General features: G+C 50.0%; 57 protein-coding genes and 1 other annotated feature (2 of these 58 cut by a window edge). Of the genes, 11 read left to right on the plus strand and 46 right to left on the minus strand.

Going from position 1 to position 57,671, the window contains the following annotated elements:
• Positions 1–899: the 5' portion of a nucleoside hydrolase gene (locus tag BN162_RS03840; protein ID WP_020223755.1), read on the minus strand. Its footprint begins 67 nt before the window's first position; only the first 899 of its 966 coding nucleotides appear in the window; the start codon lies at positions 897–899; its stop codon lies off the left edge, out of view.
• A 156-nt stretch (positions 900–1,055) separates the two neighbouring features.
• Entirely contained in the window at positions 1,056–2,369 is a 1,314-nt protein-coding gene (locus BN162_RS03845) for an HlyC/CorC family transporter (protein ID WP_020223756.1), read from the minus strand.
• Between the two features lie 438 nt (positions 2,370–2,807).
• Between BN162_RS03845 and BN162_RS19130 the strand changes: the two genes are divergently transcribed.
• A complete protein-coding gene (locus BN162_RS19130) occupies positions 2,808–2,939 on the plus strand; it encodes a hypothetical protein (protein WP_020223757.1) in 132 nt (43 codons plus the stop codon).
• 108 nt (positions 2,940–3,047) lie between these two features.
• Here BN162_RS19130 and BN162_RS03850 read toward each other — a convergent pair whose 3' ends face one another.
• Positions 3,048–4,286, minus strand: coding sequence for an MFS transporter (locus tag BN162_RS03850; RefSeq protein ID WP_020223758.1), 1,239 nt, complete (start codon positions 4,284–4,286; stop codon positions 3,048–3,050).
• A 23-nt stretch (positions 4,287–4,309) separates the two neighbouring features.
• Positions 4,310–5,098, minus strand: a complete 789-nt coding sequence (locus BN162_RS03855) for a zinc dependent phospholipase C family protein (protein ID WP_020223759.1) — start codon at positions 5,096–5,098, stop codon at positions 4,310–4,312.
• 225 nt (positions 5,099–5,323) lie between these two features.
• On the opposite strand from BN162_RS03855, the gene BN162_RS03860 reads away from it, so the two are divergent.
• Entirely contained in the window at positions 5,324–6,376 is a 1,053-nt protein-coding gene (locus BN162_RS03860) for an inorganic phosphate transporter (protein WP_020223760.1), read from the plus strand.
• 15 nt (positions 6,377–6,391) lie between these two features.
• A complete protein-coding gene (locus tag BN162_RS03865) occupies positions 6,392–7,009 on the plus strand; it encodes a DUF47 domain-containing protein (protein WP_020223761.1) in 618 nt (205 codons plus the stop codon).
• 121 nt (positions 7,010–7,130) lie between these two features.
• On the opposite strand, the gene BN162_RS03870 is transcribed toward BN162_RS03865, so the two are convergent.
• The 9 genes from BN162_RS03870 to BN162_RS17675 form a co-directional block, all read right to left on the minus strand.
• On the minus strand, positions 7,131–8,744 hold the full coding sequence (locus tag BN162_RS03870; RefSeq protein WP_020223762.1) for an amidohydrolase: 1,614 nt from the start codon (positions 8,742–8,744) through the stop codon (positions 7,131–7,133).
• Between the two features lie 284 nt (positions 8,745–9,028).
• Positions 9,029–9,535: an NUDIX hydrolase gene (locus BN162_RS03875; RefSeq protein WP_020223763.1), complete on the minus strand. Its 507-nt coding sequence runs from the start codon at positions 9,533–9,535 to the stop codon at positions 9,029–9,031.
• Between the two features lie 13 nt (positions 9,536–9,548).
• Positions 9,549–10,649 (minus strand): GGDEF domain-containing protein, encoded by a 1,101-nt coding sequence (locus BN162_RS03880; protein WP_020223764.1) that lies wholly within the window; start codon positions 10,647–10,649, stop codon positions 9,549–9,551.
• A gap of 154 nt (positions 10,650–10,803) precedes the next feature.
• On the minus strand, positions 10,804–11,649 hold the full coding sequence (locus tag BN162_RS03885; RefSeq protein WP_020223765.1) for a MetQ/NlpA family ABC transporter substrate-binding protein: 846 nt from the start codon (positions 11,647–11,649) through the stop codon (positions 10,804–10,806).
• Between the two features lie 353 nt (positions 11,650–12,002).
• Positions 12,003–12,833: a MetQ/NlpA family ABC transporter substrate-binding protein gene (locus tag BN162_RS03890; RefSeq protein WP_020223766.1), complete on the minus strand. Its 831-nt coding sequence runs from the start codon at positions 12,831–12,833 to the stop codon at positions 12,003–12,005.
• A gap of 13 nt (positions 12,834–12,846) precedes the next feature.
• Positions 12,847–13,518, minus strand: a complete 672-nt coding sequence (locus BN162_RS03895) for a methionine ABC transporter permease (RefSeq protein ID WP_020223767.1) — start codon at positions 13,516–13,518, stop codon at positions 12,847–12,849.
• The gene (locus tag BN162_RS03900) at positions 13,503–14,543 is read right to left on the minus strand and encodes a methionine ABC transporter ATP-binding protein (protein ID WP_020223768.1); all 1,041 of its coding nucleotides are present in this window, start codon (positions 14,541–14,543) and stop codon (positions 13,503–13,505) included. The genes BN162_RS03895 and BN162_RS03900 overlap by 16 nt, the downstream gene beginning before the upstream one ends.
• Positions 14,544–14,581: 38 nt before the next feature.
• Positions 14,582–14,831: a binding site (T-box leader), on the minus strand.
• 148 nt (positions 14,832–14,979) lie between these two features.
• Entirely contained in the window at positions 14,980–15,699 is a 720-nt protein-coding gene (locus tag BN162_RS03905) for a phosphatase (RefSeq protein WP_020223769.1), read from the minus strand.
• Positions 15,696–17,612, minus strand: a complete 1,917-nt coding sequence (locus BN162_RS17675; protein WP_020223770.1) for a serine hydrolase domain-containing protein — start codon at positions 17,610–17,612, stop codon at positions 15,696–15,698. Before BN162_RS17675 ends, BN162_RS03905 begins: the two co-directional genes overlap by 4 nt.
• 188 nt (positions 17,613–17,800) lie before the next feature.
• On the opposite strand from BN162_RS17675, the gene BN162_RS17680 reads away from it, so the two are divergent.
• The 4 genes from BN162_RS17680 to bilS all read left to right on the plus strand — a co-directional run bounded on the left by BN162_RS17680 (position 17,801) and on the right by bilS (position 20,712).
• Complete coding sequence (locus tag BN162_RS17680; protein WP_020223771.1) at positions 17,801–18,589, plus strand: Cof-type HAD-IIB family hydrolase; 789 nt, start codon at positions 17,801–17,803, stop codon at positions 18,587–18,589.
• An 88-nt stretch (positions 18,590–18,677) separates the two neighbouring features.
• The gene (gene bilQ, locus BN162_RS03920; protein ID WP_020223772.1) at positions 18,678–19,100 is read left to right on the plus strand and encodes a bilirubin utilization transcriptional regulator BilQ; all 423 of its coding nucleotides are present in this window, start codon (positions 18,678–18,680) and stop codon (positions 19,098–19,100) included.
• Positions 19,097–20,203 (plus strand): bilirubin reductase, encoded by a 1,107-nt coding sequence (gene bilR / locus BN162_RS03925; RefSeq protein WP_020223773.1) that lies wholly within the window; start codon positions 19,097–19,099, stop codon positions 20,201–20,203. Before bilQ ends, bilR begins: the two co-directional genes overlap by 4 nt.
• The gene (gene bilS / locus BN162_RS03930; protein WP_020223774.1) at positions 20,200–20,712 is read left to right on the plus strand and encodes a flavodoxin family protein BilS; all 513 of its coding nucleotides are present in this window, start codon (positions 20,200–20,202) and stop codon (positions 20,710–20,712) included. Before bilR ends, bilS begins: the two co-directional genes overlap by 4 nt.
• Positions 20,713–20,839: 127 nt before the next feature.
• Here bilS and BN162_RS03935 read toward each other — a convergent pair whose 3' ends face one another.
• From BN162_RS03935 to BN162_RS04005, 15 genes are all read right to left on the minus strand, one after another.
• Positions 20,840–21,490 carry a class I SAM-dependent methyltransferase gene (locus BN162_RS03935; RefSeq protein ID WP_020223775.1) on the minus strand — a complete coding sequence of 217 codons (651 nt, stop codon included), beginning with the start codon at positions 21,488–21,490 and terminating at the stop codon, positions 20,840–20,842.
• A 234-nt stretch (positions 21,491–21,724) separates the two neighbouring features.
• A complete protein-coding gene (locus tag BN162_RS03940; RefSeq protein ID WP_020223776.1) occupies positions 21,725–22,609 on the minus strand; it encodes a carbon-nitrogen hydrolase family protein in 885 nt (294 codons plus the stop codon).
• A gap of 26 nt (positions 22,610–22,635) precedes the next feature.
• The gene (locus BN162_RS03945; protein ID WP_020223777.1) at positions 22,636–23,016 is read right to left on the minus strand and encodes a DUF6176 family protein; all 381 of its coding nucleotides are present in this window, start codon (positions 23,014–23,016) and stop codon (positions 22,636–22,638) included.
• Positions 23,013–23,534, minus strand: a complete 522-nt coding sequence (locus BN162_RS17685; protein ID WP_020223778.1) for an NUDIX domain-containing protein — start codon at positions 23,532–23,534, stop codon at positions 23,013–23,015. Before BN162_RS17685 ends, BN162_RS03945 begins: the two co-directional genes overlap by 4 nt.
• A gap of 45 nt (positions 23,535–23,579) precedes the next feature.
• A complete protein-coding gene (locus tag BN162_RS03955) occupies positions 23,580–25,205 on the minus strand; it encodes an LCP family protein (protein ID WP_020223779.1) in 1,626 nt (541 codons plus the stop codon).
• Positions 25,206–25,344: 139 nt separating this feature from the next.
• A complete protein-coding gene (locus BN162_RS03960) occupies positions 25,345–27,966 on the minus strand; it encodes a cation-translocating P-type ATPase (RefSeq protein WP_020223780.1) in 2,622 nt (873 codons plus the stop codon).
• Positions 27,967–28,098: 132 nt separating this feature from the next.
• Positions 28,099–29,718: a hypothetical protein gene (locus tag BN162_RS17690; protein WP_020223781.1), complete on the minus strand. Its 1,620-nt coding sequence runs from the start codon at positions 29,716–29,718 to the stop codon at positions 28,099–28,101.
• A 15-nt stretch (positions 29,719–29,733) separates the two neighbouring features.
• Positions 29,734–30,186 (minus strand): tetratricopeptide repeat protein, encoded by a 453-nt coding sequence (locus BN162_RS17695; RefSeq protein ID WP_020223782.1) that lies wholly within the window; start codon positions 30,184–30,186, stop codon positions 29,734–29,736.
• A gap of 173 nt (positions 30,187–30,359) precedes the next feature.
• Positions 30,360–31,502, minus strand: a complete 1,143-nt coding sequence (locus tag BN162_RS03975) for an SIS domain-containing protein (RefSeq protein WP_020223784.1) — start codon at positions 31,500–31,502, stop codon at positions 30,360–30,362.
• A 73-nt stretch (positions 31,503–31,575) separates the two neighbouring features.
• Positions 31,576–31,986, minus strand: a complete 411-nt coding sequence (locus BN162_RS17700) for an SHOCT-like domain-containing protein (RefSeq protein ID WP_020223785.1) — start codon at positions 31,984–31,986, stop codon at positions 31,576–31,578.
• A gap of 10 nt (positions 31,987–31,996) precedes the next feature.
• Positions 31,997–32,365, minus strand: coding sequence for a DUF2089 domain-containing protein (locus BN162_RS03985; protein WP_020223786.1), 369 nt, complete (start codon positions 32,363–32,365; stop codon positions 31,997–31,999).
• 12 nt (positions 32,366–32,377) lie between these two features.
• On the minus strand, positions 32,378–32,662 hold the full coding sequence (locus BN162_RS03990) for a hypothetical protein (protein WP_020223787.1): 285 nt from the start codon (positions 32,660–32,662) through the stop codon (positions 32,378–32,380).
• 95 nt (positions 32,663–32,757) lie between these two features.
• A complete protein-coding gene (locus tag BN162_RS03995) occupies positions 32,758–33,216 on the minus strand; it encodes a hypothetical protein (RefSeq protein WP_020223788.1) in 459 nt (152 codons plus the stop codon).
• 114 nt (positions 33,217–33,330) lie between these two features.
• Positions 33,331–34,413 carry a cell division protein FtsZ gene (ftsZ, locus tag BN162_RS04000; RefSeq protein WP_040451141.1) on the minus strand — a complete coding sequence of 361 codons (1,083 nt, stop codon included), beginning with the start codon at positions 34,411–34,413 and terminating at the stop codon, positions 33,331–33,333.
• A gap of 15 nt (positions 34,414–34,428) precedes the next feature.
• Positions 34,429–35,694, minus strand: a complete 1,266-nt coding sequence (locus tag BN162_RS04005; RefSeq protein WP_020223790.1) for a cell division protein FtsA — start codon at positions 35,692–35,694, stop codon at positions 34,429–34,431.
• A gap of 290 nt (positions 35,695–35,984) precedes the next feature.
• Between BN162_RS04005 and rpmB the strand changes: the two genes are divergently transcribed.
• Positions 35,985–36,179, plus strand: a complete 195-nt coding sequence (gene rpmB, locus BN162_RS04010) for a 50S ribosomal protein L28 (protein ID WP_040451142.1) — start codon at positions 35,985–35,987, stop codon at positions 36,177–36,179.
• A gap of 128 nt (positions 36,180–36,307) precedes the next feature.
• On the opposite strand, the gene BN162_RS04015 is transcribed toward rpmB, so the two are convergent.
• The 12 genes from BN162_RS04015 to BN162_RS04070 form a co-directional block, all read right to left on the minus strand.
• Positions 36,308–38,230: a helix-turn-helix domain-containing protein gene (locus BN162_RS04015; protein WP_020223792.1), complete on the minus strand. Its 1,923-nt coding sequence runs from the start codon at positions 38,228–38,230 to the stop codon at positions 36,308–36,310.
• Between the two features lie 276 nt (positions 38,231–38,506).
• On the minus strand, positions 38,507–39,007 hold the full coding sequence (locus tag BN162_RS04020) for a GNAT family N-acetyltransferase (RefSeq protein ID WP_020223793.1): 501 nt from the start codon (positions 39,005–39,007) through the stop codon (positions 38,507–38,509).
• The gene (locus BN162_RS04025; RefSeq protein ID WP_020223794.1) at positions 39,004–39,612 is read right to left on the minus strand and encodes a P-loop nucleotide/nucleoside kinase family protein; all 609 of its coding nucleotides are present in this window, start codon (positions 39,610–39,612) and stop codon (positions 39,004–39,006) included. Before BN162_RS04025 ends, BN162_RS04020 begins: the two co-directional genes overlap by 4 nt.
• 25 nt (positions 39,613–39,637) lie before the next feature.
• Entirely contained in the window at positions 39,638–40,261 is a 624-nt protein-coding gene (locus BN162_RS04030) for a thiamine diphosphokinase (RefSeq protein ID WP_020223795.1), read from the minus strand.
• Positions 40,255–40,902, minus strand: a complete 648-nt coding sequence (gene rpe / locus BN162_RS04035; RefSeq protein ID WP_020223796.1) for a ribulose-phosphate 3-epimerase — start codon at positions 40,900–40,902, stop codon at positions 40,255–40,257. The genes BN162_RS04030 and rpe overlap by 7 nt, the downstream gene beginning before the upstream one ends.
• On the minus strand, positions 40,902–41,765 hold the full coding sequence (gene rsgA, locus BN162_RS04040; protein ID WP_020223797.1) for a ribosome small subunit-dependent GTPase A: 864 nt from the start codon (positions 41,763–41,765) through the stop codon (positions 40,902–40,904). The genes rpe and rsgA overlap by 1 nt, the downstream gene beginning before the upstream one ends.
• 69 nt (positions 41,766–41,834) lie before the next feature.
• Positions 41,835–43,535 (minus strand): Stk1 family PASTA domain-containing Ser/Thr kinase, encoded by a 1,701-nt coding sequence (pknB, locus tag BN162_RS04045; protein ID WP_020223798.1) that lies wholly within the window; start codon positions 43,533–43,535, stop codon positions 41,835–41,837.
• Positions 43,532–44,281 carry a Stp1/IreP family PP2C-type Ser/Thr phosphatase gene (locus BN162_RS04050; protein ID WP_020223799.1) on the minus strand — a complete coding sequence of 250 codons (750 nt, stop codon included), beginning with the start codon at positions 44,279–44,281 and terminating at the stop codon, positions 43,532–43,534. The genes pknB and BN162_RS04050 overlap by 4 nt, the downstream gene beginning before the upstream one ends.
• Positions 44,278–45,321, minus strand: a complete 1,044-nt coding sequence (gene rlmN, locus BN162_RS04055; protein ID WP_020223800.1) for a dual-specificity RNA methyltransferase RlmN — start codon at positions 45,319–45,321, stop codon at positions 44,278–44,280. Before rlmN ends, BN162_RS04050 begins: the two co-directional genes overlap by 4 nt.
• A gap of 30 nt (positions 45,322–45,351) precedes the next feature.
• Positions 45,352–46,590, minus strand: a complete 1,239-nt coding sequence (rsmB, locus tag BN162_RS04060; RefSeq protein WP_020223801.1) for a 16S rRNA (cytosine(967)-C(5))-methyltransferase RsmB — start codon at positions 46,588–46,590, stop codon at positions 45,352–45,354.
• Positions 46,591–46,668: 78 nt separating this feature from the next.
• Positions 46,669–48,834 (minus strand): replication restart helicase PriA, encoded by a 2,166-nt coding sequence (priA, locus tag BN162_RS04065; RefSeq protein WP_020223802.1) that lies wholly within the window; start codon positions 48,832–48,834, stop codon positions 46,669–46,671.
• Between the two features lie 118 nt (positions 48,835–48,952).
• A complete protein-coding gene (locus tag BN162_RS04070; RefSeq protein WP_020223803.1) occupies positions 48,953–49,573 on the minus strand; it encodes a recombinase family protein in 621 nt (206 codons plus the stop codon).
• 260 nt (positions 49,574–49,833) lie between these two features.
• Here BN162_RS04070 and BN162_RS04075 point away from each other — a divergent pair, with 260 nt between their 5' ends.
• Complete coding sequence (locus BN162_RS04075) at positions 49,834–50,061, plus strand: hypothetical protein (RefSeq protein ID WP_020223804.1); 228 nt, start codon at positions 49,834–49,836, stop codon at positions 50,059–50,061.
• A 106-nt stretch (positions 50,062–50,167) separates the two neighbouring features.
• Here BN162_RS04075 and BN162_RS04080 read toward each other — a convergent pair whose 3' ends face one another.
• The 6 genes from BN162_RS04080 to sufC are packed head-to-tail and all read right to left on the minus strand — an operon-like array spanning position 50,168 to position 55,458.
• Positions 50,168–50,722, minus strand: coding sequence for a 5-formyltetrahydrofolate cyclo-ligase (locus BN162_RS04080; RefSeq protein ID WP_020223805.1), 555 nt, complete (start codon positions 50,720–50,722; stop codon positions 50,168–50,170).
• Positions 50,715–52,124 (minus strand): Fe-S cluster assembly protein SufB, encoded by a 1,410-nt coding sequence (gene sufB / locus BN162_RS04085; protein WP_020223806.1) that lies wholly within the window; start codon positions 52,122–52,124, stop codon positions 50,715–50,717. Before sufB ends, BN162_RS04080 begins: the two co-directional genes overlap by 8 nt.
• Positions 52,121–52,570 (minus strand): Fe-S cluster assembly sulfur transfer protein SufU, encoded by a 450-nt coding sequence (sufU, locus tag BN162_RS04090; RefSeq protein WP_020223807.1) that lies wholly within the window; start codon positions 52,568–52,570, stop codon positions 52,121–52,123. Before sufU ends, sufB begins: the two co-directional genes overlap by 4 nt.
• 17 nt (positions 52,571–52,587) lie before the next feature.
• Positions 52,588–53,820, minus strand: a complete 1,233-nt coding sequence (locus tag BN162_RS04095; RefSeq protein WP_020223808.1) for an aminotransferase class V-fold PLP-dependent enzyme — start codon at positions 53,818–53,820, stop codon at positions 52,588–52,590.
• Entirely contained in the window at positions 53,799–54,638 is an 840-nt protein-coding gene (locus tag BN162_RS04100) for a SufB/SufD family protein (RefSeq protein ID WP_020223809.1), read from the minus strand. The genes BN162_RS04095 and BN162_RS04100 overlap by 22 nt, the downstream gene beginning before the upstream one ends.
• Positions 54,631–55,458, minus strand: a complete 828-nt coding sequence (gene sufC, locus BN162_RS04105; protein WP_020223810.1) for a Fe-S cluster assembly ATPase SufC — start codon at positions 55,456–55,458, stop codon at positions 54,631–54,633. Before sufC ends, BN162_RS04100 begins: the two co-directional genes overlap by 8 nt.
• Before the next feature lie 269 nt (positions 55,459–55,727).
• Here sufC and BN162_RS04110 point away from each other — a divergent pair, with 269 nt between their 5' ends.
• Both BN162_RS04110 and BN162_RS04115 read left to right on the plus strand, forming a co-directional pair.
• Complete coding sequence (locus BN162_RS04110; RefSeq protein ID WP_020223811.1) at positions 55,728–56,816, plus strand: peptidylprolyl isomerase; 1,089 nt, start codon at positions 55,728–55,730, stop codon at positions 56,814–56,816.
• Positions 56,816–57,671, plus strand: partial view of a peptidylprolyl isomerase PrsA family protein gene (locus BN162_RS04115; RefSeq protein WP_020223812.1) — the 5' portion only. It continues 8 nt past the right edge of the window; the window shows 856 of its 864 coding nt (coding positions 1–856); it begins with the start codon at positions 56,816–56,818; its stop codon lies off the right edge, out of view. The genes BN162_RS04110 and BN162_RS04115 overlap by 1 nt, the downstream gene beginning before the upstream one ends.

A 57,671-nucleotide genomic window follows, 5' to 3' on the forward strand; every position in this document is an offset into this window, starting at 1 on the left:
CGCTGAACATCGACGTCAACCGCCATGTGATGATCCTTCTGCGGATCGTTGAGCCGGCTTAAATCCGCAGTCGTACGGCCTCGCCCGGGCCCTTCGAGATCGGCCTTCAAATTGACCGGCAGGGTTGTGATGAGCTCCGGATGCAGCGCCGCCGCCACCGCCAGTGGATCATGCAGCGGACAACCCGCCAAACGGCGGCGGTCCGTCTTATAATAATCGAGATAGAACTGCATTAAACCGCACACCAAGTCTGAGGCTTTCGTTTTTAACTGCTGCAGATTGTCAATCTGTGCCTGATCATACAATGTTTTCAAAGTCACATCCAGTCCAATTAAAACTAACGGAAGTCCGCTGCTCAGCACCTCGGCTGCCGCTTCCGGATCCACGCGCACATTGGCTTCCGCAAACGGTGTTTCATTGCCCGCAACCGTTAAAGCCCCGGCCATGCAGACAACCTTGCCAATTTTATTTTTAAAATCAGGATGGCAGCGCAATACTTCAGCCAGTGTTGTTAAAGGTCCGGCTGTCAGCAAGGTTAATTCAGAGCCATACCGATCGGCCGCCTCTGCAATCCAGTCGACAGCACGCTGAGACTGAATAAGCATCCCGTCCGAATCTGTCGGGGCATTGCCGAAACCATGTTCGCCATGCACAACGCGGCACATCGGCGTCGGCGCAAAAGCAGTTTGATTTAACGGATGCGCAGGTCCGGCAAAAAGCGGAATATCCTTACGGCCCAGCACTTTCAGCAGCGTCGCTGTATTTTCCAGCGCCTGTTCACGGACAACGTTGCCATACGTGCAGGTAACGCCGATCACCTCGGCTGCCGGATCGCCTAAAGCATAGCTCAGCGCCAGGGCATCATCAATGCCGGTATCTAAATCCAAGATTAGTTTCATCACGGTTTTCTCCTCTTCCTGTTTTCATTGTATGCCTGATTTACAGCCGCCGCAAGATGAACATGGAATTCACAAACGGAAAGGCTGCACGAATTCCCTTGATGCATAAAAAAAAGCCGGCAGCGCCGGCTTAACTCTTTTCTACTATTCAGCGGACTAAAAGGAAAGCATCTTCATCCCGTTTTGCTTCTTCGGCTTGTGATCATCATCCTCATCCTCCTGATCAGGCTGAATGACGCTGACTTTCACTTCAATCACTTTACGGGCATCCGTCTGCGTCACAGTCACAACAAGATTTTTATAAGTGAACGACTCTCCGACCTTCGGAATCCGTTCCAGCTCATGAATGACCCAGCCGCTGACGGTGATGAAGTCATAATCTTCCTCATCTTCCAAACCGAAAAACTCAAACATATCGTCCAGATCCATATCGCATTCAATCAAATACGTGTTGGGATCCAGTTCCTTGTAGTATTCTTTGACCTGATCGTGTTCATCATAGATTTCACCAACCAGCTCCTCGAGAATATCCTCCAGCGTGATGATGCCCGCTGTACCGCCATACTCATCCAGCACGACCGCCATGTGCGTTTTGGAACTCTGCAGCTGTTTAAGCAAGGTTGAGATTTTAACATGCGGGCTTGTATATAACAACATCTGTGTGATCGATTTGAACGTTCCCATGTGATTGTAATATAAATTGTAGAAATCCTTTTCATGAATGACGCCGACAATGTTGTCAATCGAGTTTTCATATACCGGCAGGCGTGAAAAATTGTTGTTGCGGAACATCAGTTCAATCTCATCCAGCGAATCGGTCACATCCACCGCCACGACATCCACCCGCGGGGTTAAAATATCCTTCACGTCCAGATCATTGAATTCAATCGCCGCACAGATCAGATCGCTTTCATGGGCTTCCAGATCGCCTTCATTCTGCGCTTCTTCTACGATCGTCAACAGTTCTTCCTGCGTCATTGAATCATCATTTTCGACTTTAAACAACATCGAAAGCAGTTTTTTCCATAAACTAAACAGGAAATTGATCGGCGTCAACAGCGTCTGAATGAATCCGATCACTCCGGCCACCGCCATCGCAAACTTCTCCGGACTTTCCTTGGCAATGCTTTTCGGTGAGATCTCGCCAAAGATCAGAATCACCACCGTCATGACTGCCGTCGAAAGACTGACTCCGGTATCGCCAAAGCCTAAATTCTGCACGAACAAAACTGTCGCCAGTGACGAAGCCAAAATATTGACCACGTTGTTGCCGACCAGAATCGTGGATAACAATCGGTCGTATCCCTCAGCCAGCTCCAGTGCCTTCTGCGCCTTACGGCTGCCGGCCGAAGCCATGTTTTTTAATTTTATTCTATTGATACTGGAATAGGCCGTTTCGGTCGCCGAGAAAAAACTCGAACATAAAACCAAGACTGCCAATACTCCAATCAGCGTCATCGTATTACTCATCTTACCTCTCTCCTTTATTTATCTTGATCTGTCAGTTTCAGTGAACTACTCTCAGAATCGGATAACATGATACCGGATGAACATTTTAATTCTTGATAATTTCATCCAGAGCGGAGACGGCAGGTACCCTAAATTAGCCATGGGGTGGGGCGAATCGTCCAACGAAAACACATCCTTTCAAAAATTCTAATCTGAATTATAACATGATCTTATTCTCCACGCAATGGCAGCCACTAAAAAAATGATGAAAAAGCCTTTATCTGCGCGTTTTCTGAGCGCTTCACCGCCCATGTTTACCAAGGGTGTGCCGGAGGTGACGTCAAACCGATGTGCTTTTTATCATTTTCTTCATAAATCCTTTATTTTTCTTTACGAAGTCTTAAAGGATAAAAAGAAAAGATTGGAGTACAATAAGAGCATAGACAGGAGGGATTTGTCATGGTCAAACATCGACCTCTTAATGTAAAAAATCTGATGCTGGTCCTGATTCCCAGTTGTCTGATCTTATTTCTGATTTGCTACTTCCTGGGCAATTCTTATGGCTTTTTACATCAGCTGTTTCATTTCTAAGTTCCTGGCCCTTCTTGCTGAAGCGCCCTTTTAAAAGGAAATAAACCCTGGATTTGACAAAGTCATGCGGGGTTAAGAAAAACGATGGGACCGCCCATCGTTTTTAGTTTATTCTGCCCGCAGCGCCCGATTGAACAAAACCAGTCCAATGACGAACATGACCGCAAGGATGGCAATCGCACCGTTGGCACTGCCGGAAATCTGCGCTGTCACGCTGACCAGGGCGGTGCCCAGAAAAGCTGCCCCTTTGCCGCAGATATCAAATAGTCCGAAGAACTCCCCGGCGTTTTCCGGTGGAATAATCTGAGCGAAATAAGACCGGGACAATGCCTGAATGCCGCCCTGAAACAAGCCGACACAGACAGCCAGCACCCAGAACTCCCATTGCTTGTCCAGCTGAATGGCAAAAATCGCGATGCCGGTATAGGCCAGAATGCAGATCTGAATCAGCTTGGCATTGTTGATTTTGCGGGCCAGCGAAGCAAAGACCAGCGCGCTGGGAAAAGCAACGATCTGCGTCACCAACAAAGCGACCAGTAGTCCCTGCGTATCCAAGCACAACGCACTGCCATAGGCCGTTGCCATGTCGATGATGGTATAAACGCCGTCGATGTAAAAAAAGAACGCGATCAGAAACAGAAAGATTTTACGGTGCTTGCGGATCTTTTTAAACGAATCGGCCAGCCGCCGGAAACTGCCGCGGATCTTATCCTGATGATTGTCCGTTACATAATACTTCTGACGGTAGTTTTTCAATAACGGCAGCGTACAGCCCAGCCACCACAGCGCGTTGATCAGAAACGCCAGGATCATCGCCGTCATGATCGTCATCGAAAACTGTTCATAAAACAAGACGAAGACCAGACTGACGACAAATGGAATACAGCTGCCGATATACCCCCAGGCATAACCATGAGAAGATACCCGATCCATCCGCTCCGGCGTCGTGATGTCGGAAAGCATTGAATCATAGAAGATCAAACTGGCTGAATATCCCACCTTCGCTACGATAAACAAAACTAAGAACACTTTCCATGAAGTCGGAATCCACAGCGCTGCCAGAGCGCAGACCCCAACCATCACGCACAGCGCAAATATCTTTTTCTTTAATCCCTGATAATCGGCCAGCGTTCCCAATACCGGGCCGCTTAAGGCGACGATCAGCGTTGAAACTGAAGCTGCATATCCCCAATACGCCAGATAATCAACCTCCGCGATACCGGCGCTTTGACACAGCGAGTTGAAATAGATCGGCATGATCGTTGCGACCAGCAGAATAAAGGCAGAATTGCCGACGTCGTAGAGAATCCATTGTTTTTCCAAGGCTGTCAGTTTCTTATTTTCCATGTTGTCCCCCATCATTCCTTTTTTTACTCGTAGTCTTCATCATACCACGGATCCAGCGGCTTATCGGTATTCAGGTCGGCGATGTATTCATGAATCAGCCGCACGGACAGCGCAACAGCTTCCTCCATTCCGGCTACACGCTGGCTGATAAATTCAGCACACTGCGGATTGGGCTGGCGATTGATGATCAATCCGCCTTCACTTTTGCGCACGCCGACCAGCTGCATTACTCCTAAAATGAAATTACGCTTCACCGTACCGGGCGCAACGAACAGATCCAGCAAGCCGATCATCGTTTTCAGCGACTTCTCAATCTCACGCGGCTGCACATCAAAAAACGGGGCGATCACTTCACAGCTTTTTTCAGAAATCCGCAGATGTTCAGTCGACCGGGTACGCAGCGGATCCTTTCCCTGGGCAACCATCAGCGCCCGATCCCATTCTGCTTCAATCTCGCTGTGACTCAAGCCGGTTTCTTCCTGAAAGGCAAAAATCGCCGGATGGTTCAGGCTGTCCAGTACGAAATGATTGATGAACCCCAGCGTGTACGCCAACGCTGCTTCCGGATCCGAACTCTGGCGAATTCTTGCGCGGGCCTGTTCAAAAAACGGCCGTCCCGGTTCGTGATGCATCGCATAACCACGCTTTTTAATCGGGGCCTGACTCAGTGGTTTGTAAAAGAAAAGCAGATCCGGCCCATGCAGACCGATGTTGTAGCAATCTCTATGGAAATGAATCCGTTCCCTGAGCGCAGGCTCCAGCTGATTGAAAACCTGCTGCCCATAAACGGCATGAGTATAAGTTGCCGGCATAATTCTCCCCCTGACATTTTTCGACTTTATTATAGCATGGATCTCGGATCCGCACTGTTTCTTTTCTGTGAAACGCTGCCTAAATCGAATATGACGTCCCGCTTTCCAGCAGACTGATTCCTCTGAATGCAGGGTTTGGAAAACAACTTGTTTTGATCACGAAGTTTTTCTGTTGCGAACACCCAAGAAATGCTACAATGAAATAAACATAGAAAGGAGTCCAGGATGAGCATTTCATTGATTGATTTTCTTCAGCAGCTCACTCACAGTCTGCCCTTACTCATCACGGTGATCTTAACTATCGGCGTAATTCTGGTCAATGGCTGGACCGATGCTCCCAATGCGATTGCCACCTGTGTTTCGACACGGTCAATGTCGGCCCGCAGCGCTGTGCTCATGGCTGCCGTTTTCAATTTTTTCGGCGTGTTGTTCATGACGATGATCAACGCCACTGTTGCTCAGACCATTTACAACATCGCTGATTTCGGTTCCGATCCGCAACAGGCATTGATCGCCTTATGCGCGGCGTTGTTTGCGATTGTCAGCTGGGCAGTGCTGGCTTGGAAATACGGCATTCCGACCAGTGAAAGTCACGCTTTGATCGCCGGTCTTTCCGGTGCTGCGATCGCCTTGCATGGCGGACTGGCTGGCATCAATGGCGCCGAGTGGATCAAGGTTATCTATGGTCTGATCCTCTCCACAATATTGGGATTTGGTTTGGGATGGTTCTGCGTAAAGCTGGTTGAGATGGTTTGCCGCAGGCTGGACCGGCGGCGGACCAATACCTTTTTCCGCTATGCCCAGATCAGCGGCGGCGCGGCGATGGCGTTTATGCACGGCGCTCAGGATGGTCAGAAATTCATGGGTGTCTTTCTGCTCGGCGTGTTTCTGACGCAGGGGCAGGCGCATGTCGACAGCTTTGTGATTCCGCTCTGGCTCATGATTCTGTGCTCTGCCGTCATGGGATTGGGCACCAGTATCGGCGGTTATCGAATCATTAAATCCGTCGGCATGGATATGGTACGGCTGGAAAAATATCAAGGCTTTGCGGCGGATACCGCAGCCGCGCTGTGTCTATTGCTTTCCTCATTGACCGGGATCCCCGTCAGTACCACGCATACCAAAACTACGGCGATCATGGGCGTCGGGGCAGCCCGGCGTTTGTCCAATGTGAATTGGGGTGTTGTCAAAGATATGGTGATGACCTGGATTCTGACCTTCCCCGGCTGCGGACTGATCGGCTTTCTGATGGCCAAATTATTTTTCATTCTTTTTTAAAGAAAGGAGTCATTTATGGGCAGACAATTTGATTATTTCCAGGCATTTTTAGAAATGGGCCAGCATTCTCTGAAAGCTGGGGAACTCTTAAAAGAAACATTGGAAACTTATGATTCATCCGTGCTGAAAGAACGGATGGCGCAGATTCATACTGTTGAACACAGCGCGGATACGCTCAAGCATCAGCTGACAAATCAGCTGATCCGGGAATTTTTACCGCCGATTGAACGGGAGGATATCATGGAATTGGCCGATGTCATCGACGATCTGACTGATGCGATTGAGGATGTCGTCATCCGGCTGTATATGTATAATATTCATCAGATCGACGTTCCAGCGGTTGTATTCTGTGATCTGATTATCGAATGCATTCAGACTTTGGTGGAAGCCCTGCAGGAATTTAGACATTTCAAGAAATCATCGACACTGGACAGTTTGATCACCCATATCAACGAGCTTGAAGAAAAAGGCGATCAGCTCTATGCCGAAACCATGCACGAATTGTTTTCAACTCCGCAGGATTCCCTAGCCATTATGGTCTGGATGGAAATTTATGAGCGGCTTGAAAAATGCTGCGACCGCTGCGAGGACGTCGCCAAAGCGCTCGGCCGGGCGGTGCTCAACAACTCATAAAAAGAAGCTCAAATTCCGAATGGATCAGGAGTTTGAGCTTCTTTTTTATAGCGAAAACATTGCGAGTTTCAGACCGATCTCATTCCGGAAAACGTTCATTGAACGAAAGTCTGGAATTTTTTTAGTCGGAAAAGACTTCCGTTTGCCACTGAACCTTTCCCTGACTGATCGTCATCCAGCTGCGCACATCCTTGATCTGTTCCGGCGCCAAAAGGAAACAATCCTGATCACAGATCGTCAAGTCCGGCTGCATTCCTGGTGCAATGCGGCCCCTGCGGTCTTCTTCAAAGCTTTGCCAGGCTGCGTTTTCAGTCATGCAGGCCAAAGCTTCAACAAGACTGAACGCTTCTTCCGGACGATAACCCGCTGCTTCCGGATGAAGCAGATCTTTCCGCGTGAGCGCGCAATACAGATTGGCAAACGGGTTGAGGTCTTCAACCGGGCAGTCCGTGCCAAAGGAAACCTTTGCGCCAAGCTCGGCCAGCGAACGGAATGCATAGGAACTTTGGGCCAGATCCTTTCCCACCCGTTGGGCAACAATATGCTGATCATAATGCAGAAAGATCGGCTGAACTAAAGCCGCGGTATGGGTTGAAGCAAAGCGTCGGATCAGCGCTTCATCGGTGATTTGACAATGCACAATGCCATGCCGCAGCGGATTGTCCGGCGTTTCTTGATTGACTTTCTCGAATTCATCAAGCACCATTTCAATCGCAGCGTCACCGATCGCATGACAGACACACTGTAAGCCATGCGTATGCGCCAACGTGACCAGCTCATCCAGCTGGGTGGGTGTCATCGTCGCGATGCCGCAGGTCGACGGATCATCGGCATAGGGTTTTCGCATCCACGCCGTGCGCGCGCCCAATGAACCATCGGTCAGCAGCTTCAGCGGGCCGAAAATCAGGACGTCATCTTGCGGGATTTGTTTTCGAAGCTCAAGATAGCGGTTTAACGAAGCACGGTCGGTCAGCGTACACTGCAGCACTACCCGTACCGGCATCCGCCCTTCGCTGCGCAGCTGCTGATAGGCGGAAAGCATCAGATCCATATTTTCACTGGTGACATCGTTGGAATGCACCGTTGTCAAGCCGGCCCGCGCCGCTGCCTTCATCGCCAACTCCAGCCGTTCCTTGATTTGCTCCACCGTTGCCGGCGGATTCAACGGATTCAGCAGCAGCATGGCGTTTTCGCGAAAGATGCCCGTCGGTGTTCCGCTGCCATCCACATCAATCTGACCCTCCTGCGGCTGTTCCACATCCGTCATCAAACCCAGGCGCTTCAAAGCACAGGTATTGACACAAGCCACATGACCGCAGGCCCGGGTTAAGATAACCGGTAATGTTCCGCTGATTCGGTCCAGATCGTGACGGTTTAAAAGCCGGCCTTCCGCAAAATAATCATGATTCCAGCCACGGCCATGGATCACGCTGAGCTGCGGATGCTGCTGAAGATAGGTTCGGCTGCGCTCAATCAGTTCTTCAATGGAAGTCCCATTCTGCAGGTCGATATCTTGTAATTGACAGCCTTTGTTGTATAAATGCAGATGGGTGTCGCAGAATCCCGGCAGCACCAGCCGTCCGCCGGCATCGATCGTCTGATCCGCTTTTGGACATTGAGCTTCGATCTCAGCGGCGCTGCCGACAGCCAAAATCTGCGCTGGATCCCAGAGCACATCGGTTGCCCAGCAATCCTTTCCTAACCAGATTTTGGCATTTCGTATTCTCGTTCGCATTATTTTTCTCCTTTGCCTGACTTACAGGGCAGACTCATCGCAGAAAAAAATCAGCGGTCCCCCAACCTCTGATTCCAATTTCTTTCCTTCAAACAGGAATGCAGTGAGCCCCACCAAGAGTCCATGGCGATTCTAAATCACTGATTGATAAACCACTCGTCTATCAATGAAGTAATCATACACAATCTTGTAAAAAAAGTCAATTCCTCATGTAACAGTGAAAAACCACAAATCAAACAATCATTTCTTTTCTTTCATTCATTTACATTTCTTTCAGTGCAAACTCACTGCGAATTTCCGGATAAGATCTTTTTTTCGTAGAGCTGAAATTCCAGGCTTACGTGCGGCACAATCTGTTTCTGTGAAGCCAGCGTCAAGAATTCCTCCCGCGTCACGCTGCGGGCGGCAACGACTTCTTCCGGCTGCAGCGTCAGTGCTGCAACATCAAAATCATGATCAAAGCGGTAAAGATCAACGATCGACCAGCCGCGGACAACCGTTCCGATATAGACCAGATCTTCCGGCGGACACATCAGCCCAACTTCTTCCCGCAGTTCACGGCTGGCGCCTTCCCGGCTTGTTTCCCCAGCCAGAACCGATCCGCCGCTCATTTCCCACAGGCAGCCATAGGGTTTATCCGGATGCCGTTGGGTTAGCAGAATCTCGCCCCGCCGGTTCACCGTCCAGATTTCCACGACCAGATGGTACTCCCCCTGTGCCAGGGGTACACCGCGCGGATGCTGATGATCCAGTTTTTGCCGGTCCCAGGTATAACAATCCCACATTTCCATATTCTGACCTCCTTTAATTCACTGCAATGTGATTCTTTCCACAGGCCTTCGCACAATACAGCGCCTCATCGGCATGTCGGAAACTCTGCAGCGCGGATTCTCCGCCCTGATGTTGATGAATGCCCAGGCTGATCGTCATCGACAGCTGCGGAAACCGTGTTTTCATCCGCTGATGAAAGCGTTCCTGAAGCTTCCGCATCTGGTTCTCTGCTTCTTCGTTGTCCGTGTCGCTCAGCACCAGACAAAATTCATCACCGCCGAAACGATACGCTGTCCCCTTTCCACAGGCTTCATTCAGCAGGCTTCCCAATTCACTTAATACCTGATCCCCGTTGAGATGACCGAGCTGATCATTGATTTGTTTGAAATCATCAATATCCAGCAAAACCAGAACATAGTTTCGCTGCATTTCCAAGTCTTCAAAGCACCGGTTCAGTGCGCTGCGGCTGCCCACTCCCGTTAAGGCATCATGGCTGACCTTCTGCTGCAGGGAAAACCGTTCCATATCATGCCGGCGGCTGATCTGCTGGCGGCGGTGCTGAAACTCCAGAAGCTCCCAGCAAGCGGCAAGCGTTCCGGCCTGAACCAAAAGACAGATCAAAATATCACTGAAATAGTAAGCTGTGATAATTTTGTCTGGATCCCAGGATGGCATAAACGCACTGAACACACACAGCACCATGCCCAGCACGGCAATCGTCACCGTCAGCCGTTTACGCTCATACAAGGTTGTCAGCAGCGTCGGCAGAACAAACATCATATATACGGACGTAAAAGCGCCATGGATGACGGTAATCACAAAGCAAAGCAGCGTCATCGTGATTGCCACCATGCGGTCTTTTTGATTTTCTTTCCATTTGGGATTCTCAATGAACTTCCGGCAGCCCAGCACCAGCGCTCCATTGATGACGGTCGGCACCACAACATAACGAAGCAGATAAGTTGGTACAGTACAGCTGATCAGCGATGCGGCATCCAAGACAAAGAACAGTAAAATCTCCGCTATCGCCGTCCCGGCAGCCAAAACAGCGCAGACACGCCAATGCAGATTCCGCCAATAGGTTGAGAGCTGGCGTTCCTGTTTCTGAATTTCAACCAGAACTTTTTCTTCCACGCCTGAACCCTCCCGTCTTTTTTTAAGTTTATCACACTCTGCCCCCTGTCCTCAAGAAATTTTCCTGATCCCCACTTCTCGGCTGAAATCTCAAAGTCATTTTTTGGGGCTGCAAAACAAAAACTGCCGGCGTTTCACCGACAGTCTGCTGCATTTATTTTACAGGGACAACCAGGCCGTTGTAATGCTCGCTGATATAACTGCGAATCTCATCGCTGGTCAGAACATCAATCAGAACCTGCGTCTTTGCCGATGCTTCTTCCCCTTCACGCACCGCAATGATATTGGCATAGGTCTGAGCACCTTCGGAATCCGCTTGTTCCGAGGTCAGAAGCAAATCCGTAATCTTAGCATCCAGCGCATAGTTTCCGTTGACAATCGCAAAATCCACATCGTTCTTTGTCTGAGCCACTAAGGAAGCATCAATTTCTACAATGCTGACGTTGTATGGATTTTCCACGATATCGACCGGCGTTGCTTTCAAGCCGACCCCATCCTTCAGTTTGATATAACCTAAGCTTTCCAACAGCTGCAAAGCCCGTGCTTCATTGGTTCCGTCATTCGGTACGGCAAAGCTGCATCCGCCTTGTTCAATTACAGCCAGATCGCTGGAACGCCCGGCATAAATCCCTAACGGTTCAAAGTGGATGCCTCCGGCAGAGACCAGATGCGTGCCATGATCTTCGTTGAATTGTTCCAGATATGGATAATGCTGGAAATAGTTCGCATCCAGATCGCCTTGTTCCAAGGCTGTGTTCGGGGTTACATAATCCGAGAACTCAACAATTTTCAGCGTATATCCCTGCGCTTCAAATAACGGTTCAGCCTGTTCCAGAATTTCCGCATGCGGAGAGGTTGTTGCGCCAATCGTAATGACGACTTTTTCCTCAGGATCCTGCGGGACTGCCGAAGGATCAGCAACGGATGGTTTGGACGAACAGCCGGCGATCAGTCCGGCACACACCAACAGTGTGCTTAAGCGTTTCAAAGTTGTTTTCATCTTGATTTCTCCTTTAAATTTTTATAACAAAAGGCTCCCATCCTTGATCAAGGACGGAAGCCTCCGTGTTACCACCTTTATTTGCCAAACCCTCACGGATTCAGCCTCATTCAGTTCTGTCTTTTGATGAAGAAGAACTGCATCGCGCTAACGGGCGACTCCCGTCGGCAGCTACCCCTGAAATTTCTGGCTCGCGGCCGCGGCTTGCAGACCATGTTCCAACGGTTTTCCCTTCGGCCTTTCACCCTCTGCCGATCGCTTTTTCAGTTCTTCCCGCTGTACTCTTCTGCGCACTGCCTTGACTATTCTTATTTTCAAGTTCTTTTTTCTATTTTTTGGGAATCTGACGAAGCTTATTTCCAAGCTGGAATCAGAGCACCGTCATACTGATCATTGATGATCTGTGCCACGGCATCCGTCTGGAACAGTTCGCAGATTTTCTTATATACCGCATCATCCTTATCCGCCGTACGGGCCGCAATGATATTGATATAGGGATTGTCTGAGCCTTCCTGCACCGTTTCCATAAAGATCGAATCCTTATTTGGAGATAATCCGGAGTCAATCGCAATCGTACCGTTGATGAAGCCCGCGGTCACATCCGGAAGAATGCTTGGAATCGTATTGGCTTCAATTTCGATCAGTTCAATGTTGACGTTGTACTTAGTAATATCGGTCACCGACGGCGTATAGCCTTTGGACGGATCCACTTCCAGATAGCCTAAGCTTTCCAGCAGCTTGATCGCCCGGCCGCCGTTGGTAACATCTGAGGCAATCGCGATCTTATCGCCGTCCTGAATTTCATCAATGCTTGTAATTTTCTTGGAATACAGACTTAACGGCGCTAATACCGTTTCGCCGATGGCCGTCAGATCATAGCCGTTGGCTTCACAATCCTTATCAAAGTAAGCGTAATGCTGGAAGCTGTCAATATCAATATCTCCGGCGGCCAGGGCTTTGTTGACCATCGCATAATCACTGAACGTGACAAATTCAATCGTGACGTTGTCCTTTGCCATTTCATCGATGATCGGCTGCCAATATTCATTGTTTTCCCCGATCACGCCGACCTTGACCGTCCGGGCTTCCGAGCCTTCCGGTGTTGAATTGGAATTTTCTTTTGGTGCTGAGCTGCAGCCGGCAAGAACCAGTGCCGCCAATAAACAACATAATAATTTTTTCATTTTCTTTTCCCCCTTAATGTGTTGTTTTCTTGATGATCACGTCGCCGATCGCCTGCGCGACGGTAACGAGAATCAAAATAATCAGAATCGTAACCCAGATGACATCCGGCTCGCTGCGTTGGTGACCGTAGCGAATCGCAAAATCGCCTAACCCGCCGGCCCCGACAACGCCAGCCATGGCAGTCAATCCGATTAACGAGATGAACGTGATCGTCGTTGCCCGGGCAATCGCAGGAATCGACTCTTTCAGATAGACTCGAAAGATGATCTGCAGCGGAGAATCCCCCATCGCCTGAGCAGCCTCAATCAGACCGCCGTCTACCTCGGCCAGCGCCAGTTCAATCTGACGGGAGAAAAACGGCACCGTTCCGATAATCAGCGGGATGATCGCTCCTTTGACGCCGATGCCCGTTCCCATGATCGCCCGCGACAGGAATAACGTCGCCGGTACCAAGATAATAAACGGAATCGAACGCAGGATGTTGATGATCTTATCCAAAATCCAGTAAACCGGATGGCATTCCATGATGCCCCCTCTGCGGGTGACGATCAGGATGACGCCGAAGAACAGACCGAGGATAAACGAGATGGATCCCGACCAGCCCATCATCTGAAACGTTTCCAGAATGCTTTGAATCAGCTTGGGAATCTTGACCATGACATTGGGGATTAATTGTTCCAGCATTTCAGCACCTCCACTTCAATGTTGTAATGCTTGAGCTCAGCTTCCGCCTTGCGCATCGCTTCCTCACTGCCTTCCAGCATGACGATCAAACTGCCCAAGGCCGCCTGCTGGATCACTTCGACATTGCCGAACACGATGTTGCAGACAACGTCATATTTTTTTGACAGCTGCGAAATCAGCGCTTCCTTGGTTTCTTCCGCTCCATAGGTCAACTTCAATAACCGCTGGCCTTTGTGCAGCTGGACGATTTCCGCGCCGTTGTCGATCAGCTCGTAAATCTTGGTGATCGGATTGGTGGAATTGATGAAATCCATCGTCATCTGCGCTTTGGGATGAGAGAAGATATCGAGAATGTTGCCTGTTTCTACAACCTTGCCCAATTCCATAACCGCGACCCGATTGCAGATTTCCTTGATCACAGCCATCTCATGCGTAATCAGAACAATCGTAATCCCCAGCTTCTGATTGACTTCCTTTAACAGCTTGAGAATGCTGGAAGTCGTCTGCGGATCCAATGCGCTGGTTGCTTCATCGCACAGCAGCACTTTCGGATCGTTGGCCAAGGCCCGGGCGATCGCAACACGCTGTTTCTGTCCGCCGGACAGCTCAGAGGGATAAGCGTTCAGCTTTTCACTCAAGCCGACCAGTTCCAGCAAATCCTTCACCTTTTTATCGATCTGCGCCTTAGTCAGCTTGCTTCCCTTTAATGGATAGGCAATGTTCTGATACACCGTGCGCGAACGCATCAGATTGAAGTGCTGGAAGATCATGCCGATCTTCTTGCGGATTTTGCGGAGCTCAGTTTCTTTCAGCTTTGTGATATCGACGCCGTCAATCCGTACCTGACCGGAAGTCGGCCGTTCCAGCAGATTGACGCAGCGGACCAGCGTGGATTTACCAGCCCCGGAAAAACCGATAATACCGAAGATATCCCCGTCTTCGATTCTCAGATTGACATCTTTGCAGGCCTCGACATTCAGGTCCTTTGTCGTAAATGTTTTATTGACTCCGACCAGTTCTATCATTTTCCTCTTCCTTCCTTAAAATAAAAACTCCCGTCCCCAACAAGGACGAGAGTTGATTTCCCGTGTTACCACCTTAATTTACAGTCCACTCACGCTGACTGCCTCTTCCGGTACGCGTTTGTTCAACGTTATACCGTATCACGTTAACGGGTGAATCCGTCATAGCCTAAGTTTCCCTCGGTATGCAGCTCCAAGACCATTTTCACAACGATTTTCACTGCCCTTTTTCAGCATCCGGGCTCTCTGTCCAGTTTCCATCGAAGTTACTATTCTTTTCAAAGCCTTTGTTTATGTACCTGATTATAGTTCACTCTTTTTACAGAGTCAATCTTTTTTTCAAATTTTCTTCAGTTTCATGTCAAAGCTTGCAGAAACTCGCTGTCCAATTTACAAAATCTGAACAGGACCTGACTTCTGCCCATTTTTTAAGCAGCGTTTACAACACATCCAGACCTAAGTATTCACGAATCAGCTCCGGGTTGGAATTGACAATCAGTGAAGTCGGCAGCTGTGCAGCTGCACAGACTTCCTCGCAGCGCTGAAACTGGCCGATTGCATCGCAATAGTGAGCGTCGCTGCCAAACAGTACCGGAACATTGTGCTGCCTGCAATATTGCAGCATCCCCAGCATATTCTCACGGCCGCCGACGCGGGAGCTTTTCGGATTCATCGAGGAATTGTTGACCTCGATTAAAGTATGCGTTTCTTTGCAGGCCAGAACCACCGCTTCCTGATCAATCGGATAGCGGGAGTCATCCGGATGGCCCAGGATTTTGACAAAGGGATTATGCACGGCGTTGATCATCGCCTGGGTATTTTCAGCTTCGGTGTGGTGGGGGCCGAAGCAGGGAACATGCAGCGATGCAATCGCATAATCGAGCATTTTCAGCGTGCTTTCATCGAGATCCACATGACCTTCTACATCCATAATGTTGAGTTCCGCGCCTTTCAGCACCCGAATCCCCTGCACCAAATCCGGTACGACATGAAGATTACGGAAGTAGAACAAATGCGTGGAGCCCGGCATTTTCGGGGCATGATCGCTGATCCCGTAAATTTTCAAACCGTGCTGCTTCGCGGCTGCAATATTTTCGTTCAGCGTGCTGTAAGCATGACCACTGACGATGGTATGGGTATGCAGATCCAAATAAATCATGCGTTGTCCTCCATATACTGCAGACTGATTTTACTGTTGAGTTCACCAAAGAAGCCAATCCGCTTGCCGCGCAGGGACGACGGCAGCTGACTGGAAAGCATGCTGTCAAATTCAACCTGACCGTTTTCATCCAGCACCACGACGCGGGCTATGCCGTCGATCTTCAATGTATCCAGCGGAGCGGCTCCGATATACCAGTGAATGAGCGGATCGCGCAGCGTCATTTCACGTGCGTCAAGCTCCGGCAGATTCTCACAGAGGACATAATGATACTGACCGTTTTGAATGGAACCGTCAGCCAGCCAAAGTACACTGGACATCTCGCGGGAATAGTTGCCTGGAATTTCAAGTGCAGGGACAGCTTCGTAATCATTGACGATTCTTAACGGATACGGAGCCAAAAGCAGATCATCGTAACCCTTTTCCATCTGCACATTGAAGGTCATCGGCACATTGCCCAGAGTCCGCTGCTGCAGATATTCATTGTCCATGATCCAGGTTTTGCCAGCCAAGCTTTGCCAGCCGCTGACTTTCCCTGACGGCTTCAGCTTCTGCATGAAAACCTGACGCTCTTCCTGTTGTGCAGCCGCGCAGCCGGACTGCTGGTAAACGAGGTATAATTCATCTCCCTGCGGCACAAAACCGATTTTTAATGCTTCTCTTTTAAACACCTGCGTTCCGGCCGGGGCAACGAACAAACCATGATCTTCCTTCAAGCCGGAAGCTTCGGTGCGCCATCCGCCGCCAGCTTCACGAACTTCCAGCGTCAGATCGCCGTGTTCAAAAAGCGCCCGCACAACCTGATCTTTATTCCCATACAGGCCGGTAATTTCGACCGGATGTACGACCGTTTTCATGGTCGCCAACGGTGCCGCCTCAAATTCAGCACCCTGAGCCTTGAGAATCTCAAAGACCAGCTTTTGATTCAGTTGGGAAGCACTGCCTTCCTCGGTACACAAAACCACCGCGGCGCTCAGCTGACAGTCAGGAATAAGAATGGAATGTGAATTGAAGCCAAAGGTCGAACCCGACTTGCACAGCGCCTGTTTCTTAAAGCCTTCAAACAACCGCATTGATACACAGTCCCAGCCCAGACCATATCGTTCCGTTGTATTGTCCGCAACGACTAACCCCTGCGGCTGCTGATCACGGTTCATTTCCGCCAAGCCCTCTGCATCCACCAGTTTTCCCTCACGCAGCGCGTCTAGGAAAAGGCACAGATCCGAAGCCGTGCTGTAAATGCCGCCGGAGCCGATGCCATTGACATATTCCTGCGGAAAATCCAGATCAAACGGCGATTTGGCCTTGATGATTTTGCCGTCCATGATTTCATGGATCGGAAAATCCGTATGTTCCATACCTAACGGTTCCAGAATTCTTTCATAAATAAAGGAGGAATAGCTCTGACCGCTGACGACTTCGATTAAAAGTTCGGCCAGCGAAAATCCGTCGTTGCAGTAAACGCTGAACTTGCCCGGCTGATCTTTCAGCTTGCTTACGGCGGCGTATTCGATTTCTTCCTTGAGATGATTGCGGTTGCGGGCGTTGGCATATTTGCCTTTGAAGCAGTTGCCCGGCAGGCCGCTGCTGTGGTTCAGCAGCATCCGCACGGTAATATTTTTATACCGTGCATCCGGCATTTTGAACATCGGCAATTTTTTATAAACCGGCTCATCGAGCGTCAGTTTGCCTTCCTGCACCAGCATCATCACGGCTGTTGTGGTCAGCATCTTGCTGATGGAGCCGATTGAAAACATCGTTTTCCCCGTAATCTTAGCGCCTTTTGACGCGGTTTTACCGCTGCGGTAATGATAGATTTCTAAGCCCTGCTGATGCACGGCAACATCCATTGCGCGGACAGAATGTTCGGTAAAAAAGGCTTCGCACAAAGCGTCCAGCTTTTGATTTTCCATTGAGTTCCTCCTCTTTTTCTATTTTCAGTATTCCTCAGCATCAAGCTGGAAATACATTGAAGTCCAAAGACCTATTTATTATACTTGGTTTACGCTTAAATCACAACCAGCCGAAAGCGTTTCCGCAGGATTTTCGGGATGATTTTTACCGGAGTTCTTAGTATAATAAAGACCATGAGGTGAACGGTATGAAAGAATTTCAAATGTTTTTCTTTGACGTCGATGGAACGCTTTTGGATAATCGCAGCCATCGGATTTCCCCGGCAGTCATTGAAGCCCTGCACACGCTGCAGCAGCGTGGCAAAAAGATCGTGATCAGTTCAGGCCGGGATGTCCATACGATCATGTCGATGCCGCAGCTGGCCGCGATCCAGTGGGATGGCTATATCTGCCGCAACGGCAGCGTTGTTGCCGACCAACATCAGAATGAGCTGTACCGCTATTTCTTCGATCTGGAAACGATGCACAGACTCGAAGAAGTATCCCAAAAACTCGGATCCCCCATTCAATACATGGGCCATACAGACTGGCTGAACCTACCACCCACCGAGGATTTCAGGGCCGCCTGCGCTTTCTTTCACCGTGATCCCAACGCGATTGAGATACGTCCGACCTTGCCCGACGAGCAGGCCACCATGGCGCTGGCTTTTGACAAAGCGCAAAGCGATTATACCGAATATCGTCAAATTCCCGGGCTGACTGTGCTGCCGACACCGTTTCACTATGCCGATTTAGTCGCCAAAGGGATTGACAAAAGCACTGGCATTACATTGCTTTGTCAGCATCTGAACCTTAATCCGCGGGATACCATGGCTTTTGGCGATGGGATCAATGATTTGGAAATGCTGCAGGCTGCCGGCATTGGCGTGGCCATGGGACAGGGACGGGATGAAATTAAAGCTATCGCTGATTATGTCAGTGACAGCGTGGAAAAGGACGGCATTGTCAGCGCATTGAAAGCCTTTGGTCAGATTTAAGCGGATCTCACTCCGCTTTTCATTTTTTCAAAATTTATTTGACTTAGTCAAATAAGTGATTATAATGAAGCGTATCAGGAGGTGTCTTATGCAAGTTTCTTTTTCTTATCTGATCTGCCAGCTGCGCAAGGATTACACGGCCTTTCTGCAGTCGCGGCTGGATGCGTTTGAATTAACCGTCGGTCTGTTCCCGTATCTGATTTATCTTGAGCATGCCGGTGCCTGTACCCCCTCCGCAATGGCAAAGCAGCTGCGCCAGGATAACGGCCACATCACCCGCTGTCTGGACAAGCTGGAAAAACTGGACTGTCTGAAGCGTTGCCGCAGCGAACAGGATGGCCGCGCATTTGTCGTATCGCTGACGGAAAAGGGCCGGCAGATCTGTCAGGAAATCACGGCGGCCAACCGGCAATGGGAGCAGCGGGCGCTCGAAAACCTTTCAGAGGATCAGAAAAATCAGCTGAATCAGCTTTTAACTCAGGTGGTTCAGGATCTGAGGCCAGCCCGATGAAGCACGCCTGCTTAGACCCGATTGTTATCGGCGGCTGTGAGTTCAAAAACCGGATCTTTTTCGCACCGACAACGTTGGGCTTAAAAGCGGAGGAAAAAACGCTTAAGCTGAAAGCGATTGCGACGGGTCAGACGGCGCTGATCATCCTGCCGGACATTCCCGTCCTAGGTGCCGGCAGCCTGCAGAATCATCGGACATTTGCGGCTTATCAGCAGCTCATCCAGCAGCTGCACGCGGAAGGCTGCAAGGTTTCTGCCCAGCTGCATCTGTCGGATACCAATTTTAAAGTGATGCTGAAATCGGTGCCGGCGTTATTCACCCATAAGCTCAGCGCGGATCAGCTGCGCCAGAAAGTCAACGATTCTGCCGCTGTCACAGTCAACGAAATGTCGTTATCCCGAATCCAGGAAATCATTACTGCTTTTGGCCGCAGTGCCCAGCTGGCCCAAAAAGCCGGGTTCGACATGGTGCAGATTCATGGTGATCGGCTAGTCGGCAGCTTTAGTTCCTCGCTCATCAACCAGCGCAAGGATGACTACGGCGGCAGTTTAACGCATCGAATGCGGTTTGCCCTGGAAGTCATCCGTGAAGTTCGGCAGCACTGCACGCTGCCCATCGATTATAAATTGGCCGTTCGCCAGACCGATCCGGATTACGGCAAAGCCGGCGTTTGGGAGCAGGATTTAGATCCTGTGGTCAGCTGGCTGGATCAGGCTGGCGTTGACTGCTTCCACGTTACCTTAGCCAATCATGGCGCTCTGACTGATACAATTCCGCCGGCCAATCATCCAGTTTTCTCTGGGGAAGGCTGTTTTCACAAATTTGCGGAGCAGGTCAAAGCTCTGACAGCCAAACCGGTAATTGGTGTCGGCAGTCTGCGCCATCCGGATATGATTGATCAGGCGATTGAAAGCGGACGCATCGACGCGGCTGCCATGAGCCGGCAGCTGATCGCGGATTCTAACTGGGTTATTAAACTCATGGAAGATCATCCGGAGCAGATCCAATATTGTATCGGATGCAATCAGAAATGTCTGCAGGGTTTGATGAATCATCAGGGAATTCATTGTATCTATGAACAGAAAGGAAGTAAAATGGAATGAAAATCTCGATTGTCTATCAAAGTTTGACCGGAAATACCCGTCAGCTGGCAGAAGCTGTCCAAGCCGTTCTGCCAAGTGAAATGCTTTTCTACATCGGAACCCCGGACACTGAAGCGCTAAAAGCAGATTTGATTTTTGCCGGATCCTGGACTGACAAAGGGCTCTTTTCCCAACCGATGCTTGATTTTCTGGCACAATGCCACAACAAGTCTCTGGCCTTGTTTGCGACCTGCGGTTTTGGCCAGGCAGAAGAATACTATCAAGCGATTCTGCAGCGAACAGCCGCTAAAATTCCTGCTGACAATTTGATTTTGGCCAGCTTTGCCTGCCAGGGACGTATGCATGAGTCCGTCAAACAGCGCTATCAAACGATGCAGGCCAAGGAGCCGGATAACCCACGCTGGACTTCCTTGCTGGAAAACTATGACAGCGCTTTATCCCACCCTGACAATACCGATTTACAGCGCTGCCAACAGTTTGCCCGCGATGTTTTGACAAAAATAAAATAGAGGAAAAATCTCTCACTGACACGATGTTTGAGAGAACCAAAAAATCAGCAGAAAACAAATTTCCGCTGATTTTTTATTGATTTTATGAACGAAGATTATGCGCTTGCTTCGCACTTACACTATTTGCTTATTTTCTGCATAAACAATGCAGCACAGTTCCATCTTCCGGTTTATATATTTCGCCTTTTTCACACAACAAGACAGTATATCCGGTATCTTCTGCAAATCGGATTAATTCATTTGAATCGAAGGTTTCCCAATATATTTTTGCATCAGCATACGGATAAAATCGTCGGCCTTTCATATATTCTTTATAGTTATCCATTTCAAACCCGTAATCATGACCTGAAAAGCTCAATAAACCATCTGTTGTTAAAACGCGTTTACACTCTGATAACAATTCATGTTTATATTCATTGCCATATAACAAGCCAAACGTTTGCGCCCAGATAATAACGGCATCAAACGAATTATTTTCAAAAGGCAGTTTATGCCCGTCATACCATTTAAACGTAATATCATAACCTTTTTCAGACGATAACGCTGTGACTCGAGTGATGACTTCATGAGAAATATCAATCCCTGTAACCACAAACCCCATATCAGACAAGACAAAAGCCTCTCTTCCCAAGCCGCATCCCACGTCCAAGATTTTTGATTTTTCGGGGAAAAGCTTTGCAACTGTTAGCTCCCATTTTTTCAAATGCGAACTTTCCAAGTGCTCCATTTCATTAACATTTTCCTTTGTTTCATACCATTCGGTAACAATACTGCGCATTAGGACGTGCCTCCTATGACATAAAATAGCATCAACGCTGATAACGGAGAAATTACACCGTATATCCCATTATCGTATAACTTAATCCTATAGGCATCCTGTAGGCTCCCATTGAAGAAATTCACTGAGAATAGGGACTGCTTCATAACAAACCATTTTGTGGAAGAGGATCCCTTCTTTCAAAAGGGCCTGACCGAGAAACTGTCTTCAGTCCCACGTCTTTCCTGCGTCAGTCTACTCTGCTCTGTGATTCGCTCGTACAAACGGCTCGTCGATATGTTCATCTACCAACAGCCCGTATTTTTGAGGTCTTCTGTAGGCATTGCCGTGGACTTCGCTGCGGCGATATTCCCGCAGCTGTTTTAAATCTAATTCCGCGAGATAGATCCCCTCTTTTTCATCCGCCTGTAAAATACAGGTATCTCTTGACCCTTCCAAACCTGGCAAATACGCAACACCGTCGAAGACCGTTGAATTTCCATTGCAGTCAGGCACCGTATCCGGATAGTTGCAGGTTGCCACGCAAAGCATATTTTCGTAAGCTCTGGCGCGAAGCTGCGACAGCCGATTGATCTCCATCGGACAAGCGTTGGGCGTAAGAATGACCTCTGCGCCTTTGAGCATCAGAATCCGGGCACTTTCAGGAAATTCACGGTCAAAGCAGATCATGGCGCCAACCTTTACTTTTCCGCAGGCTGTATCCAATTCCTCCACATAAAAATCTTCCCCGCGGGTTAAATGACTTTCGACATCAAAATCACACGTATGAAATTTGGCGAAGGTCAATATCCGATGTCCTAAACGGTCAAATAAAATCAGCGTATTGCGCGGGCCAGTTGCGTAAGTTTCCAGCAGTGTGATGCCGATGGCCATTTCTAATTCCTGGGCAAGTTTTCCAAACTGACAGATAAAATCACTATCAGTCGGAATGGCTTCCGCCATCCATTCAGAACCAGGACGGTCATATATCGCATAGCCATTGCTCCACATCTCCGGAAACAAAGCAAGATCAGCACCCATTTTTTTCGCTTTCCTGCAGGCATCCAGACCTTTTTCAAGATTTCCCTGCAGACTGCCTGTCGGAGTAAGCTGCAGCAAAGCTATTTTTAACTTATCCATTTTAAGTCCTCCAATTCGAAAGTTTTTCAACGGTGAATGATAGAACTGTCCTGTTCCCCGATGGCCGCCAGCAGTGCCTGCTGAACCCGTGTATCGGCAAAACAGTTGACCGAAAGCAGCTCGACAGGAGAAACCGCAGGATCAATGCACTCCCGCCAGTATTTCAAGTGGACCTGATCAATCGGATGCTCTGATACCAAGACATCCTGACCCGCACCCTGCAGATCAACCCAGGTCAGAGTCATGCCAGTTTCCCCTTCTTCTATAAAAATAGCTTCCAGCGCCATTTTTTCATCCGCCAATGTTGCCTGCACTTCAGCATGACGTTGATTCAGTACTTCCATCCATTCACGGGCTAGCGTTTCTTTTCCCGGCCGCACCACGTAGCGGGTCATTGTCAGCTTCATCCTTTCAGAATCTCCTGAATCAGCGGCGGCACCCAAACTGAAAAATCGGCGAACTTTCCGGCCATCATCCAGGCTTCAAAATCTTCCAGCGCAAGCCAGCGTGCTTCTGTCACTTCTTCGTTCTGCAGTATTAGCTCTGAGGTATCTATATCCATGCGAATATGAAAGACGGCGATTTTCTGATGGGAACGAAATACATTTCCTAACCATTCGCAGTTTGAAGGAGCAACGGAAATTCCCAATTCTTCTTTGAGTTCACGCTGGATGGCAGCGAAACAGGATTCCCGAAAACGCACCATGCTGCCCGGATACTCCCATTTTCCGCCCTGACTTTTTTGGTTTGCCCGGCGTGAAACGAGGATCTGATGATCATGATTTTCAATAAAAGCGATGGCGCCTAAAAGCAAAACTGATTCCGGGACTGAATGATTCCGCAGCACCGGATAAGAAAGCCGTCGGCCTTGACTATCGCAGGCTGCCAGCGGCTCAGCTTCTTGTTTCAGATCTGTCTTCTGCATCTTCCTTCCACCCTTTCCGGCATTCCGCCCAAACAAATTGCGCGATTATTTCAGCGGCGCAAATTTTTCATCATATTCTTCTTTGGAAATGACCGGGGCTTCATAGACCCAGTCGATACTGAAAGAGATTGCCTTCGGCGAGTTGATCTCACTATCCTGATTGAACACTCTGTGAATCGCTTTTTTGTTATCCTCGATTGAACCCTGATACAATCGTACAATCGACATCCGGTTGGGCGCCCGATCATTGACGCCGGAAATTCGAGTGCCGATCAGATTAAACACATTCTGATTCTGAACATAACTGCGGTCCATTTTCTTCATCGTTAAATTGAACAAACCGATCATCTGTTCCATGCTTAAATTCGTCGACACGTTCTCTCCCGCCGCATCCAGCACCTTCAGAGCTTTGTTTACGTCTTTGAGCCGCACCGCCTCGGTTAAGATCGCCTGGATCACCTGCTGCTGATTGCTCTGCCGCTGGAAATCACCGGAGTTGTACGAATGGCGTTCCCGGGCAAACGCCAGCGTCTGTTCACCATTGAGGCGATTGACGCCCTGCGGCACCCATACCGTCTGATGACCGCGTTCATCCGAAGAATCCTGACCGACAAATTCTTTCGGATTGTCAATGATCACCCCGCCCAGGGCATCGACAATTTCAATAATCCCATGGAAATTGCTTTCAAAGTAGAAATCGATGTCCACATCCAGCAACTGTTTCACCGTATCCATCGTACATTGCCGTCCCCGCACGCGGGAATTGTTGATCTTATCGGATTTCTGATTGGTATAACAGGCAATCGGCACATAGCTGTCGCGCGGAATAGACGTCAGCAGCACGGTCATGCTGCTCGGATTAACGGTGGCCAGCATCAGCGCATCGGAACGATCATCATCAACACCGATAATCAGTACGGTAAACGGCTCCGTCGTCACATCCTTATCGCTGCCCGGTTCCGTTTTGATCGTCAGCATGCGGTTAAAATGATGCACATCCCGCAGCGTTCCCAGCGTATCTGCGACTTCCTCATTGGTTTCAAACATGCCTTTGTAATTCTCCGGCAGCGCCGCAACATCAATTTCCTTGTTCAGCAGACCTTTTAACAGGCGCGTGTAATCGGAATATTCACGATAGGTCGCCTTCAGCTTCAGTTTTTCAATCTCGTTTTTCGGCATCTGATACCCTTGCTGGGCCTGTTCGTCATCCAGAATTCCGAACACCTTGCCGTTGAGATCATTGGCACTCTGCAACCCCGCATGTTCCTCATCGCCCAGCACAACAAAGGAAACACCGACGGTTTCCTGCACTGATCCCTGATTCATCATTTTATCCAGATTCACGTTCAACCGGCCTTCAACATACACACCGAAAGCACTGATCAAGCCGATCACAATGGCCGCAGTCATCGTCGTTTTCAACAAGCTGACACTGCGGCGTCCGACTGCTAAAATCGCCAAAAGATTCAAAATTAATGCCACGATCAGCACGATCAGATTCAGACGGATAAATAAAGTACGGCTCAGCGAGCTGAACTGCGTCAGTCCGATCATCGCCAGCACCAGAAACAAATTGGCAGTCAGCACGAAAAAAGCCATGATCTGATTGATCAAGGTTAAATCGCGCCGAACCTTCTTTTTCTTGCGCGGCTGAGTTTTGCGTTTGTCCATGTCGGCAGTCCTCCAGAGGTTTATCATTTCGTCATCATTTCAGGATAACGATCTTTTTAGCAACTGGATTTATTTTAACATAGAGTCCTTTTCTGTACAGGGATTTCTTTTTTTGTAAGAATTTTGAAAAACTCCCGAACTAATCGTTCTGGGAGTTTGCATGCGAGCGGTGATTGACGGGATTGAATAATTTGGAAATTTCATTGATCAGAATCAAACTTGCGGACAAACCGAAGACGATCCCCCAACAGGCCCAATCCAACGGCGCGGTTTTTAAAATCATTTGGAATACCGGCAGTTTGACAACCATCACCTGCAAGGCAACGCCGATCACAAATGTCGCTAACAACAGCTTGTTGCGGAAAATTCCAACTTTAAAAATGGAATGATCGAGACTGCGAAGATTCAGGCTGTGAAACAGCTGAGCAATGGACAGCACCATAAACGTCATCGTATGGGCTGTGCGGACATCGTAGCTGGAACCATATTTGAAGGCAACCAGCGAAATCGTTCCGATATACAGTCCGTTCAGCACCATAAATGCCCAGCCGCCGTTGGCGAACAGACTCTCCCGCGCATCACGGGGTTTCTGATCCATAATGTAAGGATCCTGCGGTTCCGCGGCTAGGGAGAGTGCCGGAAAGGCATCGGTGACTAAATTGATCCACAGAATCTGGATGGCCGAGAGCGGAGCCGGGGCGATCGGCATTAAGACGATCGCCAGAAACAGCGTCGTAATTTCACCCAGATTGCAGGAAAGCAGATACAGCACCGCTTTTTGAATATTGAGATAAATGTTGCGGCCTTCCTCAACAGCGTTGATGATCGTCGCAAAGTTATCATCCGCCAGAATCAGATCGGACGTCTGCCGTGAAACTTCGGTGCCGCTGCCCATCGCGATGCCGACATCCGCCTGTTTGAGCGACGGAGCATCGTTTACGCCATCGCCGGTCATCGCGACGATCTTCGCATCGAGCCGGTAGGCTTTGACAATCCGCACCTTATCCTGCGGCGTTGCACGGGCCACAATGCGGATGCGCTGACATGCCTGGGCCAGTTGATCATCGCTTAAATCCTGCATCTGAACCGAAGTCAGCACCTGCGAAAGCGACTGGGCAATGCCCAGCTTCCGGCCGATTGCCAGCGCGGTTTCCGGATGATCGCCGGTAATCATGACCACGTCAATGCCGGCTTTATGCGCCAGCTCAATCGCTTCTTTGACGCCTTCTTTCGGCGGATCGATCATGCCGGCCATCCCGACAAAACACAGCCGGGTTTCAAATTGATTTTCATCCAGCGAGGCGACCGAACGTGTTGCCAGAACCAGGACGCGCAAAGCTTCCCCAGCCATCTGTGCAGCTGCTTCCTCAATCTGCCGCCGCAAAGTGGCCGTCATTTCCATCCGCCGGCCATCCTGCCACAGATGTGTGCACAGCGGCAGAACGCTTTCAAGCGCGCCTTTGACATAGACGATTTTTTCCAGTCCAGTCTGATGCACGGTGCTCATCCGCTTGCGTCTGGAATCAAACGGGATTTCCCCTACCCGCGGAAACTGCCGGACAATCTGCGCCGTATCGACGCCGTTATCCAAAGCCCAGCGCATTAACGCCACCTCGGTCGGATCACCAATTGCCCCACTCGCATCCAGCTTAGCATTGCAGCACAAATAGAAGCCTTCCTTAAAGCGCCGCTCGGTTACTTTCTGCGAGCTGGACTGAATTTTGCCATTGAGATAATAAGCGACAACGGTCATGCGGTTCTGTGTCAGCGTTCCGGTTTTATCCGTGCAGATGACCGAAACCTGCCCTAGTGTTTCCACGGCATGCAGCTTGCGGGCGATCGCGTGATGATCGCTCATCTTCTGAACGCCTAAGGCCAGCGAAATGGTCACCACCGCCGGCAGCCCCTCTGGAATCGCGGCCACAGCCAGTGAAATCGACGTCAGCAGCATTTCAAACAAATCGCGTTTCTGAATGATCGCAATCACAAAAATCGCAGCGCAGATAATGACCGATAAGGCGCCCAGCACTTTGGACAGTTCCGCCAGCCGCCGCTGCAGCGGTGTCAGCAGCTTTTCTTCATGCTGCAGCAGTTTCGCAATTTTGCCGATCTCGCTGTCCATCCCTGTCGCCACCACCAGACCCGCAGCGTTGCCGTCGAGAACGATCGTCGATGAAAAAGCCATATTTTTCTGATCGGCCAGCGGCAGCGTCTGATCTTTAGGATAACGGGCAGAAGCATCCTTGTCCACCGGTACGGATTCGCCGGTCAGACTGGATTCCTCGACTTTCAGATGTACAGTCTCAATCAGACGCAGATCCGCCGGAACAAAATTTCCGGCTTCCAGAAAGACCAGATCGCCCAGCACCAGCTCTGCCGCATCAATCTGTTTCAGCTGACCGTCACGTTTGACCAGGGCTTTCATCGCGGTCATTTTTTCTAAGGCATGCAGCGCTTTTTCCGCCCGGTATTCCTGGAAAACACCGATCAGGGCATTGATTGTGATCACCGCTACAATGATGACGGAATCCATCACCTCATGCAGAAAAATGGAAATCACCGCGCCGAGAATCAAAATTAAAATCATCGGATCATTGAACTGTTCCGCGACTTTTTTCAGCAGAGATGCTTCTTTTTTCTTTTCCAGCTCATTGCCGCCGAAGCGCTGCAGCCGGGCGGCCGCTTCTTTTTCACTCAGTCCCTCGCGGGCATTGGTCAGTGTTGCAGCTTCCAGTTCCTGTATAGTTTGACGATAGGGCATAGCACATCTCCTTTACCTATTCCCATCTATATCAAAAACCGAAGAAGAATAGAACGGAAGACGCGTCAGGATCGAACGCAAAGCTCATCAAAAAAAGCCGGTAAGCTCCGGCTTTTTTCCTTCTTTGACAAATTAATTCGGATTGCGCCGGCTTCCGCCCCACTCGACCAGCGTGAAACCTTTTCGTTCCGGCGCAGGCGTCAGCACCTGTGGCTCAATTTCTATTGGTTCTTCAAGCCCTTCAGATACCATATAAACCCGGATTACCGTATTCGGCTGCGGATCACAATCCATCGGCATCCCATCAGCATAGACAGCGGAAGGAAACTGGATTTGGTTATACGGAGACTGAGCCAGGATCGGCAGCCAATAAGTAATGAAATCTGCGCTTTCCTGGTAGTTTAGCCCCAGCAATGCCAGCTTTTCTTCCAAAAAAGAAATTGTATCTTCCCTCGCTACAACAAAACCCTCGTTCTGATCAAAACGATCCGGAATCATTGCCTCATAATACAGATAAGGATAATCGCGCCCCTGCAAGATCAGCTGATCACCGCTCACCCTACCCGTCCAGCCCTGGTCATAAACTGGATAGCTCAACGTCGGTTCCTGTCCAAGCTTCAGCGTAAAATCAAGCGGTGTATCATGATAAAGATAGATCACCGGCTTATCGGCTCCCATCTCATTTCGCGGTGGTTCCCCTTCGAAGCTAGCATCAATTTCCTTTTCCTCGCACAGCGCTATGAGCTGCAGCCGCTGCGCTTCACTTAACAGTTCATCCCAGCCTCGGAAATGAACTGAATGATAATCCTCGCGAATTTTCTGCAGCTGCGGCCAGAGCTGCTGCCAATCGAGCTTCTGCGTTTCTGCTTCCTGAAGCTGCTCAGCGGTCAGCTGATAATAATCAGGATCGCAGTAGAGTAAGATATAGGGATGATCTGGATCCTCGGATGGACTTAAAGCAAAGCTTTCCATCCTCTGATAATCCCGCATCAGAGCTGCTGCATCATATTCCTCCTGATAGGCGTAATCCACGCCATATTTCTGCATCAGAGTATCAATGTAGGAACGCTCTTTTTCTTCCAAGGGAAGTTCCAGATCAAGAAAACTGTAAAAAATCGGATCCCCATCACGATATTGATCGGAAAGCAGCTGATCTTCCAACGTGCCGCCATAATACGGTGCCGTGATTTCACAAAATGAAGCTTCCTTTCCTGGCAGCAGCGCGAATTGATAGCCATCCTGTTCCTCTCTGACCAAGACGGTATAACCATCGTTAATCAGAAACTCACGCTCGGACTTCTCTGGCATAAAGCTTTGCCTTTTCTCAGTATCCCAATCCACCTCGGTTACTTCTGCACTGTCTTCGGATTGAAAGCGGAGCCGGGCCATCGGATCCTTATCGGTGCGGGTTTCTCCTTCAAAGAGAAATGTTTCCATGGTCTTCGGCGCAATCCAGCGTTCGATCTCAATTTCACGCACCCCTCCGATGTTGACTTTATAGGCAAAGGAAACAATTTTCTGGGCCTGTTCGGTATGATTCGTAATTTCAATTTGCCTTAAAGGCCGGGTAATATCATAGCCAGTTTCATCCGCCGGCGTGATTTCAACGGTAAACATTGATTTAATGGACTGCGGATCAGAAGAAGGATCCGGGGTCGGCTGAACTGAATTGGTTTGGGCACAGGCTGTCAGCATCAGACCCATCGCCATCAGGATCGCTCTGCGGCTGAATCCGTTGTGATTAAACTTCATCTCGATCACCTCTTTTCAGGCTTTTCTGTCGGCTTGGTTCTCGGCGGCTAGTTTTTGATCGCATTTCCGAATCATTTCTTCCGCTTGTTTCCGCTGTTTTGGATAGTAAAAATAAACATGTTCCCGCTGCCGATAATACGCCGCGGCCATTTCAAAATATGTACGCGCCTGCTGGATGTCTTTCTTCGTTCCCATACCCGAGTAAGCACAGTTACCTAAACGCAGACAAACTTCCGGATATTCTTCGATTTCTCCAATTTCCTGTAAATGGTGGTAAAGTTTTAAATACATTTTATACGCGTTGATTTCATCTTTTTCTACAAATTTGCCTTTTTGATAAGCATCCGCTACTTTCATAACGGCTTCAAAATTGCCTAATTTTGCGGCTTGAATAAAATATTGGAACCCGCGTTTTTGATCTACTTGAACCCCGCGTCCATAAGTATAACAGTATCCCAGATTGGTCATCGCCTGACTGTTTCCCAGAGCTGCCTATTTCTGATAGTAAGCTACCGCTGTTTTAAAGCCTTCCGGTGTTCCTGTTTGATACGCTTCCGCGCCTAAATTTAATAGAATATCACTCTCATCTAAAGTCATCCTTGGCCTCCTGCCTTCTGCTTTTCTGCAGCAGATTCATGAACCTACCCTTCCTCATTTTCCGCCAACAGCGCGGTTAACAGCACCCCGCTAAGCAGCACTGTCATGGAAGAAAGCGGACAGCGCCGCTGGCCATCCAGCTCCAGGCAGGCATCCTTGTTGACGCAGCAGTTATCAATCACGATATCCGCGGTTTCAAATAAACGCCGGCCGCTGGGATGATCGGATTTGATCACCGGTGATTGCTTCATGTTGGTGATCACCGCCACGGTCGTCTTATTCGACCAAAGCAACCGGGCCAATTCCACATTCATGACGCTTTTTCCCGTGTTGGACGGCATTAAAAACACATCCTGGGGCTGTATTTTATATTTATCAATCAGCATCTGAGCATAATCCCGCTGCTTCTGCGTCCAGCCGCTCTGCACCGGATCAAAGATCATCAGCTCGCTTTCCAGGATCGGGATGATTTTATCGTTGTGAATCCCGGCCATTAAATCCTGCAGCATATGCGAATGTCCGCTGCCCATGACAATCAGCCGGCCTTGTTTGCGCATTAACTCCTGAGCGATCTTTTCAATCGATCCCAATTGCGTCTGTTCAAATTGTTCAAGGATATCCAATACCACTTTATTGAGCTGATGCACGACACCGCTGGGTTCGAGTCCAGCCTGAACGGCGAAGCTGACTGCATTGACAGCCTGAGCACCATAGGTCTGTAACATCGGCAGAAACGACTGCTCCACCGCAAACAGATTTGGATTCCCATCCTGTCGGCTGACTTCCAGCGCAAGCCATTCGATTCCCAGACGCCGGCAATGTTTTTCCATCGCGGCATACAGCGGCGTATCCTGACTGTGAAAAGTCAGAACTAAATCATGCCGCTGAATCCCCCAGGCCTGAATCAAGACTTTGGCATATTCCGGACACTGAATCAGCGCAGAATACCGACGATCATACGTCATCAATTCCTGCGGAAACAAACCGATGACTTCCGCATGTCCCTGCAGCCTGGCGGTCAGTTCTTCCGCAAACAGATGGTCTTCCCCGATCCCAAACGCAAAGACATGACGTCCTTCATTCAGCCCTTCTGCCAACCGCGTTCCGATTCGCACGAAACAGCCCATCTGGGTTTCCGCCCAACCCAGCCAGCACTTCTGAAACTGACGGCAATTCTCTTTCAGCATACACAACACCTCTTCTTTAATTATACGGACAATCAAGCAAAAAGGAAGCCTGCGCTTCCTTAAAATTCAATGACTATTCGACAACGATCCGGACTTTATCGCCTTCCGCAGAAACGACGTCAACCAGTTCGCCAACCTGACCTTCTTCCACCAATTTCAGAATCAAATCCAGATCCACACCCTTAAGATCCACATTCATGCCGCTCAGTTCCATTTGCTTCGTAAAATCCAATCCAGCCCGGATCAGCGCTACCGGAACATTGACGCGAACGCGGTCATTGTTCGCGGATTCGACCTGAATCCGCAGCATTTTCGGCTGGGAAGGAGCGCTGTAAATTAACGGCCGAACCTGAGGTTCAGCGGATTTCTGCGGTTTTTCCGCCCGCTTTTCGCTTTCTTCAATCGCATCCAGCAGCCGCAGTCCTTCTTCCACGCTCAGCGTACCATCTTTGACCATTTCCATAATTTTTTCTCGGGAGTTCATGTTGTTCCTCCTATTTTTTTAACAGCGCAATCGCTTCTTCCGCGCTGATCTCACCCTGCTGCAGACGGGTCAGCACATCATCGGCCCGGGCAGGTGATTCTTCTTCCCGTTTGACTGTAAACCCCATTTTGGTGATGATGGAATCCAGCATTTTCTTCACAGTTGGATAGGAAATATTAAATTCTTTTTCCATTTCCTTGATATTGCCCTGAACCCGAATAAAGGTTTCGACAAACTGCAGTTCATCGCGATTCAGATAGCTGAACCGGGATAAGGCAAACTCACCCGTAATCTCGGTATGACAGCGGGTACAGGTTAACCGCGTTGCCAGCAGCTGATTGCCGCAGACCGGGCATGTCCCAAAAACTTCATTTCGCATCGTGTTTCCTCCTTATCCTAAAATATCAATGAGCACGCGATTCGGTCCGGATTCCACTTCCACCAGCCGAAACGGCTCACATTCCTTTAATTCCTTCACCGATGTCTGAACAAACTGGAGTATCGCTTCGCGATTGTCCAGCAGGATCTGTACGGTTTCATCACGCGACTGCGCCGGAACATACTGTGATCCCCAAAGCACCACTTTTAAGATTGCGGCGGCAGCACTCAGCGGGATTGCCGGAATCGTCACATTCTGTTCAACGGATTCCACAACAATTTTAATCTTTTTGGCCATCCTCGTGTCCTCCTGAGATTATTATAAATGTTATTTAAATTATTTCAAGTTATTTTTAAGAATATTGAATTTTCATATTAATTAAATTAATCAAATCAGTTCAATATCTTATGAATTCCATTGCGGATTCGAATATAAACGTACGCTGAATGCAGATCTGAGAAGGTTTTCATATGATGGTAATACGCAAAGGACGGATCACTCAGCATGTCCAGAACGATATACCGCCAGCGAACGCCGCGCTCCGTCTGAATCCAGGCCGCCGCTCCCGGCTCGGGCTGAATCTGTTGATCCCCGCATTTCAGACCGGTTGCGGACAAGGCCACGGACAATTCTTCAAGCTGTTCGCTGGGATGCTGATCATCAAGAAAGTAACGGACAAAAGAACAGGCTTGTTTCAGACTGTCCCACACTTCCTGATTGACTTCATTGACCTGCGTGACTGCAATTAACACCGGCGGATGGTCCTGCACGTAGCGGATAAATCGTTTCCGGCAAAGCCTTGCATCATAACTGTCGCCGAGAATCGCCGCATCCAGCAACACCAGATCCATGATGAATCCCTCCTTCCGGATCATTACACTTTTATTTTACCACGATGAAGCGCTTTCAACCAGTTGGAAAGAAAAAGACGGAATTTCTGGTTCCGTCTCCCTCTTACTGACTGTTTATTTCCGGGAAAGAAAGAAGCTCGGAATTCCGCTGTTGTCTTCCTCGTCTTCTTCCGTTTCCTTTTTGATTTCCTCAGTGATCTTATTGGCGACCTTCACTGACGGCTTCGCTTGAGAAGGCACCTTAATCTTTGGCAGATCAAACCCGGTTGCGATCACTGTAACAATGATCGATTCGCCGATCTTTTCATTGATCGCCACGCCGAAGATGATATCGATATCATTGCCGGCCGCTTCGCGAATGTATTCAACGGCATCATTCGCATCATAGATGGAAATATTGGCGCCGCCGGTAACATTGACGATGGCCTTTTTGGCCCCGTTGATCTGCGCTTCCAAAAGCGGCGACTGAATCGCTTTCTGGGCCGCTTCCTGAGCTTTGTTGTCACCCTGCGAAATCCCGATGCCGATCAAGGCGCTGCCCTGACCTTCCATGACTGAACGCACATCCGCAAAATCCAAGTTAATCATCGCCGGAACCGCAATCAAATCAGTGATCGTCTGCACGCCCTGACGCAGGACGTTATCAGCTTCCTTAAACGCTTCGACAAAGGGAATGCGGCCGATGACCTGAAGCAGCTGATTGTTGGAAACGATAATCAAAGAATCAATGAATTCACTTAACTGACCTAAACCGGCTTCGGCCTGAGCCATCCGCCGCGGTCCTTCAAAGGAGAACGGCTTGGTGACAATTCCAACTGTCAGCGCGCCCATTTCCTTGGCGATCTTCGCAAACAACGGAGACGCGCCAGTTCCTGTGCCGCCGCCCATGCCGGCTGTGATAAAGACCATATCGGCACCCGACATCGCCTCGCGGATTTCTTCTTCATTTTCTAACGCTGCCTTGCGTCCCATTTCCGGATTGGCACCCGCGCCTAAACCCCGCGTCGTTTCCCGACCCAGTATAATTTTATTTTCAACCGGGGATTTGTTGAGATCCTGCATGTCGGTATTGGCAACGTAGAATTCAACACCCTGAACGCCTTCCTCGACCATGCGGTTAACGGCGTTGCAGCCGGCGCCGCCGATGCCGAAGACTTTAATTTTCGCAACCTGATTGTATTCTAAATCCATCTTCATTCATCCTCTCGTTTCCTATTTCTGTTTGGCTTCAAAAAGCATATCCTTTAATCGTTTTGTAATCGAATCGTCGACGCTGGTTTTCTCTTTTTTCAGACCGCCGATCGTTACGGCTTTTTCAAACTGCGCAGCATTGACACCAACCTGATCGGTATTGAGCAGCGGCTGCTGATCCTTATACGCATAGAACAGACCCAGACAAGCCGTCAACGCACTGTCGCGCACGCCCAAGGTTTCCGGATAATACACCTTGGTCGGAGCATTCAGATGATCCTGAACATACTCTGCAATTTCCTGCAGCTCACCGCCTTCGCCGACAATCACAACCTGCGTCCTGCCGGCTTTAAGAATTGGCCGGCACATCTGTTCGATCTCACTCATCCAGCTTTCCAGAGGTTCGCGGATCGCTTCGCAAAGTTCCTTTTCCGACAGCGTATACGTCTTTGTATTCTTGGACCAGATGTAAATCGGTGTCTGCAGCGGCCGGCGTTGATTCAAACGCGTGTTGTATTTCACTAACCGCACCGCTTCCGCTAAAGGCAGCTCATAGCGTTCAACCAACGCTTGGCTCCACTGATCAATCCCTTGTTCAATAATTTCACAGCTGGCGAGCTTGCCTTTGGACAGCAGCGACAGCGTCGTCGTCTGTTCTTCCAACCGAATCAAAATCAAATTCTGATCCATCGTCTGTTCAAACAAAGCTGCTTCTTTGGCAATGGCGAAACTGTCCAGACTGATATCCAGCACTTCCAATCCCGCCTGTTCCACACAGTTGACATATTCAAACGCGATTTTGCGATTGGCGCACAGCAGATCCACATCCACTGTCAGCTCATCGCACAGCTCGCCAATCGGCATCCGCCGCGTCGATATTCCATTGCAGGTATACCGCACGCAGACAGCGCTGATTAATGCCAGTCCGTTTTCAATCTTGGTTTTCATCGCATTTTTGACCGCTTCCCGAACATCGAGAACGGTAACACGGCGGTCAAAAGAAGAAACCGGCACCGTTATTTTCAGCGATTTGCGCATCATATCCCGAGAAGGAATCGACAACAAAACACGTTCAATTCGAGCACCGATCATTCGGGAAGCGTTCTCCGCCGCCCTTCGAATCGCTTTGACAACCTCATTGGGTTCACTCAGCTGATGAAACTGAACACCTGCCACAGGAACCCGTTCGACTTTGATTATATTAAAGCGAGTGTTGAAGAACTCGCCTACCAGCAATCTTACTTCGTGATCCGCTATATCCAGCGCCGCGAAAATCTGCTTGTCCATGCCTTTTTCGACCCCCTGAGCTACACATATATACTATATCATAAAACGGTATTCAACAAAAGAATTTTTCCAACAATTCGCATTGTGTGCCCAGCGTTGTAAAATTGTTGTCAATTTCATACGGAAGCTGCCGAATTTCATAAAATTATTGGTGTTTTCAGCCCTTCCTGAACTTACTTGTAAAAAAATCCTTTTTCTTTCTCACCTTTTTCCGATAACGCCTTGCATTTTTTGGATGATCATGTTATAGTTTACAAGCGAAATTAAGACAGAAAGGGGGGTTACGGTTAATGTCTAGAGTATGTGCCGTATCCGGTAAAAAAGCCTTATCAGGAAATAAGCGTTCTCATTCCATGCATGCATCCCGCCGCAAATGGAACGTTAATTTACAAAAAGTTAAAGTGATGGTTGATGGTAAGCCACAGCGAATCCGTATTTCCGCCCGTGCTTTAAAAACACTGAAGGCTCAGCAGAAAAACGGTTAATTAAAAAGGAGTTCTGCTCCTTTTTTTCTTTGCATTCAAAAATAACAGCCTCAGGGGCGGGAAGCTCATTGCTTTCAACACCTGGGGCTGTTTTCTTTTTGATTGTCGATCAGTCTGACAGAATTCGGCTAAGCTTTCTCGCGAATGGCCACGGTATATTCACCCTCACTCCAAATTTGTCCGTCGCTGTGCTTCCAATCCGGCCCTTCGCAGCGGACAAGCCAGAAACGATAGTTCTGCCGATCCTCGCTAATTCCATCGTAAAGCAGCCACAAAGTTTGATTACCTTTTTCTTCCAGAAGGGCCTGCTGCCCGTCTTCGCTGATGACTGCCGTTTTCTCAGCAAAGTCTTGTTCCAGCAGAAACTGCAGAGCCTGAGCTGGAGAGCGGCGGCTGACATACATATAGGTCGTATCATAAGCGCCGCTGACAAAGCTATGGGATAGTTCATTTTTTGGAAGAATTGGTTCATCTTCCGTTAGTTTCAAGCCGGTTGTCCCGTCAGTCAGGGTGTGAATGACTGCGGCCAGCACCGCTTCCTGTCCCTGCATCAGCCGGATTCGATAGGTCATCGCAAACGCTTCGCCCGTCGGGCCTGCGCCTTGATTGCCCGGCGAAACTGCCCATTCCGCAGTCTTCACTTCTAACAATTGATCTTCCGCAGTGCCCGCCAGCCGCTGCACAGAGGTGATTTTCATCCGCACATCAACGCCGTTGACACGGTAAGCCTCAGCCTGCTGCGTCAGTGTCAATAAGCTCAACCACACCGGATCGGTGCTGCGAGTCTGCAATTTCATCGTTCCTTCCGGCAGTTCCTGCTGCAGCTGCGGATCCGTTTGGATCGTCTGCCGCATCGCTTCAATCAACATGACCTCCGCTTCCTCAGCACTGAATTCTGGACTTTCTGAGAAACTCACTTCCGGCAGGGGAGCGTTCCGCACAAAGTTCATCGGCTGGGTCGGCTGCATCGCAACCGGGCACAGAATCAGCTGCCCTTCCACAAACAGATCCTGTTCATTCAAAATCCCATCGTCTCCCAATACCAAACTCCACTGCGGCTGGCCCTCACGGCATAGGGCCAGAGCGAGCGTACCGAACGGCACACAGTCACTGTAAGCATAATCTTCCTGCAACCCATCCTTTTCCAGATGGATCCCCTCGCGGTCCGTCATGATCTTCCATTCTGTCCCCGCGGTTTCCGCAGCTGACCATTCCCCGCTGATGGAGGAGATCGGGTTATGATAGCTGATCGGATTGCCGCGGTCGCCGAAAGTTGCAATTTGTTGATGGACGCTGTAATCGGTTGTTCGATAGGTAATCGTACAAACATCGTCAGCCAGCCACTGCAGCTTCATTTTTCCCTCAACGGGATAAGGAAATGCTTCTTGCTCGCGGCGGTAAAGAAGATAACGGCTGCGGCAGAGAGACGCTTCACCGGAATTCCGATCTTGTTTGACCACAACCCAAAAACGGCCGTTTTCCGATAGACTGATCGTCGTTGGATGCTGCTGAAGGGCCTGTTGGAGCTGCAGGCTAAATCCAATGGTCAGAAGCAGCGCAGCACCCGCTCCGATTTTACGCAGGGCAGTTTTTTTAATAAAAACGCTGCCGCTGAAGGTCAGCGCGCCAACCAGCATCAAATTAAGCAAAGGATTGATCCAATCCGCAATGTATTCCCAACCTCGTGGATAAACGATGATCCAGCTGACAAGCTGCAGCGTGCCAATGCCTGCCGCCAGGATCAGGCATACAATTGCTGCCGCGATCCATCCCTGCCGCTGTTGACGAAATTGACGTTTTTGATTCATCTCGATTAACGAAGGCATCTCCTCCGCGGCTTCACTGTTCAAAAAAACTTCCGTATCCTGAAACTCAGCGGGTGAAACATTAAAAATATCCGCCAGGATATGCAGCTGATCAGCACTCGGAACCGCTTGTCCGCTCTCCCATTGTGATATTTGATAACGTGGCACAGAACACTGCTCGGCCAGCTGTTTTGGGGTCAGACCTGCCGCCTGTCGCAACCGCTTTATTTTTTTCGCTAAGTTCATCGTTGTCAACTCCTTTGGATAGGCATCAGTGTAGCACGAACAAGCCGGCTTTTCCAGTCCAGTCCAATCCAAAATAAAAGGCGGCCCATGGCTGCCCACTCAAAGCGAACTTATTATTTCAATCCAAGCTCGATCATTGAACAGAGTACGATCTCCTCTTTCGTTGATTGACTTCATGTCAGTCGTGAATACCGATTTCTCTCCGCCACTGCCGTTAATCTTGTTTTTAGTGATTCCGCTTTCCAACGATAGAGGTGAAAGAATTCGCGCTTATTCTTATTGAACACGGAAAAGAAAAGCGATCTGATCGAGAGAACGATCCGCATGCCCCAAGTCCAGGGCGATTTCTTCCCCATCCCTTCGTTTGTAGAAAGCTAAAGCTCGGTGGTTATGGGCATTACAACGGCAGCCGATGACCGTTTGACCCGCGACTTTGGCCCGGCGCAGAATTTCCGTCCAAACCTGAGAACCCAGACCCTGATGCTGAAAATCGAAAGTCAGATAAAGAGCATTCACGCTCATGGCAACGCCAATTATCGGATGCTTCGGTTTTCCCAGAATAAAGTAACCCGCATCCTGTCCATCGGCTAGAATAAGACAGACCTGAGATTCATGATCTGCGATCGCCTCACGAAATTTTTCAGCATGCCCAGCTTCATCAAACTCCCTCAGCCAGGATTCGGGATAAATTCCGGCGTAGGTTTCCTGCCACACCCTTCGCTTCAGCCTGACCAGCCGGTCAAGACAATCTTTACTTGCTGCAGCAAACGTCATCATGAGTTCATCAACTCAGTCAGCTGACGGCTCAGCGCTTCCACGGAAATCGCGGAAGGATCCGTACAGTCCACGGGAATCAACGTTCCAATCGCAAAGCGACGATAGCCGCCTTGTTCAATGCTTTGTTCAAAATCAGCGAAGCGGATTGGGTCAGGAATCCGATAGGGTTCCACCGCCGGATACCGGTCGTTAACGACATGTCCCCGATGTCGGGAAGACGATTGATCCCGCTTGACAAACCGCTCATAAATGGTTCGGGTATCGCCGTCGAACAAGATTGTGATCATCTGACAGCCGGTCTTTTTCGCCAGCCTCTGCAAGCCCGGCAGCGAAAGATCCTCAAAGTTATTTTCCAGAATGACCGATTGTCCTGCCGTTAAACATTGCAGCGCCGCGTAATAGAGAATATCCATCGCAGCCAGCCCCAGCTGAACTTTTTCCTGCCGGCTTTGAAAACCCAGACGGTCAAAAAGATCCTCTTTGATGGAATCTTTGGAAAACATCGGGATTCCCAGTTTCTGACTTAACTGAATCGCCAGCGTCGTTTTGCCGCTGGCCGGCATTCCCGCAAGACACACGCACGTTGGCTTTTTGTTTTTATTCATTGACTTATCCTTTCCTATCCTTCAATCAGGAATTCAGCTTGGCGTCGTTGCAGCGAACGACCAGGATCCGTCCCTGATCCAGCGTCACCACCGCTTCCTGATCGACAATTTCATTGGATATCCCGATCGTATCGCCGCGATCCATGAAATAATGATCGAGCGGATAAAGAAAACCTTCCAGCGTAATCACCGCCGGCTCAATCGCGAAAAAGGAAATAAACCGAGCGGCATTGGCCTTAAACACATGCCGTCCAGGTTCCAGGCAAGACAATTCATTGTTTTTTTCACGCAGGATAATCGGGACTTCCTGATACATGACCAGAAGCAGATTCGCCAGCTGGTGATCCTGTCTTCCGCCGAGGCCGCCGGTCAAAATGATCGGCTGATACCCCTGTTCCTTTGCCCAGTGCAGCGCCGAGAGCGCGTCGGTTTCATCCTTCATTACCGGAAGCACTTCCACTTGATCGGCATACTGACGGATCATTGTCATTTCTTCCGCATTGACTGAGTCGAAATCCCCGATCGCCATCACCATTCGCCGTTGTTGTCTGGCACATACGAGCGCCCCGCGGTCAGCACCGATCAAATCGCCTTCCGCCTGATCACAGTTCTGCGCCATCCCCAAAACAATAGTACAGGGTTTTAACATAGCGAATCAACGGCGTCCACAATGTTGTTTTTAAAGATGTAACTGCCCGCAACCAATACATCTGCGCCAGCCTGCTTACACAGCTTTCCGGTTTCGGCATTGATCCCGCCGTCTACCTCAATCCGCAGATCGACGTTTTCAGCCTGAGCCCAAGCCCGCAGCTGAGCGATTTTTTCCAAAGCGGACGGATCAAACTGCTGCCCGCCGAAGCCCGGTTCCACCGACATCACTAAAACTAGATCAAAGTCCTGCCACAGATCCTTTAAGACTTCCACCGGGGTTTTCGGTTTGATCGAAATGCCCGGCTTTACGCCCCACTGCCGCAGCTGCTTCGCCAGCTTACGGCAGGCCTCTGCATTTTCCATCGCTTCATAATGAAAGGTGAGCCACTGCGCTCCGGCCTCGATGAAAACCGGCGCATACGTTTCTGGATCGGTGATCATCAGATGCACATCCAGTTCACAATCCGTCAGTTTGCGGAAGGCTTTGAGAATGTCCGGGCCGAAGGTCAGATTCGGGACAAAATGGCCGTCCATCACATCGTAATGCAGCCACTGAGCTTGGGAAGCGTTGACCGCTTCCATCTGCGTGTTCAGCTGGGTAAAATCCAGCGATAAAATTGAGGGGGATATGATCGTCATCAATATTTCTCCTTTCGGCCCTGAACGAGGGTCAGACAATCCAAATAATCCGCATAGCGAATGCGGGAAACCTGCTGCGCCTCAACCGCCTGCTTGATCGCGCAGCCCGGTTCATTCTGATGAATGCAGTCGCGGAACCGGCACTTGCCTAAATAAGGGGCAAAATCAGGAACACTCTGCGCCAGTTCCGTCGGCGTCATGCGGCTGAAGTCCAGCGACGAAAAACCTGGCGTATCCGCTACCCAGCCGCCGGCCACCTCATGCAGCTCGACATGCCGGGTCGTGTGCTTGCCCCGTCCCAGGGCTTTGGAAATTTCCTGGGTCTGCAGCTGAAAGGCTGGATTCAGCTTATTTAATAAGGAAGACTTGCCGACGCCGCTCTGCCCGGTCAGCACCGTAACTTTGTCCTTTAAAACGCCGGCCAGATTTTCATCGAGTTCTTCCCGGCCGCTCAGCACGACTTCATATCCGCTGCGGCGGTAATCCTCAATCCAGGCATAGACTGGATCCTGGGCCTGCACCAAATCCATCTTGGTAATGCACAAGACCGGCTGAATCGAAGCGTTGACAATCAGAAACAGAATCCGGTCCACCAGCGTGCAGGAAAAGTCCGGATCTTTGGCAGACATGACGATCAAAGCTTGATCGACATTGGCCACCGGCGGACGGATCAGGGAATTCTTACGCGGAAGGATCCGCTCAATTCCGGTTTGATCGCCGAAATCCGTGTATTCGACCCAATCCCCGGTGCGCGGCTTATCCTGCAGCCGAACCTTGCCCATAGCCACGCATTCCACGCGCCGTCCGTCCTCGTCCGCAACCAGATACTGGTTGGAAATAATTCTGATTATTCTTCCGATCATAACGCTCCTTTACTAATCGCTTCGATACGCTGCGGCCACTTCCCGCCGTTTTGCTTTTTATTCAGCTGTTCAATAATAATATAAGGTAATGTAGCTTTCTTCATTTTGTTCATACAACGTGCCAAAGCCCGGCGTGCATTGAATCACAACCCCGCGCTCAACACTGGCTGCCTCTTCCTCGCTCATGTTGTCGGTATCGAGTACCGAAAGGATGACTTCCGCGCCCTGCCCTTCCAACAGCGATTGAGCTTCAAAAACATCCATCCCCTTGATCGACCAGTCAATCTGGAAAGTCGGATAGGCGGCGATCACAAAACGAATCGTATTGGTTTTCTGCGGATCAATCTTCGACTGCGGCTCCAGCAGCTCCTGACGCAGAATCGTTCCCGGGGCGCTGTCGCTGGCTTCCTGTGTCGTCTGAATGCGGATATTGGCGCTTTCCAGCTTCTCACGGGCTTCGCTGATCTTCATGCCGACATAATTTTCAATGACGACATACCGCCCCAGCGAGACCTTGACCTTCACCATGGAGCCATTGGTCAGCATTGTCGACGCCGCCGGATCACTTTCATAAATCCGATCCTTCTCCACGTCATCGGTTAAGGAATACGTAATCTCTGAACGATTCAGCTCCAGTCCGACATCGCTCAAGGCCGAAGCAGCCTGTTCTACGGTCAGGTTGTTCAGCGGCGGCACCTCAACGAGCTGGCTTTTGCCGCCCCAGTTGCCGGTCAGCGCTAGGATGAAGATCACCGCGGCAATCGACAACACGACTAAGCCTGTGACTAACAGCGTCATCCAAGCATTGCTTTTCTTTTTGCGTTTCTTTTTCTTTTTTACCGGCTTGGCAGCAGGACGGAATGAACCATTCTCCTTCCGTCGGGCGGTATCCATCGCAATCGTCTTGTTGCCTTCGCTCGGCGTCTTAAAGACAACCCGCGGCTCATTGGCCCGTTCGGGCGACAGGCAGGTCGTCAAATCCTGAAGCATGACTTCACAGCTTGAATAGCGGAAGTTTTTGTTTTTCGCCGTCGCGCGCAGAATCACATTTTCCACGGCCTGGGGCAGCTGCGGATTCAGCGCACGGATCGAAGGAATTTCCTCACGCATATGCTTCATCGCGATCTGCACCGCCTGTTCGCCATGAAACGGGACCTCGCCGGAAAGCAGTTCGTAAAACACAATGCCCAATGAATAAATATCGCTCTGCCGGGTCGCTGCTTCACCACGCGCCACCTCCGGCGCCAGATAATGCACCGAGCCCATAACCGAATCGGACTGTGTCAGCTGCAGGGCATCCTGGGCTAAAGCAATGCCGAAGTCCACGACCTTCAACGTTCCGTCATCCTTGATCAGAACGTTCTGCGGCTTGATATCGCGGTGGATGATATTGCGGCGGTGCGCTTCAGCGACTGCGCTGACCAACTGCTTCATAATGGCGACAGCTTCTTCTTTGCACAAAGCGCCGCGCTGGGCGATCAGCTGCTTCAGATCCTTGCCGCGGACATATTCCATCACAATGTAGTGGTACCCGTTTTCTTCACCGACATCGTAAATATCGACGATGTTGGGATGGGATAACGCCGTCGAGGCATTGGCTTCGCGCTGAAAGCGAAGCAAAGCTACCGGATCGTTGCTTAATTCCCCGCGCAGCACCTTGACGGCGACTTCGCGGTTTAACAGGGTATCGACAGCGACGTAAACATCCGCCATGCCGCCCTGTCCGATATGCTTGACGATCATATAGCGCTTGGCAATCATTTTGTTCATCGCTTATCCCCCGCTTCCTTTTGGATCAGGATGATCGTGATGTTGTCATAACCACCCTGCAGAAGCGCCAGATTCATCAGCTGCTTGCTTTTGCCCTGCAGCGTCTGACGCGGATCGAGCATTACTTTGGCAATCACGCTGTCCGGCACATAACCATGCAGGCCATCCGAACACAATAAAAACGTATCGACCGGATCGTCAATCCGGGTTAAATCAATGCGGATATTCGACCAGATTCCCAACGCGTTGGTCAGCATGTTCCGCTTCGGATGATTCATCATCTCTTCTTCGCTCAGCTCGCCATGATTGACCAGCTCCTGCACCAGCGTGTGATCCTGCGTCAGGCAGCGGAAGCTGCCATCCTGAAAGGAAGCATAGGCACGGCTGTCGCCGATGTTGATCACATAGCTGCCCTGCGGGATCAGCAGCACGCCGACTAACGTCGTCCCCATCCCCTGATAATCCTTGCGGGTCGTGGAAAGGGTGAACACCGTGTCGTTAGCCTTGCGCACCTGATAGCGCAGCCACGTCAGAGCCTCTTCCTCATCCTTGAACCCCTGGTTCGCGCTGAACACCTCGCTGAAATACTGAATTGCCGTCTGCGAAGCGACATCACCGGAATTGCCTCCGCCGATCCCATCGCAGACCAAAGCGAAAACATCGCCAACCTCATTGGAGGCGATGACATAGCTGTCCTGATTGCACGCGCGGACTAAGCCGGTATCCGTAGCGCCGAAGCACTTCATTGTTGGCGCATCCTTTCATGCTTGGCGCGCAGCTGACCGCAGGCTGCGTCGATATCGTTGCCGTGCTCCTGGCGCAGCGTCGCTTTCACACCCTGCTTCATCAAGGCATCGTAAAACCGCATCGCGGATTTGTAATCCGTACTCTTATAGCCGTTTTCATCCACCTGGTTGTACGGAATCAGATTGACGTAAGCATTCATGCCGCGGATAAGCGCAGCCAGCTTGCCCGCCATTTCCGGCGTATCGTTGACACCTTTGAGCAAAATGTATTCAAACGTCAGCCGGCGGTTATTTTCAACGGAATAGCGGCGCAGACAGGCCATCAGCGGACCTAAAGGATAGGCTTTATTGACAGGCATGATTTTGCTTCTGAGCTCATCGGTCGGAGCGTGCAGCGAAATCGCCAGATTGTACTGCTTGTGTTCGGCCGCAAACCGATCAATGCTCGGGACCAGTCCGCTGGTCGAAATCGTAATATGCCGAGCGCCGATGGCCAACCCCTTATCATGGTTAATCGTGTTGCAGAAATTCAAAACGTTGTCATAGTTGTCAAACGGTTCGCCTGTGCCCATAACGACGACATGCGAAATCCGATCAGGTTCTTTATCCAGCTCCAGCTGCACGCTCATAACCTGGGCGACCATTTCACCGCTGGTCAGATCCCGCTGCTTCTTCAACAAACCGCTGGCACAGAACGTACAGCCCATGTTGCAGCCGATCTGCGAAGTCACGCATAAGGAACGGCCGTAGTTATAAGTCATTAACACGCACTCAACGAAGGCGCCGTCGCCCAGTTCAAATAAAAACTTAATCGTTCCGTCGCGCGACACCTGCTTTTCAACGAGCTGAATCGGATTGATGCAGAACTGCGCGTTCAGCTGAGCGATCATGTCCTTGCTTAAATCGGTCATCTGATCAAATGTGACGGCATGTTTGCGGTACAGCCATTGAAAAATCTGATCGGCCCGATATTTTTTCCAGCCTAAACTAAGAACGAGTTCTTCCAGTTGTAAGTAACTGTAATCATAAATTGTTTTCATAGTATCACCGTCCCTTATTCTACCATATTTTTAACGGCGGCGGATCATTTTCGCGATATAAAAGCCATCCTGATCCCCTTCGTCCGGGAAGAACGTTTTCTCATCCTGCAGTTCAAAATCCGGATGCTGGGCTAAAAACGCTGACGTCTGCTTGTCATTTTCCTTGCGGTTGAGCGTGCAGGTGCTGTAAACCAGCGTCCCGCCCACCCGGCACAGCGGCGCGCAGTGGTTTAAAATTTCCGCCTGCAGATTGGCAATTTCGTCCAATGCTTCTGGGGTTAAGCGCAGAAGAATCTCCGGCTTATGCCGCAGCACGCCCAAACCGCTGCACGGCACATCCAAAAGCACCTTGTCAAACTGCCGGCCAGCCAGCTGCTGATCAGCACAGGCAGCATCCAGCATCCGGGTTTCAATGATTGAAGCCCCGACGCGCTGCGCCGCTTCTTCCACTAATTTTAAACGGTGCGGATGCAGATCGCAGGCCAGAATCGAGCCCTGATTGTCCATCATCGCCGCCAGCTGCGTCGTCTTGGTTCCCGGAGCGCTGCAGGCGTCAAAGACGGATTCCCCTGGTTGAGGATCCAGCCACAGCGCGACCTGTTGGCTGGATCGATCCTGGATGACGATTTTCCCTTCGCCAAGCCAAGGATCAGCGACGGGATTGCCGGTGGTCGAAATCGTCCAGCCATTGGACTGCAAAGTCCAGTTCGGGCGCAAAATCAGCTCCTCGGCTTTCAGCTTCAGCGGATTGATCCGCACGCTGACCGCCGCTTCTTCTAAATCGGCCAGTGCGATCGAACGCATTTTATCCTCCCCGTAATGGGCTTTCCACAGATTTAACAACCATTGCGGATGGCTGGTGACCAATGCCAGATTTGCGATGGAATCCGGCTGGGGCAGCGGTCTCTGTCCCCGCCGCAGCACTTGCCTTAACACCGCGTTGACCAACCCTTTCATTGGCTGCGGGCACATCTTTACGGCCTCGTTAACAACCGCGTAGTCAGTGCCCTTATCCAGATAAAAAAGCTGGTACACGCTCATATCCAGCAGCACTGCGACCTTGGCTTCCGGGATCCGCTTCACCAAATCCCGCCATTGCCAGCGCAGCGGCTCCCGATGACGCAGCACACCGTACAGGACAGCCGTCACCCAGCGCTTTTCTTCCTCACTGAGCGCCAAGCCATGCTGACGCAGCCACAAACTGGCATATTGTCCTTCATTGATCACCGCATGCAAGCCCTGCCATGCGGTTTTTCTCGTATTGTTCATCCGCCCTGCTCCTTTGCTTCTTATTGAATCCACTACCGCGGTTTCGCAGTCAGTGCTTGTCTTCATTGCTTCACGCCGCTAATCCAGAATCAGTGGATTGACATCAATGCTCAAATGCGCCTGAGCCCGTTGTGAGCGATACTCTTCCAAGACTTGGGAAAGAACCGCTTTCATCTGATCCAGATTTTTGCTTTTCAGCACCAAGCGGCTGCGGTAACGATCCTGCAGCTTAAACAAATCGCTCGGCCCCAGCACCTTAAACGCGTCGGTCTGTCTCAGCGCCTGGGCAAACCATTGCGCCGACTGCTTCGGCCGCTCCGGATGGCTGTCGGAAAAGGTCAATGCGATCAAATAGGTATACGGCGGGTAACCGCCTAAATGCCGATACTGCATTTCCTGATAGAAAAATCCGGAATAATCCTGCCGGCTGCCGGCTGCCACAGCAAAATGATTCGGATCAAAAGCCTGAATAATCACTTCGCCGGGCGTTGACGAACGACCACTGCGGCCGGCAGCCTGCATGATCAGATCAAAGGTCATTTCCACACTGCGAAAATCCGGCCGGGCGGTTCCGGCATCGGCATTGAGAATGCCGACCAGAGTCACCTGCGGATAATCCAGACCTTTGGCAATCATCTGCGTGCCCACAAGAATATCTGCTTCATGGTGCCCGAATTGTTCCAACAGCGTCTGGTGTGCCTGTTTGCGCGAGGTTGTATCGGCATCCATGCGCAGGATCCGAGCCTGCGGGAATAACCGAGCAACTTCCTCTTCCAGCTTCTGGGTGCCGTAACCCGGAGCCGCAAACGTCCGGGAACCGCATTTCGGGCAGACGGTAATTAACGGATATTCCGACCCGCACAGATGACATTTCATCTTGTTGATTGATTTATGATAGGAAAGCGCCACATCACAATGCGGACACTGCAAGGTTTCCCCGCACTGGCCGCACTTGATCAGCGGGCTGTACCCACGCCGGTTCAATAACAGAATCACCTGTTCTTTCCGGTCTAAGCGTTCCGCAATCTTCTGTTTCAGCTCATCGCTGAGAATGCCTGACTGCGAGCGGCTCTGATTCTTCATGTCCACAACGGTACAGACCGGCAGCTGACGGTTGACCCGCTCTTTCAGCTCCGTCAGTCCATAGACGCCTTTTAACGCTCGGGCATAGGATTCTAAGGAAGGCGTTGCGCTGCCCAAAATCACCTTGCAGCCAAAATACTGCGCGCGATGAATTGCGATATCGCGGCAATGATACTGCGGCAGCGAGTCCTGCTTATAGCTGGAATCATGTTCCTCATCCAGGATGATCAAGCCCAAATGATCAAATGGCATAAAAACCGCTGAGCGCGTGCCGACGACAATCGACGCCTGCTTTTCAAAGACGCGGCAGTATTGTTCATATTTCTGTTGATTGTTCAGCGCGGAATGATAGATCGCAACCTCGGTTGGAAAACGCCCTTTGACCCGCGCGACCATCTGCGGTGTCAGTGAGATTTCCGGCACCAGAATCAAAACCTGTTTGCCCTGGTTCAGCACTTGCCGGGCCAGATGCAGATAGACCTCGGTTTTCCCGCTGCCGGTCACGCCGTGCAGCAACATGACCGCTTTGGAGCTGGTTTCAATCTCATGAACAACCCGCTGCTGATCGGCATTGAGCGGCAAAAAGGCTTCGGCTTGGGCAGCCTGAGGGACGCTGGCTTTTACGGTTCGGCTGTCCAGTCGGACACAGCCCAGCTTTTCCAAGGTCCGCGTGATCGCCGGCGATTGTTTGCGCCAGAGCGACAAGCCTGTCGGTCCCTGTTGCTTCAGCCAGTCCAGCACTTCCTTCTGCCGCGGCGTTAAGTGAGGATGATCGGCAACATAAACCGCAATCTGTTCCATTTTAATTTTCTGATTGGAGCTTTTCGGCTTCAGCTTCGACGGCAGCATCGCCTGAAAACAGGAGATTACCGGAGACAGGGTATCCTTCGCCATCCACTTGGCCAGATCAAACAATTCCGGTGTGATCAGCGCGTTCTCATCAAGCACTGCCAAAATCGGTTTTAATGGACGGCCCTTAGCTAACGTTTTCGCTGGATCTTCTACTTCCGCCACTTCATCGACGAATCCGACGATCTGCCGGCCGTTAAAATCAACGATCACCCGCTTGCCTTTTTCCGCCGGAAGCTGCAGCGCATCATAGGAATAAACCTGGTCCAGCTGCAAAACTGGATGCTCAATCCAAACTTTCGCTACGCGCATACCCTCACCTCCGAATTCTGTCCTTAATCATACCATAATTTAAACGCGGCGAAAATGGCCGATCGGAAAAAGCAGGCTTCGTTCCATGGCTCTGAAATCCATTCTGCCGGCTTTCTGTTTACTGGCTTCCCGTTTCCTGCCGCTGGAGTTTGCGGCAGGTCCGGTAAAACTTTTGATACGACATGCCGCTTTGTGCGATCAGTTCTTTGGATGGCCGGCTCTTTTGCCGCCATTGATGATACAGCGGCATAAATTCCGACGGCACCCTCAGCGGGGGACGGCCTAAATGCACACCCTTTTCCTTGGCGATCCGAATGCCCTCAGCCTGCCGCTGGCGAATCATCTTCCGCTCATTTTCCGCGACAAACGAAAGCAGTTCCAGAACCAGATTGCAGATCAGCGTGCCGACCAGATCCTGATCGACGCTGGTATCGAGAATCGGCATATCGAGAATTTTGATATGAACTCTGCGCGTGCGCGTAATCCATTTCCACTCTTCCAGAATTTCTTCATAATTGCGCCCCAGCCGATCCAGACTTTGAACAACAATTAAATCTCCCGGCTTGACCTTGCGGCGTGTAAGCTTCTGATAGCTTGGCCGATTGAAATCTTTTCCGCTGAGCTTATCCATATAAATCCGCTGCGGGGCAACGCCATACGCAATGAGTTCTTTCATCTGCCGCTCAATGTTCTGATCTTTTGAGGATACGCGGACATATCCATAAATCGTCTGTGACATAACTTCCTCCTCCATGAATTCATTACATCATAGACTCAGAAAAAAAGAGAAGGTAAAAATTACCTCCGATTTTTGCAAGGGACTGTACTAAAAAGGTGTACCTTTTTGAAACAGGTGGGACAAGCTGTAAAAATTACCAGGAAAAGCCAAAATAGGTTTTGACAGGATTCGATCTACCTATTAAAATAAAGAATAGAGAAGTTTGATCAGTGTTTTATAAAAGTACACTTTACTGAAACGATGAAGGAGTGTGATTGAGGATGGCATTAATCGATGAAGTCGCGGATCAATGCGGATTGTTCATCTCCGATTTAAAAGCACAGGACAATCACTCCGTCGTTGCCGGAGTTTTAAAACAGATCGACGCCGAGGCCTTTTCGGCTGCGGACTGGAATCATTTCATGGCTTATCTGTTTGAAGAAGAGGAAACGTTCACGGACGTGAAGCAGGCCCGGCAAGCATGTCTGGATAAATTGAAACCCCAATAAGGAGCGCAAGCTTCTTTTTTCTTGGATAAAAAGAAAAAGTGATTCTCCGCATGAGAGTATCACTTGATCCAATAAGTCAAAAGATTTGTTTTCTTTCTGTTCAAGTTTATAGCGAGCCTTGTTCTGTAAGAATCATATCCAGCGGTATATCAAAGACTTCCGGCTGGAAATTCTCTACGCGCTGCATCGTGTAAGCCAGTCCGACCTTCAGACCGGAAAAATGACACAATACTGAATCATAATAGCCCCGGCCATAGCCGATGCGATTCTTTTCCAAATCAAAGCCCACCACCGGCACAATCATCAGCTCCAGCTCGGACAGCTCCGCTTTGTGCGAAGGCTGGGCAACAGGTTCCAAAAGTTCAAACCGGGAAGGAAGGCAGTCCTGTAAACCTGTAATCCAGTAGAAATCCAGGGTATTCATGCCATCCCGCACAACACATTTAGGCACGGCAACCTGTTTTCCCTGATCTAAAAGATGCTGCAGGATCCGCCGGGTATCGGCTTCATCCTGGATTGAAATATACAGGCCGATCTTTTGGTAGGGTTCCTGCACCTTCATCAGCTGTTCCCGAATATTTTCATCAAACTGGGCCTTTAACAAGGGCGGCAGCTCATGCCGCTTCATCTGCGCCAGCTTCCGCAGGGCTTTTTTATCCAACACTGCCCTCCATATCCAGCTTCAGCAGCTGGTTCAGCTCAACCGCATATTCCATCGGCAGCTCACGCGTAAACGGCTCCAAAAAGCCCATGATGATCATTTCGGTTGCCTGTGACTTCGTCAATCCGCGCGACATCAGATAGAACAGCTGTTCCTCGGAAATCTTGGATACCGTCGCTTCGTGTTCGATTGTTGACGTCCTAGAAGAAGAAACGTTGGTCGGAATCGTATCGCTGCGGGATTGTTCATCCAGAATCAGCGTGTCGCATTCAACTTTGGAACGGGCATATTCGGCCTTCGGCCCATGCTGAACCAGACCGCGGTAATTCACCTCACCGCCTAACCGGGAGACCGATTTGGAAATAATCGTACTCGACGTATGCGGCGCCAGATGAATCATCTTCGCTCCGGCATCCTGGATCTGATGGCGGGCAGCCACGGCGATGGAAATGCACATTCCGCGGGCATATTCACCGACCAACAGACACGCCGGGTATTTCATATTTGTTTGGGAACCAATGTTGCCGTCAATCCACTCCATCGCCCCATGCGCGTAGACTTTCGCCCGCTTGGTCACGAGATTGATGATGTTGTCCGACCAGTTCTGCACTGTCGAGTACCGGCACTTGCCGCCTTCCTTGATGATGATCTCCACCACGGCGGCATGCAGCGAATCCTTGGAATAGGTCGGTGCGGTGCAGCCTTCAACATAATGCACATCCGCTCCCTCATCGACGATGATCAGGGTTCTCTCAAACTGACCCATCTGCTCCGAATTGATGCGGAAATAGGACTGCAGCGGTTTTTCCAGCTTTACCCCTTTCGGGACATAGATGAAGGATCCGCCCGACCACACCGCACTGTTCAGAGCAGCAAATTTGTTGTCGGTATACGGAACAACGCTGGCAAAATATTCTTTCAACAGCTCTGGATACTGCTGCAAGGCAGAATCGGTATCCAAGAAAATAACGCCTTTTTCCTCGACCTCTTTCAGCATGTTGTGATAGACGGTTTCGGATTCATACTGGGTGTTGACGCCGGCCAGAAACTTCTGTTCCGCCTCCGGAATTCCCAGCTTATCAAAGGTTTCTTTAATTGTTTCCGGCACTTCCTCCCAATCCGTTTCTTTCTTGTTGCTTGGACGGATATAGTAGGTATAGTCGTCAAAATTCAGGCTGCTTAAATCCGGTCCCCAGTCCTGAATCGGCATGCTGACAAAGGCATCATAGGCTTTCAGACGGAAATCCAGCATCCACTGCGGTTCGTTTTTGATCTGAGAAATCTCAATCACGGTTTCCCGCGTCAATCCTTTTTTCGTCTTGAAGACGCTGACATCCTCATCATGAAAGCCGTATTGGTAATCGTCCTGTGTTTTCAGGACTGCTTCTTGTTCGCGGCTCATTGATTTTTCTCCCATTCTTCAATCATTTCCTGCATCGCTTTCCAGCCGATCGTCGCACATTTGATGCGATTGGCCTGCTTGCTGACATTTTTAAAGGCAATTGCCTCCTGCAGCAGCTCCGGATCATAATTCTGCTCTTCAATCATCGCAAAGTAATCGGCGATGATCGCTTTGGCTTCAGCAATGCTTTTGCCTTTGAGCAGCTCCGTCATAATCGAGGTGGACGAGGTGGAAATCGTACAGGCCACCCCATCGAAACGCACGTCTTCAATGCTGCCGTTAGGATTGATCTTGGACTGCACTGTAATATCGTCAATACAGGATTCTGAAGCCATGTGTACCTGATGATAGCCCGCTTCTTCCGTCAGCTGGTGATTGTGGGGATATTGATAATGATCCATGATGATCTGACGCAGGATCATCGGATCGTCTAACATACTGGACATAAACTTCCTCCTTTCGATCAGAAGAACAGACCGACGCAGTTTTCCAGCGTGATTTCACTGCACGCCTGGACAAACCGGTCGACGTCTTCTTTGGTGTTGTAAAAATACAAACTGGCACGGATCGTTTCCGAAGTTTTTAAGACATTGAGCAAAATTTTTGCACAATGATTGCCGGAACGCACAGCGATCCCCTGAGAATTCAGATAGCCCGCCGCATCCTGGGCAAAGACATCCTTCACATTAAAGGCGATGATGCCGGTCGGCGAGGTTGGGTTATACAGAATCAGATGATCCAGTTTTTTCAGTTTTTCAATCGCATAGGCCTTCAGCTCGTGCTCATAGGCCTGAATCTGTTCCATTCCGATGCTTTCCAGATAGCGCACGGCCTGCTGCAGACCCAGCACTCCTTCAATGTTGGGCGTACCGGCTTCAAATTTATACGGCGCGTCTTTGAGCAGGATGTTGCCGCACATATCAAAGCGGGCGTTGCTGCCGCCCCCGAGCATAAACGGATCGGTTTTCTGCAGCAGTTCATATTTTCCATACAACACGCCGATGCCGGTCGGGCCACACATCTTATGCGCGCTGAAGGCTAAAAAATCTACTCCCCAGGCTTGGACGTCGGTCGGCGTATGCGGCACCGACTGCGCGCCATCGCAGACGACAATCGCTCCGCTTTCGTGCGCAATCCGGGTCATTTCTTCAATCGGGGCAATATAGCCCAGCACGTTGGTAATGTCCGCCACCGCGACGATCTTGACGTTCTCGTGCATCGCCTGACGGAAGTTGTCCAGGGTCAGCTGACCGTCCTCGGTTAAAGGGATATATTCAATTTTAGCGCCGGTTTCTTCCGCCACTTTAAACCAGGGCAGAATGTTGGAGGCATGTTCCGCCTCCGTCGACAAAATAACATCTCCGGCTTTTAAATATTTCCGGCCATAGCCATACGCCACTAAATTCAGCGAAGCGCTGGCTCCGGCCGTAAAGACAATTTCTTTCGGCTGGGCATGGATAAACCGCGCGACATCCTCACGGGTCTTCTCATAGGCTTCCGAGACTTGATAGGAAATCTCATAGTCCCCGCGGTGCACGTTCGCAGTTTGATCGGTATAGTAACGCACGACAGCGTCAATCACACACTGCGGCTTAAACGTGGTCGCCGCGTTGTCCAGATACACTAACGGATGCGACTGCATCGTGTGATGGTGAAGCATTGGAAAATCCTGTCTTATTTTGAGGACGTCAAACATACTTCATTCACCTTCGTTTCAATTTCCTGCGCCAAGGCCTTCTGCAGATCCGGATCTTCACTGATCCGCACAATCGGCAGTAAATATCCGATGGTAACCAGGCGAATCGCCTCGTCTTCGCTTAAGCCGCGGCTTTGCAGATAATACATCTGGTTTTCATCCATCTGTCCGATCGTCGTTGCATGGCTGGCTTCCACGTCGTTTTCATCAATTAAAAGCTTCGGCAGAATCGAAGCCGTCTGTTTGGCGTCAAAGGTCAGCGCCCGGCTGGTCTGATGACTCTTCGCTTGGCGCGCCCCCTTTTCGATCTTGCCGGTCGCTTCCATGCGGTAACGGCCACCCTGCAGCACAATGCTGTAATTCTCCATGATCCCGCTGGTCTGCCCGGCTTCATGAATGCAGTCGATCACAAACCGTTTTTCCGTCTGGGCAATCACGGCGGACTGCAGCAAGGCTTCCGCACCCGGTTCCTTGAGCATGGTTTTTGAGGACTGCTCAACCGTACCCGGATTCAGCTGGACATAAGCCGCCTTGAACTGGGCATCGCGGTATACTTCATTTTCCTCGGTGATCGTGATCGGCGCGCTGCTTTCATTCCAATACAGCAGCGTAACGCGGCTGCCGGCTTCCGCTTTCACCCTAATCGTCAAGGCGCTGGCCTGACGAATCCGCACAACCACAGCGCAGCAGCTCTGTTTCGGCGCGCTTAAAGCCAGGGTCAGCGGCGCGGGTGCATCAATGACAATCTCACGAATTTGGGAATCTAAGACAACGGAACTGACCGGACTTTCATGCAGGGTCAGCACTGTTTCAGTCATGCTTGCGGCCCCTGGCGCTGGCGGCGCAGCTGCCCAGCGTGAAGGTCAGCTTCACTTCTTCTTTCACCGGCTGCAGATCCAGCTCTTGATACAGCCAGTCGTAGCCGTCCTGATCAATTTTCTGTACCAGCGTTTCATCGCCTTCCATGACAATCCGGCCGTTGATCAGCACGTGCGCATGCGTCGGCTTCAACAATTGATAGAAGCGTTCATAGTGGGAAACGACCACCAGACCCAATCCGGTTTCCTGCTGCATCTGGTTGACGGCATCAGCAACAATTTTCAAAGCATCGACGTCCAAACCGCTGTCGATCTCATCGAGCATCGCCAAGGAAGGCTTCAGCATTTTCATCTGGACGATCTCGTTGCGTTTTTTCTCTCCGCCGGAAAAGCCTTCGTTGAGGAAACGATGCGCCAAGTCCGGCTTCATCTGCAGATCCTGAATGGTCTTTTCCATTTCCTTGATAAAAGCAAACAAAGAAATCGGATTTTCCCGACGGGCATTCATCGCCGCACGCAAAAAGTCAGAGTTGGTGACTCCCGGCACTTCCTGCGGATACTGCATCGCCAGAAACAAACCGGCGCGGCTGCGTTCATCCACGCTCATTTCCAAGACATTGCGGCCATCCAATTCAATTGTGCCTTGGGTCACGGTATATTTCGGATGACCCATAATCGCCGCCAGCAAGGTGGATTTACCATTGCCGTTCGGCCCCATTAAAGCATGTATTTCATGATCGGCGACGGTCAGATCAATCCCTTTCAGGATTTCCTTGCCTTCGACCTCAACATGAAGATTTTTAATCATCAGCTGACTCATTCTCTCATCCTTTCCGCTCATGATTCGAGTTGTTATTCAGACAAAAAATGTCCAGAATGATTATAGCATATTCTGTTTCAGGATGTGCGGATTATTATCTCTCTAAACCCGCCTGCCGAGCGTCTTTTTCCCCTTTTTCTTCCAGGGATGATAGAAAAATGCGCTGAAATGGGGTTGTTCACATAAAATTCAGATAGAAAGGCCGCCGTTCAAATTGCAAAGTCCCTGGAAATACCCTATAATAATAAAGTTCATTAGGAGGTACATTCATGTTACAAACAATCAAAAAGTACTGGTTTGTGTGCCTTGTTGGCGTTCTGTTAATTGGAGCCAGCATTTATTTTGCATACGACCAGAACAAAGGAAAGCTCCCAGGAAAGACAGTCGGCGGCGAGGACGTCGTGTTCTCGATCGGCGATGAGGATATCACAGCCGGCGAGTTCTACGACACGCTGTTTAACGAAATGGGCGTAGCCGGCGTTTATCAGTTCATGGAGAAAGCGGTCGTTGACCCTTCCATTGAAACCACCGAGGAAATGAAGACGCAGGCCAAGAGCTACGCCGATTCCATTACCGCTCAGTATCAGTCCACTTATGGCGATGAGTACAAGGACATGCTGCTGACGGCACTCAACGGCGTAGGCTACAGCAAGCTTTCAGAGCTGACCGACTACTTCATCCATATCCAGAAAACACAGCAGATGATCAAGGATTACATCAACAATCATGCCGACGAATACATTCCGGCCTATGTCGAAGCCAAGAAGCCGCGGATTGTTAGCCATATTCTAATTAAGATGGATGATCCGGCGAATCCAACCGAAGAAGAAACGAATCGTGTCAATGCCGTTAAGGATGCCTTAGCCAGCGGCCGGGATTTCGGGGAAGTTGCTCAGGAATTATCTGAAGATTCAGGATCTGCCGTTCAGAATGGCTCAATCGGCTATATGGATGCGGATACGCAGTTGGTTTCACCGTTCTTAGAAACCGCTTTGGCGATGAATGAAGGCGATGTCAGCGAATGGATTCAGACAACTTACGGCTGGCACATCATTCAATGCGATGTTTCCGATGTTGAATCCTTAAAAGAATATGATGAATTCTACGATGCTTTGGCCACCTATTATCCAAACCTGCAGCCGAAGGTCGTCTGGGAAAAAGCCCAGGAAATGGATCTCGACTTCAAGGGCAATGAAGCGCTGCAGAACAAATTGCTGATCTACATGGGATTAAATGAAACTAACGAACCGGAAGATCAGCCGGAAAATACCGACAATGCTGACAACGCGGATGGCAATCAGGACAACACTGAGGGGCAGCCGCAGGATAATCAGGATGAACAGGGAGGAAACGAATAATGAAGAAGCTAGTTCTTTTAGCCCTTGGGGCCTTATTGTTAGCGGGCTGCAGCGATGCGCGCGCGTCCCTGAAAGATCCGAAAACCGCAGTCTTCTCCGTCGGCGGTCAGACCTTGACCAAAGGTGAGATGTACAACTTCATGCTGGCGCGGGACGCCGGCTACTTCACGATCAATGAAGCGAAGAAAGTCATTTTTGAAAAAGAAGTTCCGGTTACCGATGAAATGCGCAGCGAAGCGGAAGAAACGCTGAACACGTATAAAACGATGCTGGGCGATTCCTTTGCCAGCTATCTGCAGTCTTACGGCTTTGCAGATGAAGAAGAGTATTTGAACAACAGTCTGTTATTGAGCCTGCAGTCGCAGGAATTGACAAAGGTTTATGTCAACGAGAAGTTCTCCGACCTGGTAACCCGGTATTCTCCTAAGAAAATCCGGATTATGCAGTTCACGGATCAGGATACTGCCAACCAGGCACTGGAACAGGTCAAGGGCGGCGCTAACTTTGAAGAAACAGCGACGAGCTTAGGTTCCAGCGTTTCTGCCGCAGAGACGATCGCCACGACGCAGAGCAGCTATGCCACCAACGTGCTGTCCTATCTGTCAGTGATCACGGATCCGACCTTATCGGATGTCATCGCGGATGACAACGGTGCTAATTTCTACATCATCCAGGTCATTGCCACGGATGCCAACAGCTTCAAGGACGAAGCTGTCGATACGATCTCCGCGATCAGCGCTCTGTCTTCGGAGTCTTCCATCTACTACTTTGAAAAATACAACTTCACCGTGTATGACAAGACGATCTTTGATCAGCTGCAGTCCAATTATGCAGACTATCTGATTCAGGCGAAAT

Origin of the sequence: Holdemania massiliensis AP2, from assembly GCF_000327285.1 — a bacterium.
GTDB lineage: Bacteria > Bacillota_I > Bacilli_A > Erysipelotrichales > Erysipelotrichaceae > Holdemania > Holdemania massiliensis.

Coding starts and splice junctions, on each gene's coding strand:
- BN162_RS03845 (WP_020223756.1), bottom strand. CDS start 2,369: ATGAGTAATACGATGACGCTGATTGGAGTATTGGCAGTCTTGGTTTTA.
- BN162_RS19130 (WP_020223757.1), top strand. CDS start 2,808: ATGGTCAAACATCGACCTCTTAATGTAAAAAATCTGATGCTGGTCCTG.
- BN162_RS03850 (WP_020223758.1), bottom strand. CDS start 4,286: ATGGAAAATAAGAAACTGACAGCCTTGGAAAAACAATGGATTCTCTAC.
- BN162_RS03855 (WP_020223759.1), bottom strand. CDS start 5,098: ATGCCGGCAACTTATACTCATGCCGTTTATGGGCAGCAGGTTTTCAAT.
- BN162_RS03860 (WP_020223760.1), top strand. CDS start 5,324: ATGAGCATTTCATTGATTGATTTTCTTCAGCAGCTCACTCACAGTCTG.
- BN162_RS03865 (WP_020223761.1), top strand. CDS start 6,392: ATGGGCAGACAATTTGATTATTTCCAGGCATTTTTAGAAATGGGCCAG.
- BN162_RS03870 (WP_020223762.1), bottom strand. CDS start 8,744: ATGCGAACGAGAATACGAAATGCCAAAATCTGGTTAGGAAAGGATTGC.
- BN162_RS03875 (WP_020223763.1), bottom strand. CDS start 9,535: ATGGAAATGTGGGATTGTTATACCTGGGACCGGCAAAAACTGGATCAT.
- BN162_RS03885 (WP_020223765.1), bottom strand. CDS start 11,649: ATGAAAACAACTTTGAAACGCTTAAGCACACTGTTGGTGTGTGCCGGA.
- BN162_RS03890 (WP_020223766.1), bottom strand. CDS start 12,833: ATGAAAAAATTATTATGTTGTTTATTGGCGGCACTGGTTCTTGCCGGC.
- BN162_RS03895 (WP_020223767.1), bottom strand. CDS start 13,518: ATGCTGGAACAATTAATCCCCAATGTCATGGTCAAGATTCCCAAGCTG.
- BN162_RS03900 (WP_020223768.1), bottom strand. CDS start 14,543: ATGATAGAACTGGTCGGAGTCAATAAAACATTTACGACAAAGGACCTG.
- BN162_RS03905 (WP_020223769.1), bottom strand. CDS start 15,699: ATGATTTATTTGGATCTGCATACCCATACCATCGTCAGTGGTCATGCT.
- BN162_RS17675 (WP_020223770.1), bottom strand. CDS start 17,612: ATGGAAAATCAAAAGCTGGACGCTTTGTGCGAAGCCTTTTTTACCGAA.
- BN162_RS17680 (WP_020223771.1), top strand. CDS start 17,801: ATGAAAGAATTTCAAATGTTTTTCTTTGACGTCGATGGAACGCTTTTG.
- bilQ (WP_020223772.1), top strand. CDS start 18,678: ATGCAAGTTTCTTTTTCTTATCTGATCTGCCAGCTGCGCAAGGATTAC.
- bilR (WP_020223773.1), top strand. CDS start 19,097: ATGAAGCACGCCTGCTTAGACCCGATTGTTATCGGCGGCTGTGAGTTC.
- bilS (WP_020223774.1), top strand. CDS start 20,200: ATGAAAATCTCGATTGTCTATCAAAGTTTGACCGGAAATACCCGTCAG.
- BN162_RS03935 (WP_020223775.1), bottom strand. CDS start 21,490: ATGCGCAGTATTGTTACCGAATGGTATGAAACAAAGGAAAATGTTAAT.
- BN162_RS03940 (WP_020223776.1), bottom strand. CDS start 22,609: ATGGATAAGTTAAAAATAGCTTTGCTGCAGCTTACTCCGACAGGCAGT.
- BN162_RS03945 (WP_020223777.1), bottom strand. CDS start 23,016: ATGAAGCTGACAATGACCCGCTACGTGGTGCGGCCGGGAAAAGAAACG.
- BN162_RS17685 (WP_020223778.1), bottom strand. CDS start 23,534: ATGCAGAAGACAGATCTGAAACAAGAAGCTGAGCCGCTGGCAGCCTGC.
- BN162_RS03955 (WP_020223779.1), bottom strand. CDS start 25,205: ATGGACAAACGCAAAACTCAGCCGCGCAAGAAAAAGAAGGTTCGGCGC.
- BN162_RS03960 (WP_020223780.1), bottom strand. CDS start 27,966: ATGCCCTATCGTCAAACTATACAGGAACTGGAAGCTGCAACACTGACC.
- BN162_RS17690 (WP_020223781.1), bottom strand. CDS start 29,718: ATGAAGTTTAATCACAACGGATTCAGCCGCAGAGCGATCCTGATGGCG.
- BN162_RS17695 (WP_020223782.1), bottom strand. CDS start 30,186: ATGACCAATCTGGGATACTGTTATACTTATGGACGCGGGGTTCAAGTA.
- BN162_RS03975 (WP_020223784.1), bottom strand. CDS start 31,502: ATGCTGAAAGAGAATTGCCGTCAGTTTCAGAAGTGCTGGCTGGGTTGG.
- BN162_RS17700 (WP_020223785.1), bottom strand. CDS start 31,986: ATGAACTCCCGAGAAAAAATTATGGAAATGGTCAAAGATGGTACGCTG.
- BN162_RS03985 (WP_020223786.1), bottom strand. CDS start 32,365: ATGCGAAATGAAGTTTTTGGGACATGCCCGGTCTGCGGCAATCAGCTG.
- BN162_RS03990 (WP_020223787.1), bottom strand. CDS start 32,662: ATGGCCAAAAAGATTAAAATTGTTGTGGAATCCGTTGAACAGAATGTG.
- BN162_RS03995 (WP_020223788.1), bottom strand. CDS start 33,216: ATGGATCTGGTGTTGCTGGATGCGGCGATTCTCGGCGACAGTTATGAT.
- ftsZ (WP_040451141.1), bottom strand. CDS start 34,413: ATGAAGATGGATTTAGAATACAATCAGGTTGCGAAAATTAAAGTCTTC.
- BN162_RS04005 (WP_020223790.1), bottom strand. CDS start 35,694: ATGGACAAGCAGATTTTCGCGGCGCTGGATATAGCGGATCACGAAGTA.
- rpmB (WP_040451142.1), top strand. CDS start 35,985: ATGTCTAGAGTATGTGCCGTATCCGGTAAAAAAGCCTTATCAGGAAAT.
- BN162_RS04015 (WP_020223792.1), bottom strand. CDS start 38,230: ATGAACTTAGCGAAAAAAATAAAGCGGTTGCGACAGGCGGCAGGTCTG.
- BN162_RS04020 (WP_020223793.1), bottom strand. CDS start 39,007: ATGATGACGTTTGCTGCAGCAAGTAAAGATTGTCTTGACCGGCTGGTC.
- BN162_RS04025 (WP_020223794.1), bottom strand. CDS start 39,612: ATGAATAAAAACAAAAAGCCAACGTGCGTGTGTCTTGCGGGAATGCCG.
- BN162_RS04030 (WP_020223795.1), bottom strand. CDS start 40,261: ATGTTAAAACCCTGTACTATTGTTTTGGGGATGGCGCAGAACTGTGAT.
- rpe (WP_020223796.1), bottom strand. CDS start 40,902: ATGACGATCATATCCCCCTCAATTTTATCGCTGGATTTTACCCAGCTG.
- rsgA (WP_020223797.1), bottom strand. CDS start 41,765: ATGATCGGAAGAATAATCAGAATTATTTCCAACCAGTATCTGGTTGCG.
- pknB (WP_020223798.1), bottom strand. CDS start 43,535: ATGAACAAAATGATTGCCAAGCGCTATATGATCGTCAAGCATATCGGA.
- BN162_RS04050 (WP_020223799.1), bottom strand. CDS start 44,281: ATGAAGTGCTTCGGCGCTACGGATACCGGCTTAGTCCGCGCGTGCAAT.
- rlmN (WP_020223800.1), bottom strand. CDS start 45,321: ATGAAAACAATTTATGATTACAGTTACTTACAACTGGAAGAACTCGTT.
- rsmB (WP_020223801.1), bottom strand. CDS start 46,590: ATGAACAATACGAGAAAAACCGCATGGCAGGGCTTGCATGCGGTGATC.
- priA (WP_020223802.1), bottom strand. CDS start 48,834: ATGCGCGTAGCGAAAGTTTGGATTGAGCATCCAGTTTTGCAGCTGGAC.
- BN162_RS04070 (WP_020223803.1), bottom strand. CDS start 49,573: ATGTCACAGACGATTTATGGATATGTCCGCGTATCCTCAAAAGATCAG.
- BN162_RS04075 (WP_020223804.1), top strand. CDS start 49,834: ATGGCATTAATCGATGAAGTCGCGGATCAATGCGGATTGTTCATCTCC.
- sufB (WP_020223806.1), bottom strand. CDS start 52,124: ATGAGCCGCGAACAAGAAGCAGTCCTGAAAACACAGGACGATTACCAA.
- sufU (WP_020223807.1), bottom strand. CDS start 52,570: ATGTCCAGTATGTTAGACGATCCGATGATCCTGCGTCAGATCATCATG.
- BN162_RS04095 (WP_020223808.1), bottom strand. CDS start 53,820: ATGTTTGACGTCCTCAAAATAAGACAGGATTTTCCAATGCTTCACCAT.
- BN162_RS04100 (WP_020223809.1), bottom strand. CDS start 54,638: ATGACTGAAACAGTGCTGACCCTGCATGAAAGTCCGGTCAGTTCCGTT.
- sufC (WP_020223810.1), bottom strand. CDS start 55,458: ATGAGTCAGCTGATGATTAAAAATCTTCATGTTGAGGTCGAAGGCAAG.
- BN162_RS04110 (WP_020223811.1), top strand. CDS start 55,728: ATGTTACAAACAATCAAAAAGTACTGGTTTGTGTGCCTTGTTGGCGTT.